General features: G+C 63.8%; 58 protein-coding genes and 1 tRNA gene (2 of these 59 only partly in view). 31 read left to right on the forward strand and 28 right to left on the reverse strand.

The window, feature by feature from the left end; genetic code table 11:
- The 4 genes from FJ988_RS24300 to FJ988_RS24315 all read right to left on the reverse strand — a co-directional run.
- A protein-coding gene (locus FJ988_RS24300; RefSeq protein ID WP_140820893.1) for an amino acid ABC transporter ATP-binding protein crosses the window boundary here: on the reverse strand, window positions 1-716 show its 5' portion. It extends 73 nt beyond the left edge of the window; 716 of the gene's 789 nt are visible here — the first part of the coding sequence; it begins with the start codon at window positions 714-716; its stop codon lies beyond the left edge, outside the window.
- Between the two features lie 4 nt (window positions 717-720).
- On the reverse strand, window positions 721-1,371 hold the full coding sequence (locus FJ988_RS24305) for an amino acid ABC transporter permease (RefSeq protein WP_140820894.1): 651 nt from the start codon (window positions 1,369-1,371) through the stop codon (window positions 721-723).
- 1 nt (window position 1,372) lies between these two features.
- Window positions 1,373-2,038 carry an amino acid ABC transporter permease gene (locus FJ988_RS24310; protein WP_140820895.1) on the reverse strand — a complete coding sequence of 222 codons (666 nt, stop codon included), beginning with the start codon at window positions 2,036-2,038 and terminating at the stop codon, window positions 1,373-1,375.
- Window positions 2,039-2,156: 118 nt separating this feature from the next.
- Window positions 2,157-3,029, reverse strand: coding sequence for a transporter substrate-binding domain-containing protein (locus FJ988_RS24315; protein WP_140820896.1), 873 nt, complete (start codon window positions 3,027-3,029; stop codon window positions 2,157-2,159).
- A 140-nt stretch (window positions 3,030-3,169) separates the two neighbouring features.
- On the opposite strand from FJ988_RS24315, the gene FJ988_RS24320 reads away from it, so the two are divergent.
- Window positions 3,170-3,970 carry an IclR family transcriptional regulator gene (locus FJ988_RS24320; protein ID WP_140820897.1) on the forward strand — a complete coding sequence of 267 codons (801 nt, stop codon included), beginning with the start codon at window positions 3,170-3,172 and terminating at the stop codon, window positions 3,968-3,970.
- A gap of 440 nt (window positions 3,971-4,410) precedes the next feature.
- Here the strand turns inward: FJ988_RS24320 and FJ988_RS24325 are convergent, their stop codons facing one another.
- The 3 genes from FJ988_RS24325 to FJ988_RS24335 form a co-directional block, all read right to left on the reverse strand.
- Complete coding sequence (locus tag FJ988_RS24325; RefSeq protein WP_140820898.1) at window positions 4,411-4,908, reverse strand: hypothetical protein; 498 nt, start codon at window positions 4,906-4,908, stop codon at window positions 4,411-4,413.
- 160 nt (window positions 4,909-5,068) lie between these two features.
- Complete coding sequence (locus FJ988_RS24330) at window positions 5,069-5,635, reverse strand: hypothetical protein (RefSeq protein ID WP_140820899.1); 567 nt, start codon at window positions 5,633-5,635, stop codon at window positions 5,069-5,071.
- A gap of 1,091 nt (window positions 5,636-6,726) precedes the next feature.
- Window positions 6,727-6,930 (reverse strand): YdcH family protein, encoded by a 204-nt coding sequence (locus tag FJ988_RS24335; RefSeq protein ID WP_040985243.1) that lies wholly within the window; start codon window positions 6,928-6,930, stop codon window positions 6,727-6,729.
- Window positions 6,931-7,161: 231 nt separating this feature from the next.
- Here FJ988_RS24335 and FJ988_RS24340 point away from each other — a divergent pair, with 231 nt between their 5' ends.
- The 3 genes from FJ988_RS24340 to FJ988_RS24350 all read left to right on the forward strand — a co-directional run bounded on the left by FJ988_RS24340 (window position 7,162) and on the right by FJ988_RS24350 (window position 9,712).
- Window positions 7,162-7,341, forward strand: coding sequence for a YdcH family protein (locus FJ988_RS24340; protein WP_140820900.1), 180 nt, complete (start codon window positions 7,162-7,164; stop codon window positions 7,339-7,341).
- A gap of 255 nt (window positions 7,342-7,596) precedes the next feature.
- Entirely contained in the window at window positions 7,597-8,847 is a 1,251-nt protein-coding gene (ispG, locus tag FJ988_RS24345) for a flavodoxin-dependent (E)-4-hydroxy-3-methylbut-2-enyl-diphosphate synthase (protein ID WP_140820901.1), read from the forward strand.
- A gap of 4 nt (window positions 8,848-8,851) precedes the next feature.
- Window positions 8,852-9,712: a lytic transglycosylase domain-containing protein gene (locus FJ988_RS24350; RefSeq protein WP_140820902.1), complete on the forward strand. Its 861-nt coding sequence runs from the start codon at window positions 8,852-8,854 to the stop codon at window positions 9,710-9,712.
- Window positions 9,713-9,781: 69 nt separating this feature from the next.
- Here FJ988_RS24350 and FJ988_RS24355 read toward each other — a convergent pair whose 3' ends face one another.
- The 3 genes from FJ988_RS24355 to FJ988_RS24365 form a co-directional block, all read right to left on the reverse strand.
- Window positions 9,782-12,106: a response regulator gene (locus FJ988_RS24355; protein WP_140820903.1), complete on the reverse strand. Its 2,325-nt coding sequence runs from the start codon at window positions 12,104-12,106 to the stop codon at window positions 9,782-9,784.
- Between the two features lie 129 nt (window positions 12,107-12,235).
- Window positions 12,236-12,454: a 4-oxalocrotonate tautomerase family protein gene (locus FJ988_RS24360; protein WP_140820904.1), complete on the reverse strand. Its 219-nt coding sequence runs from the start codon at window positions 12,452-12,454 to the stop codon at window positions 12,236-12,238.
- Between the two features lie 42 nt (window positions 12,455-12,496).
- The gene (locus FJ988_RS24365; RefSeq protein WP_181183655.1) at window positions 12,497-13,231 is read right to left on the reverse strand and encodes an SDR family oxidoreductase; all 735 of its coding nucleotides are present in this window, start codon (window positions 13,229-13,231) and stop codon (window positions 12,497-12,499) included.
- Between the two features lie 104 nt (window positions 13,232-13,335).
- Here FJ988_RS24365 and FJ988_RS24370 point away from each other — a divergent pair, with 104 nt between their 5' ends.
- From FJ988_RS24370 to FJ988_RS24405, 8 genes are all read left to right on the forward strand, one after another.
- Entirely contained in the window at window positions 13,336-14,229 is an 894-nt protein-coding gene (locus FJ988_RS24370; protein ID WP_140820906.1) for a LysR family transcriptional regulator, read from the forward strand.
- A gap of 223 nt (window positions 14,230-14,452) precedes the next feature.
- Entirely contained in the window at window positions 14,453-15,592 is a 1,140-nt protein-coding gene (locus FJ988_RS24375) for a transporter substrate-binding domain-containing protein (RefSeq protein ID WP_246688651.1), read from the forward strand.
- On the forward strand, window positions 15,589-16,173 hold the full coding sequence (locus FJ988_RS24380) for an ANTAR domain-containing response regulator (protein ID WP_140820908.1): 585 nt from the start codon (window positions 15,589-15,591) through the stop codon (window positions 16,171-16,173). The genes FJ988_RS24375 and FJ988_RS24380 overlap by 4 nt, the downstream gene beginning before the upstream one ends.
- Before the next feature lie 7 nt (window positions 16,174-16,180).
- Window positions 16,181-17,029, forward strand: a complete 849-nt coding sequence (locus tag FJ988_RS24385; protein WP_140820909.1) for an ABC transporter permease — start codon at window positions 16,181-16,183, stop codon at window positions 17,027-17,029.
- Between the two features lie 2 nt (window positions 17,030-17,031).
- The gene (locus FJ988_RS24390) at window positions 17,032-17,952 is read left to right on the forward strand and encodes an ABC transporter permease (RefSeq protein ID WP_140820910.1); all 921 of its coding nucleotides are present in this window, start codon (window positions 17,032-17,034) and stop codon (window positions 17,950-17,952) included.
- 29 nt (window positions 17,953-17,981) lie between these two features.
- A complete protein-coding gene (locus FJ988_RS24395; protein WP_140820911.1) occupies window positions 17,982-19,610 on the forward strand; it encodes an ABC transporter substrate-binding protein in 1,629 nt (542 codons plus the stop codon).
- A gap of 120 nt (window positions 19,611-19,730) precedes the next feature.
- Window positions 19,731-20,675, forward strand: coding sequence for an acetamidase/formamidase family protein (locus FJ988_RS24400; RefSeq protein ID WP_140820912.1), 945 nt, complete (start codon window positions 19,731-19,733; stop codon window positions 20,673-20,675).
- Entirely contained in the window at window positions 20,675-22,360 is a 1,686-nt protein-coding gene (locus FJ988_RS24405; RefSeq protein ID WP_140820913.1) for an ABC transporter ATP-binding protein, read from the forward strand. Before FJ988_RS24400 ends, FJ988_RS24405 begins: the two co-directional genes overlap by 1 nt.
- Before the next feature lie 28 nt (window positions 22,361-22,388).
- Here FJ988_RS24405 and FJ988_RS24410 read toward each other — a convergent pair whose 3' ends face one another.
- Window positions 22,389-23,264 carry a polyprenyl synthetase family protein gene (locus tag FJ988_RS24410; RefSeq protein ID WP_407067741.1) on the reverse strand — a complete coding sequence of 292 codons (876 nt, stop codon included), beginning with the start codon at window positions 23,262-23,264 and terminating at the stop codon, window positions 22,389-22,391.
- A 169-nt stretch (window positions 23,265-23,433) separates the two neighbouring features.
- Between FJ988_RS24410 and FJ988_RS24415 the strand changes: the two genes are divergently transcribed.
- From FJ988_RS24415 to FJ988_RS24425, 3 genes are all read left to right on the forward strand, one after another.
- Entirely contained in the window at window positions 23,434-24,141 is a 708-nt protein-coding gene (locus FJ988_RS24415; RefSeq protein ID WP_140820970.1) for a transglycosylase domain-containing protein, read from the forward strand.
- Between the two features lie 155 nt (window positions 24,142-24,296).
- Entirely contained in the window at window positions 24,297-24,479 is a 183-nt protein-coding gene (gene rpmF, locus FJ988_RS24420; RefSeq protein ID WP_006203806.1) for a 50S ribosomal protein L32, read from the forward strand.
- A gap of 192 nt (window positions 24,480-24,671) precedes the next feature.
- Entirely contained in the window at window positions 24,672-25,073 is a 402-nt protein-coding gene (locus tag FJ988_RS24425) for a hypothetical protein (RefSeq protein WP_140820915.1), read from the forward strand.
- A gap of 170 nt (window positions 25,074-25,243) precedes the next feature.
- On the opposite strand, the gene FJ988_RS24430 is transcribed toward FJ988_RS24425, so the two are convergent.
- Complete coding sequence (locus FJ988_RS24430) at window positions 25,244-25,762, reverse strand: helix-turn-helix domain-containing protein (protein ID WP_140820916.1); 519 nt, start codon at window positions 25,760-25,762, stop codon at window positions 25,244-25,246.
- 94 nt (window positions 25,763-25,856) lie between these two features.
- Between FJ988_RS24430 and FJ988_RS24435 the strand changes: the two genes are divergently transcribed.
- Both FJ988_RS24435 and FJ988_RS24440 read left to right on the forward strand, forming a co-directional pair.
- On the forward strand, window positions 25,857-26,678 hold the full coding sequence (locus FJ988_RS24435) for an alpha/beta fold hydrolase (RefSeq protein ID WP_407067740.1): 822 nt from the start codon (window positions 25,857-25,859) through the stop codon (window positions 26,676-26,678).
- A gap of 79 nt (window positions 26,679-26,757) precedes the next feature.
- Window positions 26,758-27,414 carry a glutathione S-transferase family protein gene (locus tag FJ988_RS24440; RefSeq protein WP_140820918.1) on the forward strand — a complete coding sequence of 219 codons (657 nt, stop codon included), beginning with the start codon at window positions 26,758-26,760 and terminating at the stop codon, window positions 27,412-27,414.
- 1 nt (window position 27,415) lies between these two features.
- Here FJ988_RS24440 and FJ988_RS24445 read toward each other — a convergent pair whose 3' ends face one another.
- The 3 genes from FJ988_RS24445 to FJ988_RS24455 form a co-directional block, all read right to left on the reverse strand.
- Window positions 27,416-27,691, reverse strand: a complete 276-nt coding sequence (locus FJ988_RS24445) for a helix-turn-helix transcriptional regulator (protein ID WP_140820919.1) — start codon at window positions 27,689-27,691, stop codon at window positions 27,416-27,418.
- Window positions 27,692-27,721: 30 nt separating this feature from the next.
- The gene (locus FJ988_RS24450) at window positions 27,722-28,969 is read right to left on the reverse strand and encodes an MFS transporter (RefSeq protein ID WP_140820920.1); all 1,248 of its coding nucleotides are present in this window, start codon (window positions 28,967-28,969) and stop codon (window positions 27,722-27,724) included.
- Window positions 28,970-29,049: 80 nt separating this feature from the next.
- A complete protein-coding gene (locus FJ988_RS24455; RefSeq protein WP_140820921.1) occupies window positions 29,050-29,244 on the reverse strand; it encodes a DUF1192 domain-containing protein in 195 nt (64 codons plus the stop codon).
- A 112-nt stretch (window positions 29,245-29,356) separates the two neighbouring features.
- Between FJ988_RS24455 and FJ988_RS24460 the strand changes: the two genes are divergently transcribed.
- The 3 genes from FJ988_RS24460 (at window position 29,357) to FJ988_RS24470 (ending at window position 31,807) form a co-directional block, all read left to right on the forward strand.
- Window positions 29,357-30,364, forward strand: coding sequence for an NAD(P)H-quinone oxidoreductase (locus FJ988_RS24460; protein WP_140820922.1), 1,008 nt, complete (start codon window positions 29,357-29,359; stop codon window positions 30,362-30,364).
- Window positions 30,365-30,719: 355 nt separating this feature from the next.
- Window positions 30,720-30,860 (forward strand): DUF1127 domain-containing protein, encoded by a 141-nt coding sequence (locus FJ988_RS24465; protein WP_140820971.1) that lies wholly within the window; start codon window positions 30,720-30,722, stop codon window positions 30,858-30,860.
- Window positions 30,861-31,114: 254 nt separating this feature from the next.
- A complete protein-coding gene (locus tag FJ988_RS24470; protein WP_140820923.1) occupies window positions 31,115-31,807 on the forward strand; it encodes a DUF1013 domain-containing protein in 693 nt (230 codons plus the stop codon).
- A 168-nt stretch (window positions 31,808-31,975) separates the two neighbouring features.
- On the opposite strand, the gene FJ988_RS24475 is transcribed toward FJ988_RS24470, so the two are convergent.
- The 3 genes from FJ988_RS24475 to FJ988_RS24485 all read right to left on the reverse strand — a co-directional run bounded on the left by FJ988_RS24475 (window position 31,976) and on the right by FJ988_RS24485 (window position 33,553).
- Window positions 31,976-32,695: a YafY family protein gene (locus tag FJ988_RS24475; RefSeq protein WP_140820924.1), complete on the reverse strand. Its 720-nt coding sequence runs from the start codon at window positions 32,693-32,695 to the stop codon at window positions 31,976-31,978.
- A 72-nt stretch (window positions 32,696-32,767) separates the two neighbouring features.
- Window positions 32,768-33,178, reverse strand: coding sequence for a hypothetical protein (locus tag FJ988_RS24480; protein WP_181183656.1), 411 nt, complete (start codon window positions 33,176-33,178; stop codon window positions 32,768-32,770).
- Window positions 33,179-33,388: 210 nt separating this feature from the next.
- A complete protein-coding gene (locus FJ988_RS24485) occupies window positions 33,389-33,553 on the reverse strand; it encodes a hypothetical protein (protein WP_140820925.1) in 165 nt (54 codons plus the stop codon).
- A gap of 187 nt (window positions 33,554-33,740) precedes the next feature.
- Here FJ988_RS24485 and FJ988_RS24490 point away from each other — a divergent pair, with 187 nt between their 5' ends.
- Window positions 33,741-33,920, forward strand: a complete 180-nt coding sequence (locus FJ988_RS24490; protein WP_181183660.1) for a hypothetical protein — start codon at window positions 33,741-33,743, stop codon at window positions 33,918-33,920.
- Between the two features lie 15 nt (window positions 33,921-33,935).
- On the opposite strand, the gene FJ988_RS24495 is transcribed toward FJ988_RS24490, so the two are convergent.
- The 7 genes from FJ988_RS24495 to tkt all read right to left on the reverse strand — a co-directional run bounded on the left by FJ988_RS24495 (window position 33,936) and on the right by tkt (window position 43,430).
- Window positions 33,936-34,658 (reverse strand): SGNH/GDSL hydrolase family protein, encoded by a 723-nt coding sequence (locus FJ988_RS24495; protein ID WP_140820926.1) that lies wholly within the window; start codon window positions 34,656-34,658, stop codon window positions 33,936-33,938.
- 68 nt (window positions 34,659-34,726) lie between these two features.
- Window positions 34,727-35,467, reverse strand: a complete 741-nt coding sequence (locus tag FJ988_RS24500; RefSeq protein WP_140820927.1) for a thioredoxin family protein — start codon at window positions 35,465-35,467, stop codon at window positions 34,727-34,729.
- A 153-nt stretch (window positions 35,468-35,620) separates the two neighbouring features.
- Complete coding sequence (locus FJ988_RS24505) at window positions 35,621-36,646, reverse strand: class I fructose-bisphosphate aldolase (RefSeq protein WP_140820928.1); 1,026 nt, start codon at window positions 36,644-36,646, stop codon at window positions 35,621-35,623.
- A 117-nt stretch (window positions 36,647-36,763) separates the two neighbouring features.
- Complete coding sequence (locus tag FJ988_RS24510) at window positions 36,764-37,960, reverse strand: phosphoglycerate kinase (RefSeq protein ID WP_140820929.1); 1,197 nt, start codon at window positions 37,958-37,960, stop codon at window positions 36,764-36,766.
- Between the two features lie 265 nt (window positions 37,961-38,225).
- Window positions 38,226-40,115 (reverse strand): potassium/proton antiporter, encoded by a 1,890-nt coding sequence (locus FJ988_RS24520; RefSeq protein WP_140820930.1) that lies wholly within the window; start codon window positions 40,113-40,115, stop codon window positions 38,226-38,228.
- A gap of 160 nt (window positions 40,116-40,275) precedes the next feature.
- Complete coding sequence (gene gap / locus FJ988_RS24525; RefSeq protein WP_140820931.1) at window positions 40,276-41,286, reverse strand: type I glyceraldehyde-3-phosphate dehydrogenase; 1,011 nt, start codon at window positions 41,284-41,286, stop codon at window positions 40,276-40,278.
- Between the two features lie 152 nt (window positions 41,287-41,438).
- Complete coding sequence (tkt, locus tag FJ988_RS24530; RefSeq protein WP_140820932.1) at window positions 41,439-43,430, reverse strand: transketolase; 1,992 nt, start codon at window positions 43,428-43,430, stop codon at window positions 41,439-41,441.
- Window positions 43,431-43,707: 277 nt separating this feature from the next.
- On the opposite strand from tkt, the gene FJ988_RS24535 reads away from it, so the two are divergent.
- From FJ988_RS24535 to FJ988_RS24545, 3 genes are all read left to right on the forward strand, one after another.
- On the forward strand, window positions 43,708-43,980 hold the full coding sequence (locus FJ988_RS24535; protein WP_023763725.1) for a DUF4164 domain-containing protein: 273 nt from the start codon (window positions 43,708-43,710) through the stop codon (window positions 43,978-43,980).
- Between the two features lie 19 nt (window positions 43,981-43,999).
- Window positions 44,000-44,365, forward strand: coding sequence for a cell division protein ZapA (locus FJ988_RS24540; RefSeq protein ID WP_140820933.1), 366 nt, complete (start codon window positions 44,000-44,002; stop codon window positions 44,363-44,365).
- Between the two features lie 195 nt (window positions 44,366-44,560).
- Window positions 44,561-45,220: a peroxiredoxin gene (locus FJ988_RS24545; RefSeq protein ID WP_140820934.1), complete on the forward strand. Its 660-nt coding sequence runs from the start codon at window positions 44,561-44,563 to the stop codon at window positions 45,218-45,220.
- 261 nt (window positions 45,221-45,481) lie between these two features.
- On the opposite strand, the gene rpoH is transcribed toward FJ988_RS24545, so the two are convergent.
- Together rpoH and FJ988_RS24555 are read right to left on the reverse strand one after the other, a co-directional pair.
- Complete coding sequence (rpoH, locus tag FJ988_RS24550) at window positions 45,482-46,393, reverse strand: RNA polymerase sigma factor RpoH (RefSeq protein WP_140820935.1); 912 nt, start codon at window positions 46,391-46,393, stop codon at window positions 45,482-45,484.
- Between the two features lie 217 nt (window positions 46,394-46,610).
- Window positions 46,611-47,675 carry an RluA family pseudouridine synthase gene (locus FJ988_RS24555; RefSeq protein ID WP_140820936.1) on the reverse strand — a complete coding sequence of 355 codons (1,065 nt, stop codon included), beginning with the start codon at window positions 47,673-47,675 and terminating at the stop codon, window positions 46,611-46,613.
- Between the two features lie 26 nt (window positions 47,676-47,701).
- Between FJ988_RS24555 and FJ988_RS24560 the strand changes: the two genes are divergently transcribed.
- The 6 genes from FJ988_RS24560 (at window position 47,702) to FJ988_RS24585 (ending at window position 50,883) form a co-directional block, all read left to right on the forward strand.
- Window positions 47,702-48,085, forward strand: a complete 384-nt coding sequence (locus FJ988_RS24560; RefSeq protein ID WP_140820937.1) for a fimbrial protein — start codon at window positions 47,702-47,704, stop codon at window positions 48,083-48,085.
- Window positions 48,082-48,495 carry a VOC family protein gene (locus FJ988_RS24565; RefSeq protein WP_140820938.1) on the forward strand — a complete coding sequence of 138 codons (414 nt, stop codon included), beginning with the start codon at window positions 48,082-48,084 and terminating at the stop codon, window positions 48,493-48,495. Before FJ988_RS24560 ends, FJ988_RS24565 begins: the two co-directional genes overlap by 4 nt.
- 85 nt (window positions 48,496-48,580) lie before the next feature.
- Window positions 48,581-48,655, forward strand: a tRNA-Glu gene (locus tag FJ988_RS24570).
- 137 nt (window positions 48,656-48,792) lie between these two features.
- On the forward strand, window positions 48,793-49,374 hold the full coding sequence (locus tag FJ988_RS24575) for a VOC family protein (protein ID WP_140820939.1): 582 nt from the start codon (window positions 48,793-48,795) through the stop codon (window positions 49,372-49,374).
- A gap of 23 nt (window positions 49,375-49,397) precedes the next feature.
- A complete protein-coding gene (locus tag FJ988_RS24580) occupies window positions 49,398-50,264 on the forward strand; it encodes a glutathione S-transferase family protein (RefSeq protein ID WP_140820940.1) in 867 nt (288 codons plus the stop codon).
- Window positions 50,265-50,529: 265 nt separating this feature from the next.
- Window positions 50,530-50,883: a hypothetical protein gene (locus FJ988_RS24585; protein ID WP_140820941.1), complete on the forward strand. Its 354-nt coding sequence runs from the start codon at window positions 50,530-50,532 to the stop codon at window positions 50,881-50,883.
- A gap of 5 nt (window positions 50,884-50,888) precedes the next feature.
- Here the strand turns inward: FJ988_RS24585 and FJ988_RS24590 are convergent, their stop codons facing one another.
- Window positions 50,889-51,110, reverse strand: a complete 222-nt coding sequence (locus FJ988_RS24590; RefSeq protein ID WP_140820942.1) for a hypothetical protein — start codon at window positions 51,108-51,110, stop codon at window positions 50,889-50,891.
- A gap of 1,098 nt (window positions 51,111-52,208) precedes the next feature.
- On the opposite strand from FJ988_RS24590, the gene FJ988_RS24600 reads away from it, so the two are divergent.
- A protein-coding gene (locus FJ988_RS24600) for a response regulator (RefSeq protein ID WP_407067849.1) crosses the window boundary here: on the forward strand, window positions 52,209-54,297 show its 5' portion. 1,103 nt of this gene lie beyond the right edge of the window; the window shows 2,089 of its 3,192 coding nt (coding positions 1-2,089); its start codon is at window positions 52,209-52,211; the stop codon falls past the right edge of the window.

A 54,297-nucleotide genomic window follows, 5' to 3' on the forward strand; every position in this document is an offset into this window, starting at 1 on the left:
TCCTTCGGCGGCCCGACGGCCGAGACGCCGCCATCGGCCATGAAGACGATGCGGGTCGAGGCATCGCGGGCGAAGGCCATTTCGTGCGTCACCATCACCATGGTCATGCCGTCCTCGGCGAGGCTGCGCACCACGGCCAGCACCTCGCCGACCAGCTCCGGGTCGAGCGCCGAGGTGATCTCGTCGAGCAACAGGATTTTGGGCTCCATGGCGACGGCGCGCGCAATGCCGACGCGTTGCTGCTGGCCGCCGGAGAGTTCGGCCGGCAGGCTGTCGGCCTTGTGAGCGAGGCCGACGCGGCCCAGCCAATGCTCGGCGATGGCGCGGGCCTCGGCGCTGCTCTTGCCGCGCACCTTGGTGAGGCCGAGCATGATGTTGCCGGCGGCGGTCAGATGCGGGAAGAGGTTGAAGCTCTGGAACACCATGCCGGTCTCGGCGCGCATGGCGGCAAGGTCGCGCTCGCTGCGGCGCTGGCGCGTGCCCGCATCACGGTAGCCGACCTCCTTGCCGTCGATGCGGATCGAGCCTCCGTCATAGCTTTCGAGGAAGTTGACGCAGCGCAAAAGCGTGGTCTTGCCGCTGCCCGACGGGCCGATGATGGTAACCACCTCGCCCTTGGCGACCTGCAGGCTGACCGAGCGCAGCACGGCGACCTGGCCGAAGGATTTCGAGACCTCGGCGATGTCGAGAAGCGCTGGGGTGGAGCTGGTGGCCATGGCGTTAGTCCCGGATGAAAGCGAAGCGCCGCTCCAGCCTGCGGCTGGCGTAGGAAAGCGCGTAGTTGACGGAGAAATAGATCAGGGCGCCGAGGATATAGAGCGGCATCGCCTCATAGGTGCGGCCGATGACCTGATTGATCGCCTGCATCAGGTCGGTGATGCCGAGCAGCGAGACCAGCGCACTGCCCTTGACCGCATCGGTGACGCCGTTGATCCAGGGCGGCAGGAACCGACGGAAGGCCTGCGGGAAGATCACCGAGGTGAGCCGCTGGCGAAAGGTCAGGCCGATCGCCATAGCGGCCTCGGACTGGCCCTTGGGTATCGAGGCGACGGCGCCGCGCACATATTCGACGACCTGCGCCGTCTTGAACAGAGTGAGCGCCAGCACCGCCGCCCAGAAGGACTGCAGATGCAGTCCGGCCGCCGGCAGGCCGTAATAGACGAAGAACATCAGCACCAGGATCGGGATGCCGCGGATGGTGTCGGAGAAGATGCGCACCGCCCAGCGCAGCGGCGCCGGCCCGTAGACCAGGCCGACGCCGAGCAGGACGCCGGCGATCAGCGACAGCACCACCACCAGCAGCGATACCCACAAGGTGATGGCGAAACCCTTGGCGAGGAACGGCAGGGCATAGAGGATCTGGCTCAGCATGTCAGCGCGCCGCCCTGAACCGGCGTTCGACCAGCCGCAGCGCAAACAGCAGCGCATAGCCGGTCACCAGATACATCGCCGTCGTCACCAGATAGACCTCGACGATGCGGAAGGTGTTGAAGTTGATCCACTGGGCTCCGTAGGTGAGCTCGGGCACCGAGATCACCGAGGCGATCGACGTGTCCTTGAAGAGCGAGATGAAGGTGTTGGAGAGCGCCGGCAGCGTGATGCGCATCATCGTCGGCAGGCGCACATGGATCAGCCGTTGCCATGGGGTAAGGCCGATCGCCTTGCCGGCGTCGAGCTGGCCGCGCGGCACGGCCTCGAGGCCTGAGCGGAACACTTCGACCAGATAGGCGCCGCTATAGACCGACAGCGTCACGACAAAAGAAGTGGGGGCGCTGTAGGCGAGGTCGATGACGGTCGGCACGCCGTAGAAGACGAGATAGACCAGCAGGATCAGCGGCACGTTGCGGATGAATTCGACGTAAGCCGCGATGATGGCGCGCACGACGCGGCCGGCCGAGACGTACCAGACGGCCAGCACCAGGCCGATGACGATGCCGATGGCGATCGAGATGACGGCAAGCTCGAGGCTGAGCAGCAGGCCGCCCCACAGCTTGTCGAAATGTCGCCAGATCAGGTTGAAATTGAGCGTATAGCCCATGCGTCCGTCTCAATATCCCGCGTGACGGATCAAGGATCCGCCCCACGCAGGGCTGTGTCGAGGAGAAACAGGCGGAAAGCGCTCGATGCGCTCCCCGCCGGTTCCGTCGGATGGGTGGTCAGATGACCGGGAAGCCCGGATGGCGCGGCGGCGGTTCCTGGCCGAAATATTCCTTGAAGGCGGCGTCGTAGAGCGCCGTCTCATGGCCGAACATGGCGATGGTGAAGGTCTGGTTGACGAAGGTCAGCCAGTCGAGGTCGCCCTGCCGGACGGCGGCGCCGTAAAGCATCGAGTACCAGCTCTTGCCGGCGTCGAAATATTTGTCCGGGTTGCGCGAGGCGAGCCAGCGCACGGTCGACAGATCGACCGCGGCGGCGTCGGCGCGCTTCGATTCCAGCGCCTGCAAGACGTTGGCCTGGGTGTCGATCTGCAGCACCTGCGCCTGCGGCAGGGCGTAGTGAACCGAGCTTTCGGCGTCGACATTCTGCAGGATCGAGATGCGGGTGTTGGCGCCGTTGGCGAGCAGCTTGTCGAAAGTCTTGTTCTCGGAGCCGGGCAGCGTCAGGAGTGCTACGCCCTCGACGTAATAGGGCCGCGAGAAGTGGATCAGCTGCGAGCGCTGCGCCGTCATGGTCATGAACTGGATGGTGATGTCGACCTTGTTGGTCGTCACGTTGGGGATGCGCTGCGCCGGATCCTGCATGACGAACTCGACCTTGGTCGGGTCGTCGAACAGGCCCTTGGCGAGGATGCGGCCCATGGTGATGTCCATGCCGACCAGCTCGCCGGCATCGTTCTCGAAATGCCACGGCGCATTGGTGCTGCCGGTGCCGACGATCAGCTTGCCGCGGTCGAGCGCGGTGCGCAGCACGCTGTCGGACGCGGCCTGCGCGGCCGCTTCCTCGGCGCTGATGGCGGTGAGCGCGCCGGCCGCGGCCAGGCTCGCCATTCCCAGTTTCAGAAAATCACGTCTGCCGGATGTGTCGTTCACGGCGACCTCCTTTTCGTGTTGTGTTCCCCTGCGGACGAGCGAATGCGCGCCCGCATCTCTCATTTGTCTTTTGCAAGTTTGTCCCTTACAAGAGACGTCTGTATGGTATACAAGACAGATACTAGCATTAGGAATCGACAATGCAAGATGGTGAAACGCTGACCGAATGGCCGACGGTCGATGCGGACGAGGAGCGGCCGGCGAACTCGCGCGAAAAAGGCCTGAACCGGGTTCTGCACATGCTGGAGTTCCTGCACGCCAACCAGCGCGCCATCGGCGTCGGCGAGCTGGCAAAGGGGCTCAATGCGCCGCGCTCGACCACCTACACGCTGGTGCGCGAGCTGGTCGAAGCCGGGCTGCTTGAAATGGCCGGCGACGGCAACCGCGTCTATTTCGGCAAGAAGCTCTATCTTTATGGAATGGCCTATATGCGCGGCAACGACCTGTTGCGGCGCGGCCGCCAGGAGGTGGATACGCTGTCGCGCGAGACCGGCGAGACGTCCGAACTTTGCATGCTGCAGAGCGGCCGCTACACCATCATCCATTCCAGCCCGGGCGCCAGGCCGTTCCGCATCAGCTCCGCCACCGGCCTGCAGATCCCGCTGCCCTGGACAGCGTCGGGACGATTGCTGCTGGCCGGCCTCGATCGCGACCGGATCGAAGCGATGATCACGGACGACGATCTGGTGCTGCCCGACGGGCGAAAGCTTTCGCTCGACGATTTCATCGACGACATCGCGCGGGCCCGCGCGACCGGCTATTGCGTGACGTCCGGTCTGGTCGACGCCTACACCAAATGCCTGGCAGCGCCGGTCTTTTCGGCGCCCGGCAAGGTCGAGGCGACGATGTGCCTTGTGGTGCCGATCGACACCAGCGAGGAGCGGACAGGCGAACTCATCGCGCTGCTGCGCGAACGCGCGGCGAGGTTGTCGATCTCGTGACGCGGACCCAAGGCGTGTTGAGATTCAGATTAGGCCGAGTCGAAAATGGTGGATTCCGAGCGTACTAGTGATCTTTGACATGGCGCGGCCTATCGACAGTAGGTCTAGGCACCCGGCGCATAGGGTCACACAGAGGGTCTTGACCGTGTGGAGGCGAAACGTCGTGGGAGGGCGGGTCACGATTTTGCGACTTGGGAGGCATGCTCGTTCCCATCTACCCTGCTTTTCAAATCTCACCAGATTTTTCTGACTTCCTCACAGTGGGCGATTCACAGCTGAGTGGCATTTGCGCTCTCCCTGATGCGGCAATTGCTTGTCGACCGCTATTGGCCGGCGCATTGGCCTCGGCGGCATAGCCGTTGGGCGTTCCACATCGTGATCGGGTGGCGAGCAGTCGCCCACTGCGACCAAGCACGAACGACTACATGCCAACGAAGCCGTCATTCGGCTGCGAGCAGATCCTCCCACCTTATCTTGAGAAAAGGCTTCGCCGTTTTGGGAAGCTTAGAGCGAACGACCATCCGGGATGAGACTTCAAAGTCCGCATTGATCTTCACGACGAGCAGCTTGCTGAAGTTACCTGCTAACTTCAGGAAAACCTCGTCCTTGGATTTGAACGGGGTGATGGTTTTGATCTCAACATGATCGTTGCCAAGCCTACCATCAGAGCCCTGCGCATAGTTCTTGTTCAGCTTTATTCCATAGGTGATGGCTCCGAAGAGTTCCCCGATGTCTCCGTACACATTGAGATGACGACCTGTCTCAAGGTGGTAGCTTTCCGCCAGCGACAAGAGATCCTGAAAATAAGGGATCAAAGATCTTATCGCGTTAGGATATTTTGCTCGCCACTCCTGGTATTGGAGCTGTTCTTCTATGTCGGACCAGGAAACCCACTCGCCATCGTCATAGAAGGCCCGATTCCAGATATCATAATCCATTTCACACCCCTTGGAACGTCCGAACTCTATCGAAAGCCGATCAGCAAGATGCGGTCAAGTTTGAGCAGTTCGCGCCAGAAGCAGTCTTTGCCCCATTGGATATCAGACAGCTGCGCAGAGTCGACCCAAAGCTGTAGCGCGAAGGTGACTGCACAGTTCCTTAGCCGGCCTCCCTGCTTTCTCTAGCCGCCGTCGCCCCGTATCCACGGGCAGTGGCCTTAGAGGTTTGGCGAGAAAAATGGTGATCGGCCTCAATCACTTTCGCGGTCGCCCCGAACTTACCAATAGCTTGCAATGCGGGCTTGCCATGGACCAAGATCACCTTGGGTTTGATAGCGTTCAGCAGGAACTTGAACGGCGCTATTTCACGGCTGGCAAGGTCTAGACTTTTCATGTCGTCGCTGGCTCTGGCGTAGATATTCGTCTCAAGCACCCGAACGCCTGTCGCGCCTTCTACAAAGCACTCTATGTTCCGACGGGTAGCACTGATTTTCTGCCGCCGGGTTGCTGCCCGCTCCTCAAGATACCGCTTAAACCATGTCGCCTTATCGTAACCGTATCCCGGTCGCCAGAACTCCCAGAAATCCGCAGTCATTGTTGTGGCAGGGTTGAAGCCGATAAGGAATACTTCGCAGGTCAGCGGCGAACCCTCACAAACAAATGGCCTCATCTCGGTGGGGCGGCCGATCAAAGTCACCAACTCTCTCTCGAATTCATCCAACGTCACGGGAACCCCTCGAGGCTTCTCAAATCTTAGCGTCGACAAAGCCAACCTGCTACAGCTATTCGGGTGCAGCTTAGACAGGGTAGCCCTTTTAACAAGGGAACTTGCGTGAGAGGGGTACGGATGCTTCCAATTAGTAGAAAGGCGTGGACCGATTTGGTGAGCGCAGGCAAATCAGCCGTAGAGAAGGGTTGGGCGGCAGATGGCGTGTTCTCGGGCGCTGTGGGACCGGATTTCGCCTCAGATAATGCGTCCAGCATTCTCTGCATTGGCCAAAGCCTTGGCCGTGCCGGACCGGCAGTCCGCATCAACTATGACCAAGGGATTTGCGCCGAGAATGCGCTGAGTTGGATGCTAAAGCGAGAGCGCATGCATGGTGGTTACCGAGCTTTCTGGAAGTTGGCTGACCTATTCGACCGCTCGCGACGTTCATTGGCGTGGACAAATGTCTGCAAAATTGAGCCAAGCTCGGCCCAAACCCCTACGCGCCAACAATGGCGCGATGTTGCCGACGCATGCTGTGCTGCCCTTACAGAAGAGTTAGCTTCCCTGAGGCCTGGAATTGCACTCTTCGTCACCGGCTCCGAGTTCAAGAGCGATGTCTTGGCCGTGTTGTCCGCTCTCGGCTACGATCACTGGGAGAAGCCCCGAACTCCCGAAGGGTTCGAATGCTTCCGTTGGTCGGCTCGGCGTTATGCGATCTTGACGCGGCATCCAACGCGTGCGCCGGCAGACTTCTTTGAGCAGGCCGTAGCCGTTTGTCGTCAGCTGCGGACGGGTTGATGACGGGTTTGTCTGGCTGGCTTAAGTACTATCTTAGCGAGGTGGGCCGTTCCGAGTTTGCGGCATGGGAGGGGCCCCTTTCTGGCGTGATCGTGCTTCGAAATCGCGCCAGATTTTTCCTGACTTCCTCACACCGGCTATTCGCGCGCGAAATGACCGCTGAGCGGCATACCAGCTTGTAGGCATCTCTCACGGCAAGATGGGCTCATTGGCCGTTGTCGGGCTTTCTCGGCAACGACGGGGCGGTCTAAAGTACGTGAACTCCAGAAGCCGCCATTTGCAGGCCGACCTCACCTGAACGTCAACACGTCTCAGGCTATGATATCGGGAATGATGCGGTCTTCCAGCGCCGACAGCCGGTCCTTCAGCATCAGCTTTTTCTTCTTCATGCGCTGGATCTGAAGCGGGTCGCAGCCCGTGGCGATCATCGCGTTGATCGCGGCGTCGAAATCGGCGTGTTCCTGTTTGAGCCGGGAATATTCGAGGCGTATTTCAGCCTGTTCCTGTTCGGACATTATCTACCGTCTTGGCATGCATCGCCCAATCGGGCTGTCTGGGCGGGACCGGTTGGTTGAGACCGGCGAGCAGCCCTTATCACATTTCACATTGTCGTGGAATGCTACCACGTTGCATTCGACATCGAGATCGGTTGGTGGCAAACTGTCATGGTGCCGTCACAGTCGCGAGCCTGCGGTGGACGTGCTGGACGGCTGCAATCGAGGAAACCATGAAAGGGAGAACCAATCATGTCTCTTGCATCCCATCTTGATGAGTTGCAGCGGAAACACGGTGATATCGAGCGCGAACTTACCGACGCCATGAACCATCCTTCGGTAGACGACCTCGAAATCGTGAATCTCAAGCGACGCAAGCTGGCAATCAAGGACGAGATTGAAAAGCTGAAAGGGAAACCGACCGCGCACTGAACCTTCCTTAGGCGACATCACCGCTCCCGCCGCGGTGCAGCCTTCCGGTGGCAACTACTGCCACCGGCTTGGTGTCTTTTAACCAAATCCACTGAGCAGTTGGACGCGCATCCCGCGGCGTGGCCTGGGCCTTTGAATTGCGCGGCCGCTGGCCGCACGCCGCCGATTTGCCGCTTCCAGCGGCCGCTTGCCATTGACAAGCCATCTTTGCTCCGCCACCTCATGCCCGGACCTTGCAGATAAAAGGCGGCCGGCATGACCGGATATTTTTCCTCTCCTTTCCCGCGACGGACATCGATAGGCGTCGATGTCGGCGGCGTTATCGTCGGCGGCGGCGCGCCTGTGGTCGTGCAGTCGATGACCAACACCGACACCGCCGACATCGACCAGACGGTCGCCCAGGTGGCGGCGCTGCACCGCGCCGGCTCGGAGATCGTTCGCATCACCGTCGACCGCGACGAGAGCGCCGCCGCCGTGCCGCGCATCCAGGAACGGCTGCTCAGGCTTGGCATCAACGTGCCGCTGGTCGGCGATTTCCACTATATCGGCCACAAGCTCTTGGCCGATCATCCGGCCTGCGCCGAGGCGCTGGCGAAATACCGCATCAATCCCGGCAATGTCGGCTTCAAGGACAAGAAGGACCGCCAGTTCGCGGCGATCGTCGAAATGGCGATCAAACACGACAAGCCGGTGCGCATCGGCGTCAACTGGGGTTCGCTCGACCAGGAGCTGCTGACCCGGCTGATGGACGAGAACCAGCGCCAAGGCTTTCCCTTGACTGCGCAGGAAGTGACGCGCGAGGCGATCGTACAGTCGGCGATCCTGTCGGCCGAGATGGCGGAAGAGATCGGGCTTGGCCGCGACAAGATCATCCTGTCGGCCAAGGTCAGCGGCGTGCAGGACCTGATCGCCGTCTATACCGAGCTTGCGACGCGCTCCGATCATGCGCTGCATCTCGGCCTCACCGAGGCCGGCATGGGCAGCAAGGGCATCGTCGCCTCGTCCGCCGCCATGGGCATCCTTCTGCAGCAGGGCATCGGCGACACCATCCGCATCTCGCTGACGCCGGAGCCGAATGGCGACCGCACACGCGAGGTCCAGGTGTCGCAGGAACTGCTGCAGACCATGGGCTTTCGTCAGTTCGTGCCGATCGTCGCGGCATGCCCAGGCTGCGGCCGCACGACCTCCACCGTGTTCCAGGAACTCGCCCAGAACATCCAGACCGACATCCGCAAGAACATGCCTGTCTGGCGCGAGAAATATCCGGGCGTCGAGAACCTCAAGGTCGCGGTCATGGGCTGCATCGTCAACGGCCCCGGCGAATCCAAGCATGCCGATATCGGCATCTCGCTGCCCGGCACCGGCGAGACGCCGACGGCGCCGGTGTTCATCGACGGCAAGAAGGCGGCGACGCTGCGCGGGCCGTCGATCGCCGCCGACTTCGAAAAGATGGTGGCCGATTATATCGAGCAGCGCTACGGGCACGGCAAAGCCGCGGCCGAGTAGGCCGATGCCGAACCCGCTTTGGGCCGCACTGATCCTGATCTGCGCGCTGGTTTCCGCCGGTCAGGCGCTCGCCGATCCGCCGCAGTCGCGGTCGGCGGCGAAACGGCTGATCAGTCGCGTCTGCGACCTGATCGAGACCGAGGCCGGCAAGAACGGCCTGCCCAGGGATTTCTTCGCCCGGCTGATCTGGAAGGAAAGCCGCTTCGACCCCAATGCGGTCAGTCCTGTCGGCGCCGAAGGCATCGCGCAATTCATGCCGGGCACCGCCAAGATGCGCGGCCTCGCCAATTCCTTCGACATCGAGCAGGCGCTCCCGGCCTCAGCGAAATATCTCGCCGAGATGAAGGCAAGCTACGGCAATCTCGGCCTTGCCGCCGCCGCCTACAATGCCGGCGAGAACCGGGTGTCGCGCTGGCTGAATTCCGGCGGCTTCCTGCCGATGGAGACCGAAAGCTATGTCTTCGACGTCATGGGCGAGCCGGTCGACAAGTTTTCCGACACATCCTATGCCGGGACGGTACGGCCGCTCGATCCGAAGCTGGGCTTCGCGGTCGCCTGCCGCAGGCTGCCGGTGATCATGTCGCAAACAGTCGCCATGGCTTCGATCAACGTCAAGCCGTGGGGCGTGCAGGTGGCCGGCAATTTCCGCCGCTCGGCCGCGATCGGCCAGTGGCTCAGGGTGCGCGGCCGCTTCCCGGCGCTGCTCGCCAGCCATGACCCGGTGGTGAGCCGCGTGCGCACGCCGATCGGCCGGCGCGGCATCTATGCGGTCAGGATCGGCACCGATTCGCGCGCCGAGGCCAACGGCATCTGCGACAAGCTGCAAAGCGTCGGCGGCGCCTGCGTGGTGATGCGCAACCGGTGATCGGGTGATCTGAACATCGGAGACGTCGGCGCGAAGGAACGCGGCGACCGGAAGTCGTCGCTGTTCGCCCTACGCCGTCTTCGCCGTCACCGTTTCGCTCAGCCAGGTGCCGATCTTGGCGCCGAGGCGGTCTGGCGAGACCGGCTTGGGGAGATAGTCGTCCATGCCGGCCTCGATGCATTTTTCGCGGTCGCCCTTCAGCGCATGCGCGGTGACGCCGATGATCGGCGTGTGGCCGCCGCTCTGCGCCTCGCTGGCGCGGATGGCGCGGGTCGCCTCATAGCCGTTCATCTCCGGCATCGAGACATCCATCAGCACCAGCCTGGGGCGCAGCGAGCGGTACATCTCGACCGCGGTGCGGCCATTGCCGGCGATGCGGTAGCTGAGGCCGAAACCGTTGAGGATCTGGCCGAAGACCAGCTGGTTCACCTCATTGTCCTCGGCGATCAGGATGTCGATGGGGCCGCTCGGCGGCGTGGCCGATTCCGGCGCCGCCGGCACCGGCACGGCCGGCCCGCGGATGACGGTGAAGGCGGGCGGCTGGGCGACCGGCTCGCGCACGAAATGCGCCTTGCCGACTTGCGTGCGCGCCTTCTGGATGGTGGAAATCACCGTGCCGAGCAGCACCGCCGAGCGCGCCGGCTTGGTCAGATGCGCGGCTATGCCGAAATCGATCACCATCCTGCCGAAATCGATCTGGTCGACCGAGGTGAGCAATACGACCGGGATGCCGGAGAGCCGGCTGTCGGCGGAAATGGCTTTCGCGACATCGGCGCCGTTCATGCCGGGCATCTGGTAGTCGAGGATGATGCAGTCGACCGTGGCGCCGAGCTGACTGGCGCGGTCGAGGAAGGCGAGGCCGACAGCGCCGCTCTCGGCTGCGGCGCAATCGAAGTTCCAGCTTCTCAATTGCTCCAGCAGGATCTCGCGGTTGACCGGATTGTCGTCGATGACCAGCACGCGGGCACCGGTGACGTCGACCGGCACGATCTCGTCGCGCGTCTGCTGTTCGTGCACCGGCAGCGGCACGGCGAACCAGAAGGCCGAGCCGCGGCCGATCTCGCTCTCGACGCCGATCTTGCCGCCCATCAGGTCGACGAGGCGAGCCGCAATCGCCAGGCCAAGCCCCGTGCCTTCGTGACGGCGGGTCGAGGAGCCGTCGACCTGCGCGAATTTCTCGAACACGCTCTGCAGCTTTTCGGCCGGGATGCCGATGCCGGTGTCCTCGACGCGGACCTTGAGCTGGACGGCGCCGTCGACGATTTCGCCGCCGACATCGACCAGCACGTGGCCCTTCTCGGTGAACTTGACCGCATTGCCCAGCAAATTGGTGACGATCTGGCGGAAGCGGCCGGCGTCGCCGACGACGAAGGAAGGCAGGCGCGGATCGACGCGCACGATGAGCTCGAGGTTCTTTTCGGCGACGCGCGCGGACACCAGCGTCGCCACATCCTCGACGGCTTCCGCGAGGCGGAAGGGGGCAGGGTCGAGCGTCAACTGGCCCGCATTGATCTTCGAGAAATCGAGGATGTCGTTGATGATGGTTAGCAGCGCGTTGCCGGATTTGACGATGACGTCGGTGAAGGTTTTCTGGCGCGGCGTCAGCTCGGTCTTTGCGAGCAGCTCGGCCATGCCGAGCACGCCGTTCATCGGCGTGCGGATCTCATGGCTCATATTGGCGAGGAATTCCGACTTGGCGCGGTCGGCGGCCTCGGCCTTGAACAAAGATGCGGCGGTTTCGGCGAAGGCGCGACGGATCGCCTTTTCCATCGGACGGAAGATCCAGAGCGCGGCAATCACCAGCACGGCAAACAACAGGCAGCTCGCCCACAAAAGCAGCCGGTCGCTCGACATGTCGGCGAGGCGGCGCTCTTCGTCGAGCGCAGTGCGCACCTTCAAGAGCATCGGCTGGGCGAAGAGGTCGTTCTGGTTGCGGATCTCGCGATAATTCCATTCGTCGACCTTCTGGGCCGCGGCCATCAGGCTGAAGTTGCGCACCATGTCGCGCGCCGACCAGAACAGGTCGTCATTCACCGAAGCGGTATCCAACTCATTGATGGTGTTGTGCGACAGGCGCGGCCTGATCGCGGCAAGCTGCGCGGTGATGACATCGATCTCGCCGGTCAGGCGTTCGGAGTGGCCGCGCGCAGCGGTGGTCAACGCCTCGCGGGTCTCGCTGCGCCATGCGGTGCCGGTCGTCTCGGCGAAGTTGGTGGCGTTGCGCAGGTCGCGGGCGAGGGCGACGAAATTGCCGCTCAGCTCATCGACCTCGTGGCGGAAGGAGTTCACGCGGTTCAAAGCGAACATCACCGCGGCCGAGGCCAGCGCGAAGATCAGCAATCCCGAAATGTAGCGGATCCGGATCGACCGGAGGAAAGAAGAGTATTCCGGCATGCGCAACCCCAACACATACGCACAATTTTAATGGTCGGGATTACGCTTGATTTACATTAAGATTCCGTTCGTGGGAGGGGTAGGAACGGTCAAAGACGAGCCGCCCGGCAAGCAGCTTGCCTCGGTCAATCAGGCATCGTCCTTCGCGCGGTAGGCGTCTGGAAGAATGAAGACCTCGTCAGCCCGGCCATAGCCGCCGTCGGCGACTTCCTCGATCAGCACCATGGTATGGGCACGCGCGCTCTCGCCGAAATAGTCGACGAACATCTGCGTGGTCCGGTGGACGAGGTCTTCCTTCTGCGCCCTGGTGAGGGCGGCCTCGGGCGTCTTGAAGTTGGCAAAGGGCATTTTCTTCCTTTCGGGTTGGATTGCTTCATGCACTGGATGGCTTCAGATCGCGCCGCCATTGGCGCGGATGACCTGGCCGTTGACCCACAGGCTGTCGGGACCGGCAAGGAAGGCGACGAGCCCGGCGATGTCGTCGGGTTGGCCGAGACGGCCGAGCGGGATGAGTTTTGTGATCGCCTCGATCTGCTGCGCGTTCTTGCCGTCGGTGAAGAGCTCGGTTTCGACCGGGCCTGGCGCGACGGCGTTGACCGTGATGCGGCGCGGGCCGAGCTCCTTGGCCAGGATATGCGTCATAGCTTCGACGGCGGCCTTGGTCGCGGCATAGACGCCGTAAGCCGGCTGGTAGAAGCCCACGACACTTGAAGAAAAGTTGATGATCCGGCCGCCATCCTTCAGCCGCTTTGCAGCTTCGCGCATGCCTCGGAACGGGCCGCCGAGATTGATGGCGAGTTGGCGTTCGAAGGTCGCGTCGTCGGTGTCCGCGATCGGCGACAGCTTCATCATGCCGGCGTTGTTGACGAGGACATCGACCCCGCCAAAGGCCTTTTCGGTGGCGTCGAACAAAGCGGCCATGCCGGCCGCCTCGCCGATGTCGGCCTGGACCGCAAGCGCTTTGCCGCCGGCAGCCTCGATGGCCGAGACGACTTCGTCAGCGGCGTCCTTGCCGCGCGCGTAATTGACGATGACGGCGATGCCGTCCTGGGCGAGCCTTTTCGCGATCGCCGCGCCGATACCTCTCGAGGCGCCGGTCACGATTGCCGTTCTGGTCTTTTGCATGATCGATCTCCGTCCGTTGTTGTGAAACGGATATAGATGGCTCCTCGTTCCGGATAATCACCCTGCTATTGACAGCAGTATTCGGAAAAAGCGAACAATTGGGCATGGATCGATTGGACAGGATGCGGCTGTTCGTTCGCGTGGTGGAACGGCGCAATTTCACCGCTGCGGCGGCCGATCTCGGCATGCCGCGCTCGACTGCAACCGAGGCGATCAAGCAGTTGGAAGAGCATCTGGGGACGCGGCTGCTGGAGCGGACCACGCGCCATGTCGCCACGACGCTCGACGGGCAGGCTTATTACGAGCGCTGCCTTTTCATCCTCGGCGAGGTGGAGGATGCCGAGGCTGGGTTCCGCAGCGCCGCGCCGCGCGGCCTGTTGCGCATCGACGCGCATCCGCTGCTGACGCAGCGGTTCCTGTTGCCGGGATTGCCCGCCTTCCTCGAACGCTACCCGGAGATCGATCTGCAAATCGGCCAGGGCGACCGACTGGTCGACCTGGTGCGCGAAGGCGTCGATTGCGTCATCCGCGCCGGCGAACCGCAAGACAGCGGCATGATCATGCGGCGGCTGGCGGCGATCAGCGAAATCACCTGCGCCAGCCCGGGGTACCTCGATCGCTATGGCGTGCCGGCATCGCCCGACGCGCTGGAGGGTCATCAGGCCGTCGGTTTCGTCTCCTCGCGCACCGGCGAAATCCTGCCGCTGGAATTCACGGTCGGCGCTGCGGTGCGTCAGGTCACGCTGCCCGGCCGTGTCAGGGTCAACAATTCCGACACCGCGGTTGCGCTGGCGCGGCTCGGCTTCGGATTGCTGCAGGCGCCGCGCTACCGGCTGGAAAAGGATCTGGCGGACGGCTCGCTGGTCGAAGTTCTGGGGGATTTTCCGCCGACGCCGACGCCCTTGTTTGCGCTTTATCCACAGAACCGGCAGCTCGCGCCGCGGCTGCGCGCCTTCCTGGAATGGGCGTCACGGATTTTCGCCGAGGCGAGGCTGTGAGGGTCGGTGAGGCGTAACCGTTAAGGGGCTAACCTCCAGGCCACCGCAGCCATTCGAGCGCGTGACCGTTGACAAGCATGCGCCCGCTCGTGTTCTATTTCGCAAGCGCACATTTTCCCGCGTAACACATCGCGTCCGGCAAGGCCGGGCAAGGGCAGCATGGCCCCGCCGCGTCTCATGGAGCATGAGGTGCGTGTGGGGCCTTTGTTTTTTTGAGGTCCGGGTGAAGACGTTCAAGGTCGGAATCCTCTATTCGACCACCGGCCCCTACGGGGCGATCGGCCGCGACTGCCGCGCCGGCGCCGAGTTCGCCATCGAGGAACTGTCGAAAACCGGCAGCCCTGTGCGTATCGAGCCGGTCTTCGGCGATCCCGCCGGACAGCCGGAGCGCTACCTCGACCTGATCCGAACCATGCTGCGCGACGACCAATGCCGCAATGTCATCGGCACCATCACCTCGCTGTCGCGCAAGGACGTCATCCCGCTGGTGGAAAAATATGATGGGCTGCTCTGGTACATCTGCCCCTATGAAGGGTTCGAGGCCAACGAGAACGTCATCTACACCGGCGCCTGTCCCAACCAGCATCTGATACCGCTGTTCGACTATATGCTGCCGCGCCACGGCAAGCGCGTCTATCTCGCCGGCGCCAACTATGTCTGGGGCTGGGAGATGAACCGGCTGGCGCGAGAGCTTCTCACGCGCGCCGGCGGCGAGGTGCTGGGCGAGCGCTATCTGCCGATCGAGGAGACCGATGTCGGCCTGCTGATCGCCGATCTGCAGCGCCACCGGCCCGACTTTATCTTGAACAACATGATCGGGCCGTCCAGCTATGCCTTCCTCGCCGCCGTCAAGCGCCTGGCCGAGCGCGATCCCGCCTTCGCGCCTGAGCGCTGCCCTGTGCTGAGCTGCGATCTGACCGAATGCGAGCTCGGCGAGATCGAGCCGGGCGTGGCTGTCGGCCAGCTTTCGACGGCGTCTTATTTCGAAAGCCTGGGGTCGCCCGAGAACAAGGCTTTCAAGCAACGCGTCGCCGCCCGTTTCGGCGCTGGGCTTCGCATCTCCAGCTTCTTCGCCGGCGCCTATGCCGCCGTGATGCTTTGCGCCGAGGCGGTCGCTGAGGCGAACCGCGACGACCCGGCCAGCGTGCGCGGCTTCCTGCACGCCCGGCCGCGGCAGACCGTGCTCGGATCACTGACGATCGACCCGCGCACCAATCATGCCGCTTTGCCTTTCCATCTCGGCCGCATCAATGCGCGGTCCGGCTTCGACGTCATCGCTTCGCGCGGCGCGATCGTCGCCGATCCCTATCTTGTCGGCACGCTGGCCAGCCAGCACGCGCCGCATCTGAGGGTCGTGCAATGACGCGGACGCCGAATTTCGTTTCCTGGCGCGCCGCGATCCTGCATCGCGCCGACGACAACATCGACCGCCTGAAGCGTCAGCTCGAACGTCTGGGCGTCACCGTCCTGGTGCAGTGGAAGCCGCTCGATCTCGCCGAAACGCCGGCCGACATCGTCTTGGTCGATGCCGACCAGGGTTTTGACGATCTCTTGCCGTGGCACGGCGACGAGGCGCCCATCCCGGTGGTCGCGCTGCTCGGTTCAGAAGCGCCTGGCCGCATCGCCTGGGCGCTCGAAAAGGGCGCCGGCGCGCTCATCGCAAAGCCGGTCGTCGCTTCCTCGGTCTATCCCGCGCTGGTGCTCGCCACCCACGCCCATAGCGAACGCACCGCCATAAGGGCGCGCATGGCCGGCTTGGAGGAGCGCCTGAGGCTGAGGCCGGTCGTCTATGATGCGATGCGCTCGATCATGGCCGCGCAGGGCAGCGACGAGGCCGATGCCTACCGCACGCTCTGCCGCCTCGCCATGCAGCGCCGTCTCACCGTCGAGCATGTCGCCGTAGCCATCGTCGCCGGGCACGAGCCCGTGCCGCGGGCGATGTAGGCGCCGAATGCGGGTTTTGCGCGAACTGACAAGACGGCCTTCAGCCCTGTTCGGGCTGATCGTGGTCGCGATCGTTCTGCTGGCGGCGATCTTCGCGCCGTGGATCGCGCATTTCTCGCCGGACGACCAGCTCGCCGACGGCTTGTCGCTCGAAGGCGCGCCGCTGCCGCCCGGCGGCGGCCATTTCTTCGGCACCGACACGCTTGGACGCGACCTCTTCGCTCGTGTGCTGTTCGGCGCCCGCACCTCGCTGATCATCGGCCTCGTCGCCAATGGTGTCGCCGTCGCGATCGGGCTGCTGGTCGGGCTGCTCGCCGGCTATCTGCGCGGCACCGCCGGCAATCTCTTGATGCGCTTCACCGACCTGATGATGGCCTTTCCGGCGCTGCTGCTGGCGATTGCGCTGGCGGCGCTCTTGAAGCCCAGCCTGTGGATCGTCGCCATGGTGATCGCCCTGGTCAACTGGGTGCAGGTCGCCCGCATCGTCTATACCGAGACGCGCGGCCTGGTGGAGCGCGACTTCATCGTCGCCGAGCGTTCGCTCGGCGCCGGCAACAGCCGCATCATCCTGTTCCACATCCTGCCGCATCTGATGCCGACGGCGATCGTCTGGGGCACGCTCGGCATCGCCACCACGGTGCTGCTCGAGGCGACGCTGTCCTTCCTCGGCATCGGCGTGCAGCCGCCGCAGCCCTCCTGGGGCAACATCATCTTCGAGAGCCAGAGCTATTTCCAGGACGCGCCCTGGCTGGTCTTCATCCCCGGCGCGATCATCCTGGCCACGGCCTTGTCCTTCAACCTGATCGGCGACGCGCTGCGCGATATCCTCGATCCGACCCAGCGCGGGAGGCTCTGACGATGGGGTCCTTCCTCGCCCGCCGTCTCGTCCAGGCCGTGCTGATCCTGCTCGGCGTCGCCGCCATCACCTTCCTGCTGCTCTATTGCCTGCCGGCGGATCCGGCCGTGCTGATCGCCGGGCGCTCGGCGACGCCGCAGATGGTGACCGCCATCCGGCATGAGCTCGGCCTCGACCAGCCCTTGGTCATGCAGTTCCTGCACTATGTCGGCAATTTGCTGCATGGCGACCTCGGCCGCTCCTATACGCAAAAGACCGAGGTGCTGCCGCTGATCCTGGCGCGCCTGCCGGCGACGCTTGTGCTGATGGCCGCCGGCATCGTCGTCGAGGTCGCGCTGGGCTTGACCTTCGGCATCATCGCGGCGGTCTGGCGCGGCGGCTTCGTCGACCGTTCAGTCATGATGCTGTCCTTCGTCGGCGTCTCGTCGCCGCAATTCGTCGTTGCGCTGCTGCTTCTCTATGTCTTTGCCGCCACGCTCGGCTGGTTCCCGATGTCCGGCTTCGGCACGGCGCGGCATGTCGTGCTGCCGGCGCTGACGCTCGGCGTGCTCGGCGCCGGCTGGTACGCGCGCATGGTGCGCTCCGCGATGATCGAAGTGCTGCGCCAGGATTATGTGCGCACGGCCCACGCCAAGGGCCTCAGCGGCCGCCGCGTCGTGCTTCGCCACGCGCTGCCCAACGCGCTTTTGCCTATTATCGCCATGGTCGGCATCGACATCGGCCAGTTCATGAGCGGCGTCGTCGTGGTCGAGGCCGTCTATGGCTGGCCCGGCATCGGCCAGCTTGCCTGGCAGGCCATCCAGCAGGTCGACGTTCCTATCATCATGGGCGTCACGCTGGTCTCGGCGCTGGCCATCGTGCTCGGCAACCTCTTGGCCGACTTCGTCGCGCCGTTCGTCGATCCCCGCATCCGCAGCCAATAACCAACAAAACCAACAGAGGAGTGAACTTCATGAATACATTCATCAAACAGATCGGCCTCGCGGCCCTGCTCGCCACCTCGGCCCTGGTGCCGGCCAAGCTTGCCTTCGCCGACACGCCGACCAATGGCGGCGACATCATCGTCACCTACAAGGACGACATCGCAACGCTCGACCCGGCCATCGGCTATGACTGGCAGAACTGGTCAATGATCAATTCGCTGTTCTCGCGCCTGGTCGACTATAAGCCCGGCACGACGGAACTCGGGCCGTCGCTCGCCGACAGCTACGACGTCTCCGACGACGGCAAGGTCTACACCTTCAAGCTGCATCCCGGCGTCAAGTTCAGCAACGGCCGCGCGGTGACAGCGGCTGACGTCAAATGGTCAATCGAGCGCGCCGTCAACCCGAAGACGCAAGGTCCGGGCGCCGGCTTCTTCCACTCGATCGTCGGCGCCGACAAGATGACCGCCGGCACCGCCGAGACAATGGACGGCATCACAGTGGTCGACGACCACACGGTGAAGTTCACACTGGCGCAGCCCGACGCCACCTTCCTCAACGTGCTGGCGCTGAATTTTGCCTCCGTCGTGCCGAAGGAAGCGGTGGAAGCCGCGGGCGGCGACTTTGGCAAGCATCCGGTCGGCTCCGGCGCCTTCACACTGAAGGAATGGACCATCGGCCAACGCCTCGTCTTCGTGAAGAACCCCGACTACTTCATCAAGGACCGGCCGCATGTCGATAGTTTCACGATCGAGGTCGGCCAGGAGCCGCTGGTGGCGCTTTTGCGCCTGCAGAAGGGCGAGGTTGACATCGCCGGCGACGGCATTCCGCCGGCGAAATTCCTGGAGATGAAGAAGTCGCCCGAGTTCGAGGGCATGATCGTCGACCGCCAGCAGCTGGAGACCAGCTACGTCACCTTGAACACGCAGGTAAAACCCTTCGACAACGTCAAGGTGCGGCAGGCCGTCAACATGGCCATCAACAAGGACCGCATCGTGCGCATCATCAATGGCCGCGCCACGCCGGCCAGCCAGGTGCTGCCGCCGCTGATGCCGGGCTACGACCAGAACTACAAGGGCTATGCCTACGATCCCGAAAAGGCCAAGGCGCTGCTCGCCGAAGCCGGGTTCAAGGACGGCTTCTCGACGCAGATCTATACCTCGAACACCGACCCGCAGCCGCGCATCACCCAGGCGATCCAGCAGGATCTGGCGGCGATCGGCGTCAAGGCCGAGATCAAGGCGGTGGCCAATCCCAATGTGATCGCCGCCGGCGGCACGCAGGGGCAGGCGCCGATGGTCTGGTCGGGCGGGCTCGGCTGGATCGCCGACTTCCCGGATCCGTCCGACTTCTACGGGCCGATCCTCGGCTGCGGCAGCGCTGTCGCCGGCGGCTGGAACTGGTCGTGGTACTGCAACAAGGACATCGACGCCCGCGGCGTGGCCGCCGACGCCATGCCGGTGCCGGCAAAGGCCGAGGAGCGCAACAAGGTCTGGGCACAGATATTCACCGACATCCAGACCAATGATGCGCCCTGGATCCCTGTCTTCAACGAGCGCCGCGTGGTGGCCAAGTCCAAGCGCATGGGCGGGCCGGACGAGATCTACATCGATCCCACCCGGGTCATCGATTACGAAGCGGTCTATGTGAACAAATAAGCCGCTCCTCATTTTCCGGCGGCGGGCGTTTGGCCGCCGCCGGAACCTCTCAAAGAAACGCCGCCGGTGTCCAGCGACGCCAACGGGAGGCGGCTTGCCAAAGACAAACGAGAAGCAACCATGTGCGTGAAGTGCGATTACACCATCCATCGCGCCAGCCATCATTTCGGCTGGAACCGCGATTTCGAGCCGGTGCTGACGGCCAAGCCCGGTTCGACCGTCCATTTCGAATGTCTCGATTCCTCCGGCGGCCAGTTCGACGCGAATTCCACGGTGGCGGACGTCCCGACCCTGGATTTCGGCAAGGTCAATCCGGTGACCGGACCGGTCTATGTCGAGGGCGCCGAGCCCGGCGACGCGCTGAAGATCACGCTGCGCCATTTCGAGCCCTCGGGTCTCGGCTGGACCGCCAACATTCCGGGCTTCGGCCTGCTTGCCGACCAGTTCAAGGAGCCGGCGCTGCACATCTGGAAATATGACGCCGCCTCGATGGCGCCGGCGCTTTACGGCCCGGGCGGGCGCGTGCCGCTGAAACCTTTCGCCGGCACGATCGGCGTGGCGCCGGCCGAACCAGGCCTGCATTCGGTGGTGCCGCCGCGCCGCGTCGGCGGCAATCTCGACATACGCGACCTGTCGGCCGGCACCACGCTTTACCTGCCGGTCGAGGTCGAGGGCGCGCTGTTTTCGATCGGCGACACCCATGCCGCCCAGGGCGACGGCGAGGTCTGCGGCACGGCGATCGAAAGCCGCATGGATGTCGAGGCGACGATCGAGCTGGTCAAGGACGCGCGGCTGGAAAGCCCGCGCTTCACCACGCCGGGGCCGGTGACGCGTCATCTCGACGAGGCCGGTTACGAGGTCACCACCGGCGTCGGGCCCGACCTGATGACCGCGGCGCGCGAAAGCGTGAAGCGCATGGTCGACCTGCTTGCCGCCGACCACGGCTTGAAGCCGGTCGACGCCTATATGCTGTGCTCCGTCTGCGGCGATCTGCGCATCAGCGAGATCGTCGACATGCCGAACTGGGTCGTCTCGTTCTATTTCCCAAGGATCGTCTTCAATTGATGGCGGATGGTTCCGGACGAGGAAAAGATGCTGTCCTGACCGTCGATAATCTGTCGGTGGACGCGCTGACGCCCGGGGGCGCCAGGCGCGTCATCGACGGCATCAGCTTCGCGCTGGCGCCGGGCGAGACGCTTTGCCTTGCCGGCGAGTCCGGCTCGGGCAAGTCGGTGACGGCGTTGTCGATCATGCGCTTGTTGCCGCGCGCCTCGCTACGCATCGCCGGCGGCGACATCAGGCTCGAGCGCCAGTCGCTGCCGCGCCTGTCCGAGCGCGCCATGCGCGACGTGCGCGGCGGCGAGATCGCCATGATCTTCCAGGAGCCGATGACCTCGCTCAATCCTGTACATTCGATCGGCGCGCAATTGACCGAGGCGATCCGCATCCACCAGGGCGCGGAGGGTTCAAGCGTCGAACAGCGCGCCCGCGATATGCTCGATGTCGTGCATATCAGCGACTCGGCGCGGCGCATGAAGCAGTACCCGCATGAGCTCTCCGGCGGCATGCGCCAGCGTGTCATGATCGCCATGGCGCTGTCCTGCCGGCCGAAAGTGCTCTTGGCCGACGAGCCGACGACGGCGCTCGACGTCACCGTGCAGGCGCAGATCCTGAAATTGATGCGCGAGCTGAAGCGGGAATTCGGCACCGCCATCATCCTGATCACGCACGATATGGGCGTCGTAGCCGAGATGGCCGACCGAGTGGCCGTCATGCGCGACGGACGCATCGTCGAGGCGGGCCCTGTGCTCGAAATTTTCGAGCGGCCGCAGGCCGACTACACGCGCGAACTGCTCGCCGCCGTGCCGCGCCTCGGCGCCTTCGCCGGGACCGACGCGCCGCCTCGGGTTACAGCCACCGCCAGGCCGCCGGCGCCGAACGGCGCGGCGCCCGTGCTTTCGGTCAAGAACCTTGTCGTCGACTACGGCGCTTCTTCGAACCTCTTCCGCCGCCTCGCCGCGGAGGCCCCTGCTGTGCAGGACGTATCCTTCGACATCATGCCGGGCCGCACGCTCGGTCTCGTCGGCGAAAGCGGCTCCGGCAAGTCGACCACCGGCAAGGCCGTGCTCGGCCTTGTCCCCTTCGCAGGCTCGGTGACCATCGCCGGCACGTCTATCCAGGGCCTCTCCGCCGGCGCGATGCGGCCAGTGCGCCGAGCCGCGCAGATGATCTTCCAGGACCCTTACGCCTCGCTCGACCCGCGCATGACGGTGGGCGCGGCGATCGCCGAACCGCTTGTCATTCACGGCATCGGCAGCAAGAGCGACCGGCGCGAGCGCGTGGCCTCGCTGCTGGCCCGCGTCGGGCTCGCCGCCGATCACGCCTCGCGCTATCCGCATGAGTTCTCCGGCGGCCAGCGGCAGCGCATCTGCATTGCACGGGCGCTGGCGCTCGAACCGAAGCTGATCGTCGCCGACGAGAGCGTCGCCGCGCTCGACGTGTCGGTCAGGGCGCGCGTGCTCGACCTGATGCTGGAGCTGCAGGAGACGCTGGGCTTGGCCTACCTCTTCATCTCGCACGACATGGCGGTGGTCGAGCGCATGAGCCATGACGTCGCCGTCATGCGCGGCGGCCGTATCGTCGAAGCCGGGCCGCGCCGCGCGGTGCTGTCCTCGCCGCGCGAGGACTATACGCGCGAGCTGATCGCCGCCGTGCCGATACCCGACCCACGCGTCGCCAACCCAAAGTAGCGTTACCGCGATTAGGTGATCTTATGTGTCAGCTGCTGCGCGTCGCCACGAAGGTCGCGGCTTCCTTGAGCAAGGCGGCCTCTTCGCCATAAGGCTCGAGCAAGGCGTGCGCCTGGTCGATGAGGCCGTGCAGTTGCTCGCGCGCCCAATCCGGGCCATGCAGCGATGCCAGCGTCGCCTTGCCGGCGGCTGCGTCCTTGTTCGTCGCCTTGCCCATCTGCTTGGCGTCGGCGGTGAGGTCGAGCAGGTCGTCGGCGAGCTGGAAGGCGAGGCCGATCGCCGAGCCGAATTCGGCCAGCCTCTCGCGATCAGGGTGAGGCGCGCCGGCGACGATCGCGCCGGCCTCGCAGGCGAAGCGAATCAGCGCGCCGGTCTTCATCGCCTGCAGGCGGATGATGCCGGCCTCGTCCGGGCGCTGGCGCTCCGCCTCGATGTCGAGCACCTGGCCGCCGACCATGCCGCCGGCGCCGGCGGCGCGGGCCAGCGCCAGGACGAGCGCCGCGCGGCGCTCGGCCGGCAGCGCGGTCGCCTCGTCGGCGACGATGTCGAAGGCGAGCGTCAGCAGCGCGTCGCCGGCAAGGATCGCGGTCGCCTCGTCGAAGGCCTTGTGCACCGTCGGCTGGCCGCGGCGCAGATCGTCATCGTCCATCGAAGGCAGGTCGTCATGGATCAGCGAATAGCAGTGCACGCATTCCAGCGCCGCGGCGACGCGCAGCGCCGCCTCGCCATCGGCTGAAAAAAGCGCCGCGCTTTCCATCACCAAAAAAGGCCGCAGCCGCTTGCCGCCGTTGAGCACGCCATGACGCATCGCCGCCATCAGCCGCTCGGGCCGCGCGATCTCGCCGGCGAGCGGGCGCGCGTCGAGGATTTGCCGCAGCTGCGTTTCCGCCGCGGCGGCGCGCATGAAAAGCGCGGATTCGAAGGCAATCGGCTCGTCTTTCACCATGGCCGCGAGCGGTAGCCGACACTCAGACATTGCGCAAGCAGCCTCGCGCCTTTATGCCGATGGGGCGAGGCACGGGTGGGGCGGCTTGACGGAACCGATCGTCGAATATGAAAGCGAAGGGCTGAACATGGCGCGGCCACGGCGCCTGAACCGCGCCGGTTTCAAGCGCATCGCCCGGCGCTGCCTGGTCGTGGCGCTGGTGCTGGCCGCCATACCGGTGGTGCTCACCTTCCTCTATCTGCCGTCCTTCGTGCATCCGATCTCGACCTTGATGATCAAGGACCTCGTGACCTTTTCCGGCTACGACCGGCGTTGGGTGTCGATCGACGATGTCGCGCCCGTACTGGCGCATTCTGTGATCATGTCGGAAGACGGGCAGTTCTGCTTCCATCGCGGTGTCGATCTCGGCGAGTTGCGCGGCGTGGTCGACGACGCGCTGGCCGGCGAGGCGACGCGCGGCGCCTCGACCATCACCATGCAGACGGTGAAGAACCTGTTCCTGTGGTCGCGGCCGCTGGGCAGCGTGCGCAAGGTGGTCGAGCTGCCGCTGGCCGTCTATTTCGACGCGGTGATGTCGAAGCGGCGCATTATGGAGATCTATCTCAACATCGCCGAATGGGGGCCGGGCATCTATGGCATCGAGGCCGCCGCCCAGCATCATTTCGGCGTCTCGGCCAAGCAATTGTCGCGACGGCAGGCGGCACTGCTTGCCGTCACCTTGCCCAATCCGATCGCGCGCAATCCGGCCAAGCCGGGACCGGGATTGAGGCGCCTGGCCAGCCTGATCGAGCGGCGCGCCAGTCGTTCGGGCGCCTATGTCGGCTGCCTCGATTAGGGCGGACCGGCGCCCGGCTCAAAAAAATTCGTGGGCAACGCTGGCCAAAACGGCGCAAGGCGTGTATAGGCACCCGACTTTCTCAGATTATGGCCTCGATGCGGCCCTTTCGCGAGGGTTGCCGGGGCATTTTGACCATGTAGTGGAGCATATCCATGGCCGTTCCAAAAAGAAAAACCTCTCCGTCCAAGCGCGGCATGCGCCGCTCGGCCGACGCTCTCAAGGCCCCGACCTATGTCGAGGACAAGAATTCCGGCGAAATGCGCCGTCCGCACCACATCGACCTGAAGACCGGCATGTATCGCGGCCGCCAGGTTCTGGAGCCGAAGGAAAGCTAAGCAGCTTCCACGGTTTATGACGTTTCAAAAGACCGGCCTTCTGGCCGGTCTTTTTGTTTTCGACGGCCGGCCGGCATGGCTTTGACATCGTTATTACATTAGGTCTCAGAGCGTGTTCGGCGCGGCTCCCGAAAAATCTTGACGGCGTCCCGCCGGCGGATTTTAGAAAAGGTGCCCATTGGAGTTGCCCAGATGTTCGGTGCCATCCCGCTGCTGATCGTGCCTTTCGTCCTCTACAATCTTGGACTGCTCGGCTTGTTCGGCGGCGGCGACGACCCGTGGATGATCGAGATGTTCTCGTTCCGCATGATGTCGGGCGGTGTGTTCTCGATGACGCTCGGCGACCTGATGATATTGATCGGGCTGATCTTCCTGTTCGTCGAAATCTCGAAATCGGTGCGCACGACCAATGCATCGATCCTGGACCATCTGTTGTCGACGCTGGTCTTCATCGCCTTCCTGGTCGAGTTCCTGCTGGTGAAGGGCGCGGCGCACTCCGTGTTCTTCACGCTGATGATCATCGCGCTGTTCGACGTGCTGGCCGGGTTTTCGGTATCGATGCGGTCGGCCAGCCGGGATATCAATCTAAACTGAGGGATGTGCCGATATTCAGGTGAGGCCGGCCTGCGAACGACGGCTTCCTGCGCTTCCGGTGCTCACGTACTTAAAGTACGCTCCGCTCCGGTTCTCGGAAGCCATCGTTCTCGACTCGCCCTGACCTGAATCTCGGCACATCCCCACAGCGCTACGCCTACAAGCGGTGTTCATGCCGTGGCGGACTCGGCCTTGCGCGCGACGACGGCCTGGTAGGCGGCCTGCAATTGCTGGCGCACACCCGGCGTTCCGGGCGGCGTCTTCGACGGCGCGCCGAGATGCTCGTGGCGCAGTTCGTCCATGAATTGCTCCCACAACTCAGGACCGCCTCTTTCCATGAGCTCGGCGCGGATCGACAATTCTTCCGAGACCGGCAGCCAGACGCGCCCCCAGGCGCCGAGATGCGCCATGATCGGCACCAGGGTGATTGCCATCTCGGTCAGGCTGTAGATCGCCTTCTGCTTGTGGCTGGGGTCGTCGGCCTTGGTCAGCATGCCGAGCTCCATCAGCCGCTTCAGCCGGTCGGTCAGGATGTTGGAGGCGATGCCTTCGATCGAACCGTTGAGCAATTCGCGGAAATGGCGCCGGCCGCCGAAGATCATGTCGCGCAGGAGGATCAGGCTCCAGCGGTCGCCGAACACCTCGAGCGACAGGTTGATCGGGCAGCCGGAGCGATGCTCGGTCTTCATGACAGTCTCCAGAAAAACCAGTTGCATTATGATATCAGTCTGATTATCCTGCAACTGATTGCAAAATGCAATCGGATTGGAGGAGCCGATGACGATGTCTGAAGCACGCCCAAAAATTGTTTCGCAGACATTCGGCGATCCGGCCGATTCGCCGATCCTTTTGGTCATGGGCGCCATGGCCTCGATGCTGTGGTGGCCGGAAGCGTTCTGCCGGGAGCTTGCCGGGCGCGGCCGCTTCGTCATCCGCTACGACAATCGCGATACAGGGCTCTCGACGAAATACACGCCCGGCGCGCCGCCCTACACATTCGAGGACATGGTGGATGACGCCATCCGCGTCCTCGACGACCACGGCGTCGGCAAGGCGAATGTCGTCGGCATGTCGATGGGCGGCATGATCGCGCAGAACCTGGCGCTCAAATATCCGGAGCGCGTCGGCGCGCTCAGCGTGATCTTCAGTTCGCCGCTCGGCGTCGATACCTCCGGCCTGCCCGGCATGACCGAGGCCTATGGCAAGCATGCGGCGGAAGGCGGCGACGTCGACTGGGCCGATCGGACCCAGGTGCTTGCCTATATGGCCAAGGACGCGCGCGCTTTAGCGAGCAGCTTGCATCCGTTCGACGCGGAACGGGCGCGCGACCTGATCGAGGCGGATTACGAGCGCTCCGGCGGCCTTGCCAGTGCGACCAACCATTTCGCGCTCAAGGGCGGCGGTCCGAAGCGGAGCATCAGGGATCTGGCGATACCACTGCTCGTCATCCATGGCACGTCCGACCCGATCTTTCCGGTCGAACATGGCGCGGCGCTGGCGAAGGCGGTTGCGGGCGCAAGGCTGGTCGAGATCGAAGGCGGCGGCCACGAGCTTCATCCCGACGACTGGCCGACGATCATCGACGCCATCGCGACTCACGGCTGACCCGTTCGGAGCTTGACGCGGCCGCCATGCGACAGGTGAAATCTTCAAAAGCGATTGAAAGGCGACAAAGAGGCCAAACATGTCCCTGACTTTGCATTTCCATCCGCTGGCTTCGTTCTGCTGGAAGCCGCTTATTGCGTTCTACGAGAACGACACGCCATTCAAGCCGGTCATCGTCGATCTCGGCGACGAGGCTTCGCGCGCGGCATTCCTGAAAGTGTCGCCGACGGGCAAGATGCCGGCGCTGCGCGACGATGCGCGCGGCCGCACGGTGCTGGAATCGACCATCGTCGTCGAGTATCTGGCCACGCATTATCCCGGACCGGTCGCGCTGGTGCCGGCCGATATCGATCTCGCGCTCCAGGTACGCCAGGCGGATCGCTTCTACGATTTCTATGTGCAGCATCCGATGCAGAAGATCGTCGGCGACCGGCTACGGCCACAGGACAAAGTAGACCCGTTCGGCGTCGAGGAAGCCCGCGCCCAGCTGCGCAATTCCTACGCCATCATCGAAGAGCAGATGGCGGGAAGGACTTGGGCGGTCGGCGAGACCTTCACCATGGCCGACTGCTCGGCGTCCCCCGCTCTGTTCTACGCCAACAAGGTCGAGCCGTTCGGCGACAGGTTTCCGGCAGTCAAACGCTACCACGACCGGCTGCTGGCGCGCCCCTCCTTCGCCCGCGTGATCGAAGAAGCGCAGCCCTATTTCAAGTTCTTCCCTTACAATGACGGCTAGCTCATTCCCCCGGCGACGTTTCCCAGAACTGGTCGAGCCAGATGTTGAGCCGCAGGAAGCCGGCAGTGCTGACGGTGTAGACGCGCCTGGTGCCTTCGGCCTTGGCGTTGACCAGGCCGGCGTCGAGCAGGACCTTCAGATGCTGGGAAACCGCCGGGCGTGAAACCGGCAATCCGGCCGCCAATTCGTTGACCGTTTTGGGGCCGCGCCGTAGCTCTTCGAGAAGATGACGCCGGTTTGGATCGGCGATCGCCATGAAGGCATCGGAGAAAATCATACCTTATTTGTAGGGCAACTTCTCCGAATCTCAACCGTCGGTTTCAATCTTTCTGCGCGGGTCGAGCCGCAAGGCCTCGGGGGTAAGGGTACGCTCAGCCGGTTGAGTCTTAAAGGCATCGCGGTTTTCGATCGGCACCGGGGCGCGGGCGCGGATGCGCAGCAGCGTGTAGCCGGCGAGGCTGAGATGCGCGAGCGCGGTTGCAAGGAACAGGCCTTCGGGGCGCACCCATCCCATCAGCGCGGCGGCCAGCAGCGGGCCGATCATGGTGCCGAAGCCGTAGAGCAAAAGAAGGCCGCCCGAAACCTTGACGAAATCCTCGGCGCGGGCGTGGTCGTTGGCATGCGCCACGGCGATCGAATAGAGCGTGTAGGCAAAGCCGCCATAGGCCGCGGTCATGACGATGACGAAAATGCCGGAGCGCGGCGCGATCAGGAAGAGCAGGATCGCGACAAGTGCAGCGCCGAAAGCAGCACCCGCGAGTACGTAACGGCGGTCGGTGGTGTCGGAGAGCCGCCCCGCCGGAAGCTGCATGGCGGCGCCGGCGATGACCACCAGGCTCATCATCAGCGCGATCTCGGCAGTGGAGATGCCGATGCGGGCGCCGTAGACCGCGCCCAGCGTGCCCCAGGCGCCGTTGGCGATGCCGATCAGGAGGCAAGCTACCGCCGACACCGGCGAATTGGCGTAAAGGCCTTTGACGTCGAGCTTGACGTCCTGCAGCGGCTTCGGCGTCGATTGCGTCGAAACGGCGGTCGGTATCAGCGACAGGCAGAACAGGATGCCGGTGATCATGAACAGCGAGGCCGAGCGCACGTCGCCGCCGGCAACGATCATCTGGCCGCCCATGATCGAGGCATAGGTGACCATCATATAGAGGCCGAAGACGGTGCCGCGATTCTCGTTGGTGGCCTTCTCGTTCAGCCAGCTCTCGATCACCATGAAGGCGCCGGCCATGGTGAAACCGGTGAAGGCGCGCAAAAGAATCCAGAAATACTCGTCGATGATCAGGCCGGTGAGCAGCGCGACGATGGCGCCCGATGCGGCAAAGGCGCCGAAGGCCCTGACATGGCCGGCGCGACGCACCAGGCGCGGCGCGAAGAAGCAGCCGGCGACGAATCCGCCGGCCCAGGCCGTGCCCATCAGGCCGAGCGAGGCGGTCGAAAAACCTTCGATCTGACCTCGCAACGGCAAGAGCAGGCCGTGCAGGCCGGACGCCGCCAGAAGGAACGCCGTGCCGCGCAGCAGAGAGAGGATCGGTCGGTAGGTTGCAAACATTGGCTGATCCGGTTCGAAGCGCTGGGCCTGATGACAGGCGTATTGGGGCTTTTCGGCGGCGGCCAGCGACGCCGGCGCGACTATCCGCGGCGGAACAGCGCCTCGGCTGCCGATTTGGTGGAGCCCTTGGCGGTCCGCTCCGCCTCAAGCCTGACGATCTCGTCCTGCAGCAGCGCGATGCGCTCGGACAACTCGTCGACGGACAGCAGCGCCAGGTCTTGGCCGATCTCGTGCGGGCGCGCCTTTTTCCTGGGTTCGTCGTCGAAGATCGCCATCGTCGCTCCTCCCGTTTTGGCCATTTGCCTGATTTGGCAATCAGCATACATAGGGCAAGGGCGCCGATGCAAACGGGTGGGCGACAAAGCTGGCGCAAGGAGACGGGAAGCAATGGCAAATCACAAGATTCCAGCCACGATGACGGCCATCGCGATCTCGCAGCCGGGCGGCCCCCGGGTGTTGAAGCCGGAGACGCGGGACGTGCCCGTGCCCGGTCCGGGCGAGGTGCTGATCCGCGTGCACGCGGCCGGCGTCAACCGGCCGGACGTGCAGCAGCGCAAGGGCGCCTATCCGCCGCCGCCCGGCGCCTCGGACCTGCCCGGGCTCGAGGCCGCGGGCGAAATCGCGGCACTTGGCGACGAGATCTCGCGCTGGCGCATCGGCGACCGGGTCTGCGCGCTGACGCCGGGCGGCGGCTATGCCGAGTATGTCAAGGTGCATGCCGGCAGCGTGCTGCCGATCCCGGCCGGCTTCACCTACTCCGAAGCGGCCGCCGTGCCGGAGAACTATTTCACTGTCTGGCACAATGTGTTCGAGCGCGGCGGGCTGAAGAAGGGCGAGACGCTGCTCGTGCATGGCGGCTCGTCCGGGATCGGTACGACGGCGATCCAACTGGCGTCCGCCTTCGGCGCCACTGTCATCACCACCGCCGGCAGCAAGCAGAAGTGCGAGGCCTGCCTGAAGCTCGGCGCCGACCGGGCGATCAACTACCGCGAGGAGGATTTCGTTGCCGGGGTGAGCGATGCGACCGCTGGCCGGGGCGCCGACGTCATCCTTGACATGGTCGGTGGCGACTATGTGGCGCGCAACTACGAGGCGGCGGCGGTGGAAGGGCGCATCGTCCAGATCGCGGTGCAGGGCGGCGCCGTCGCGCCCACCAATTTCGCGACGCTGATGATCAAGCGCCTGACCCATACCGGCTCGACGCTTCGCCCGCGCACCGTCGAATTCAAGGCGGCGATCGCGGCCGCGCTAGAGGCCCAGGTTTGGCCGCTGCTCGGCGCCCGCAAGGTCGCTCCGGTCATGGACATGATCTTCCCGCTCAGCGAAGCCTGGCGGGCGCATGAGCGGATGGAAGAGGGCGAGCATATTGGCAAGATCGTCCTCGACCTCGGGTAGGATGGGCCGATATTCAGGTGAGGCCGGCCTGCAAGTGCCGGGTTCCTGCGCTTCCGGTGCTCACGTAGTTTCCAGTTGCCGCATGTCCTTATCGGAAAACCGGAAGACCACTTTTCCGGGACATGCGGAAGTACGCTCCGCTCCGGTTCTCGAACGCCAACATTCTCGGCTCGGCCTGACCTGAATCTCGGCACATCTCGGACGAATGCGTCGCCAGCGACAGGCTGAACGCATCGTTAATGTTGCATTGCACAAAATGCATTGCGGCCATGCAAAAGCGTCCGTTCAAATTTTGGGCAAGCATGCCTATTTGCACGGCATCGAACGATTTCGTCAAATGACTGGAGAAAATGAAATGAACCCGATCCGTGCTTTCCGCAAGTGGCGCATGTACAACGAAACCGTGCGCGAACTGAACAAGCTCAACTCGCGCCAGCTGAACGACCTCGGCATCAGCCGCGCCGACATCGAGCGCATCGCCCGCCAGGCGGTCTGATTAAAAGAGCGGCGTGGCCGCAAGGCTCGTGCCGCCAAATCAAGCAGAGCCGTCGAGACGCTTGCTTCGTTTCCGGTTCCGAACCCGCTGGACCTCGTCCAGCGGGTTTTGTCTTTTTGGGCCCTCGACGGCTCTTTTCCAAAAACATTGCGAAATCCCGATAGAGCGTTTATACAGGCCGCGAATTTCCCATTTTGGTGGCTCTAAAACCACCGCCCGCGCGGGAACGCGGGCGAACGAGAAGGATTTTTGATATGGCCAATTCGCTGCTGATGCCCAAGGCGACCGCCGTCTGGCTGGTCGACAACACCGCTTTATCCTTCGAGCAGATCGCGCAGTTCTGCGGCTTGCATCCGCTCGAGGTCAAGGCGATCGCCGACGGCGAATCGGCGCAAGGCATCAAGGGCATGGACCCGATCATCACCGGACAGCTGACGCGCGACGAGATCGCGCGCGGCGAGAAGGACATCAACCACCGCCTCAAGCTGTCGGAACCGAAGGTCAGGGTGCCGGAATCGAAGCGCAAGGGTCCGCGCTACACGCCGCTGTCCAAGCGCCAGGACCGGCCGAACGCCATCCTGTGGCTGGTGCGCAACCATCCCGAGCTCAAGGACGCGCAGATCGCGCGCCTGGTCGGCACAACCAAGTCGACGATCGAGCAGATCCGCGAACGCAAGCACTGGAACTCGGCCAATTTGCAGCCGATGGACCCGGTGACGCTGGGTCTCACCTCGCAGATCGACCTCGACCTCGAAGTCAACCGCGCCTCGCGCGGCCGCGAGCAGGCGCAGCCTGTCGGCGATACGCTGCTTCCGGCCGCGCTGACCGAACGGCTTGTGCCGGCGCCGGAAAAGCCGAAGGACGAGGATGCCGAGCTCGACGCCAACGCTGTCTTCGCCAAGCTCTCGGCGCTGAAATCGAAGGACAAGGACGAAGACGAGGAGTAAGCGCTACCTCCCTTCTCCCCTTGTGGGAGAAGGTGTCGCCGAAGGCGGACGGATGAGGGGTGCTCCAGGGAACACCAGCGCCTCACTCCGCTGGAACACCCCTCATCCGTCTCGGCGCTGTCGCGCCGATCCACCTTCTCCCACAAGGGGAGAAGGAGAAGGCGGGAATCAGGTCCTTGCCGCGCGGTCGGGGGCCATGCCGTAATCTTCCGAGCGTTCGACGGCGCGGTAGAAATCGGCGAGTTGCTTGCCGCGTTCCGGCTTGAAGATCCGTCCGGCGATGACCACCGAGGCGATGCGGTCGATGCGGAAGGCGCGGAAATCGTCGCGCATCTCGCACCAAGCGACCAGCGTCCAGACCTTGCCCCAGAACCACAGGCCGAGCGGGCGGATATCGCGCGCGGTGCTGCGGCCGGCTTCGTCCGAATAGTCGATCGTCAGAACCTGGCGCTTTTCGACGGCGCGCTCGATCAGGTCGATGGCTTCGCGCGCGGCGTCGCTCACCACCCACATCGGCGTGTGGATCTCGGTGCGGGCGATGCGGTCCTTCTCGGTGTCGGGCAGCACCGCGCCGATCTTGACCAGCGCCTCGTCGGCGGCCCTTGCCATGGTCGCGCCGCCAAAGGCGCGCACCATGCGGGCGCCGGCAACCAGCGCCACGATCTCGTCGCGCGTAAACATCAGCGGCGGAAGGTCGAAACCCTCGCGCATCATGTAGCCGACACCGGCTTCGCCGTCGATCGGCACGCCGGTCGACTGCAGGTCGGCGATGTCGCGGTAGATGGTGCGCTCTGAAACCTCGAGCCAGGACCCGAGTTTCTGCGCGGTGACCAGCCGGCCACCCCGCAAATGCTGCACGATCTGGAAAAGCCTGTCAGCGCGGCGCATGGATCGATCCCCTGGTTCCCGTTCTATGCATGTCGTGGCCCACAACCGGTTCCCACTTTTGGGCGACATGCGTCATGGCTTCAGCCCTTCGCGCTTGCGCTGCGCGGCAACGAATTCGGCGCCGAAGGACAGCCTGCCCGTCGTCGGCGTATCGGCATCCAGCACGCGCCAGAACGGCGCCACGTCGCTCAACGCCATGCCGCGCTCGAGATCCTCATGCGCGGCTTCGGCAACGGTGCGCAGATGATAGCCGATCGTCACCGGACATGTCACTTCGGCGCCGTGCTCGATGGCCAGAGCCGTGCGCAGCGCGCGGACATCCATCTCGACGCCCTTCGGGATGGAGCGGATGAAATCGTCGACCTGGCGTGCGGTTGGCACCAGCATCGGCTGTCCCTCGACGACATCGCCCATTGTGCGCGGCGTCGGCTTGATACCGTTGATGCCTGGCGTGTTCAGCCTGTCGTTCCAGCTTTTCACCATGCGAAAACCACTCTCATGGACGGTGGAAAACCGTCGCCGTTAAGGCCGAAGCCGCTTTGATTACCGCAAGCCTCCTGACAACATACTGTCAGGAGGCTGCGGCAGGGCGGCCGGGGGAGGACGGCGGCAATTTCCCGAAGCTCGGTGTTTCCCATCGTCATTACATCTGGGCGCGACGTGGCTGTTGTCCAAGTCGGGCGCATGAAAAAATCAGTTGCCGCGCACGCGGCCATCATAATGGTCGGGCCAGCCGATGTCCTTGCGGATGTCCGCCGGCAAGTTGTTCAAGAAACGCTGGGTGCGGATCTCGTTGCGCACCGTGCGGATCTTGCCGACATAATGCTTCATGCTGCGCAAGATGGTGTAACCGTTCATGACCAGACTCCTCTCTCTTTTGATGGGAAGAGTATCTCACACCCCTCCTGACAGCAGTCTGTCAGGAGCCTGGCAGGTGGTTTCGGAAAGCGCGGGAGGGCCTGGCAAGGGTCCTGCCGACAGCCTCTATGTCAGGAGCATCCGCCTGCTACGCCGGCACGAGAAACGGCTTTGACAGCCGCCTGCGATGCTGGTCAAAAGCGGCATGACGAAACTGCTCGCCCTTGTCATCATTGGCATCATGCTGATCCAGATCATCAAGCCGTTGGGATGGCCGGGGCTGAAGCGTCGCGGCGATTTCTGGAAGCTGGCGTTGCTGGCCATGGCGGCGATTTCGCTGGCGGCCGTCCTCGGTCATTGGGCTTGAGTTTGGCGGATTAGCCTAGGCTTCGTCGCCAAGTACGAATCCGACAAGATGCGCGGCCCAGGCGCGGTAACCCGCTTCCGAGGCGTGAAACCCGTCGGAAGCAAAGCCGGCTTCGGGATTGGTGATCAGCAGGCGCGAGGCCGCGACAGCGCCGCGCTCGTCGCAGAGGCGCACGCCCATGCGGTTCATCTCGGTGGCGCGGATTTCCAGGATCTTGCCGAGCAGCGGCGGCATGGCCGGGGCGCGGGTGAACTCCAGCACTGGCGACCAGACGACTCGCGCTTCCGGCCATTTGGCGCGCAGCGCGTAGAGCAGGCCGCCGAATTCCTTCTTGAAGCGCGGCACGGAGTGAAAATTCTTGGTGTCGTTGGTGCCGATGGCCAGAACGATATGCGTCCACGCATCGGCCGACAGGTTGGGCAGGACGAAATCGCGGATCTGGCCTGAGGTCGCCGAATTGAAGCCGGCGGCGCGCCAGCGTACGGCCCGGCCGGTGCATTCGGCGATCAGCCCGGCGAGCTGCGCGGCAAGCCCATATTCGGACTGCTCGATGCCTACCGAGGCGGCGGAAGAATCGCCAAGGACCAGCAACGAGACAGCCGGCGTCTTGCCGGCGATCTCGTGCATGACCGGGCCCTGCGCCGGCAGCATGCGCGAGGTGCGGCGGCGCACGCCCAGGCCCTGCCAGACATAGACCGGGAAGCCGAGCCAGGTGAGGAGGGCAAGCAGGCGCTGCATGGATGGTCCGTGTGGATGTCGTACCAACCCATTAGCGCATGTTTGAACCAGCGTGAACGATCCGCTGGTCACTCGCAGCAGTCCGGCCGATCTTTGCTCTTGTCCTGATATTCGTCGTGCAGGCGCACCCAGTCCATCAGGCCGTGATAGGGGCCGGTCTCGTTGCGGCCCATGGGCGTCATGTCGAGATAATGATAGGCGCCGATCAGGGCATCGCCGCCGCGGGCGCGCGACAGGAAGGTGAGGAAGATGTCACCGTTCTCGTCGCGGTAGAAGACGCTGGTGCCGGGCAGGTCTTTCGACCGCAACGGGCGTTTTTCGAAATTGTAAGTGGTGTCGCCAGCCGCGATCTGCCTGTCGGTGAAGGATACCTGCAGGTCAAAGTTGAAGTCGGACGCATAGGACGACACCCAGTCGAACTTCCAGCCCATGCGCTGCTTGTAGGGCAGCACTTCGGCCAATGGCGCGCGCGAGACGACGACCAGCGCCACGTCATGGTGCTTCAGGTGCTGGTTGGCGCCGTCGATATGGTCGGCCAGGAACGAGCAGCCCTGGCAACGGTGATCGCAGCCCGGTGTCATCATGAAGTGATAGACGATGAGCTGGCTCTTTCCCGCGAACAATTCGGCGAGACGCTTCGGTCCTTGCTCTGTCTCGAAGACGTAATCCTTGCGCAGCTTGAACCAGGGCAGTTGCCGCCGCTCGGCGGCGATCAAGTCGCGCAGCCGGGTCAGTTCCTTCTCGCGCTCCAGATGTTTTCTGTGCGCCTCGAACCAGTCGTCGCGTGAAACCACGGCATTGCGATGCATGACCATCTCCTGTCCTCTCCTGCCAAGGACGTTCGACATGGGCGCGATCCGACATCGCCGCCGCGTTTTCGTTGCATCAGGTAGGAATCCCGTCGGCAAAAAACAAAACCCGGGCGCAAGGCCCGGGTTTCCAATCGTTAGAGAAGGCTAGCGTCAGGCGGCATTTTCCAGCGCCGGCTTCCATGTCCCGAGCGCCGCGAGATGGTTCATGTGGGCGCGGTGGGTGAAGGCGGCCTGGCCGGCTGCGACATTGGACGCCTTGCCGCTCCATGCCTTCTGCGGCGCCGCCTGCAAGGCGCGGCCATAGGAGAAGGTCAGCTTCCAGGGATGCGGGCCGATAGCGTTGATGGCGTTGAGGTTGGCGGTCGCTTCCTCGTCATCCTGGCCGCCGGAGAGGAAGGCGATGCCCGGCACCGCCGCCGGCACCGTCTGGCGGAAGAGCTTTATGGTCTTTTCGGCGACTTCCTCAGGCGCGTCGGTCTTGCCCGATTTCCTGCCCGAGATGACCATGTTGGGCTTCAGGATCGAGCCCTCCAGTACGACGCGCGCCGCGTAGAGCTCGTCATAGAGCTTGACCAGCGTCGCCCTGGAGACCTCATAGCAGGTGTCGATCGAATGGGCGCCGTCCATCAGCACTTCCGGCTCGACGATCGGCACGATGCCGGCTTCCTGGCAAAGTGCCGCATAGCGGGCCAGCGCATGGGCGTTGGAGGCGATCGAATTGGCTGAAGGCACGCCCTTGCCGGTGTCGATGTCGATCACCGCGCGCCATTTGGCGAAGCGCGCGCCGAGCTTGTAGTAGTCGGCCAGCCGCTCGCGCAGGCCGTCCAGGCCTTCGGTGACGGTGTCGCCGGGATAGCCGGCCAAAGGCTTCGCGCCGAGATCGACCTTGATGCCGGGAATGGCGCCGGAAGCCTTGATGATGTCGACCAGCGGCGTGCCGTCGGCGGCCTTCTGGCGGATCGTCTCGTCATAGAGGATGACGCCGGAGATATACTTGGTCATCGCGTCCTTGGCGCGGAACATCATCTCGCGATAGTCGCGCCGGCTGTCGGCGGTCGATTCGACGCCGATGACGTCGAAGCGCTTCTTGATGGTGCCTGAGCTCTCATCGGCGGCCAAAAGGCCTTTGCCGCCGCTCACCATCTGGTTGGCGATATCTTCGAGACGTTCGCTCATGGGTGCTCTCCTACGCTGCGTTTGTTCCGCGCTAGCAGAACACTACCGCCAAAGGAATGACGCCGAAAAGCACGAATCGATTGAAAGTTCCGGGCGCTTTTGCCGTTCGCGGACTGTTTACCGCTTCAGCACCTCGACGCCGGGCAGCGGCTTGCCTTCCATCCATTCGAGGAAGGCGCCGCCGGCGGTCGAGACATAGGTGAAGTCATCCGCCACGCCGGCATGGTTGAGCGCCGCCACCGTGTCGCCGCCGCCGGCAACCGAGACAAGCTTGCCCGCCTTGGTGCGCGCCGCGGCGTGCTTTGCCGCCGCGACCGTCGCAATGTCGAAGGGCTCGATCTCAAAGGCGCCGAGCGGGCCGTTCCAGACCAGCGTGGCGGCGCGGTCGATCCAGCCGTTGACGCTCTGCACGGTCTTTGCGCCGACATCGAGGATCATGCCGTCGGCCGGCACATCGGAGATGGCGACGGTCTCGCTGGCCGCACCCGCCTTGAATTCCTTGGCGACGACGCCGTCGCTGGGCAGGATGATGGCGCAGCCGGCTTCCGCCGCCTCGATCATGATCTGCTTGGCGGTGGGAGCGAGATCATGCTCGCAGAGCGACTTGCCGACATCGGTGCCGCGCGCGGCAAGGAAGGTGTTGGCCATGCCGCCGCCGATGACCAGCGCGTCGACCTTCTTCACCAGGTTCATCAACAGGTCGATCTTGCTCGAGACCTTGGCGCCGCCGACAATGGCCACCACCGGCCGCACCGGATTGCCGAGACCCTTCTCCAGCGCGTCGAGCTCGGCCTGCATGGTGCGCCCGGCATAGGCCGGCAGATGACGCGCCAGGCCCTCGGTCGAGGCGTGCGCACGATGCGCGGCGGAAAAGGCGTCGTTGACATAGATGTCGCCATTGGCGGCGAGCTTTTCGGTGAAGGCCGGCTCGTTCTTCTCCTCGGCCTTGTAGAAGCGGGTGTTTTCGAACAGCAGGACGTCGCCGTCCTTCATCGCCGCGACCGCGCTTGCCGCCTTGTCGCCGACGCAGTCGGCAGCGAAGCCGACGGGACGGCCGAGAACCTCGGCCGTGGCCTTGGCAATCGGCTCCAGCGAGAATTCGGCCGACGGGCCGTCCTTCGGGCGGCCGAAATGCGCCAGCAGGATGACCTTGGCGCCCTTCTTCGACAGCTCGGCGATCGTTGGCGCGATGCGCTCGATGCGGGTGGCGTCGGTCACCTTGCCGTCGGCGACGGGAACGTTGAGGTCGACGCGCACCAGCACGCGCTTGCCGCTGACGGCGCCGATATCGTCGAGGGTCTTGAAGCCGGCCATGCTGCGTTCCTTCCTGGTGCGTTTGACGCAATTCCGGACGGAAAACCGCCCACACTTTTCCTGGAATTGCTCTAAAGCGCGTCGCGCAGAAACGGATTCAGGCGACGCGCTTTAGGTCCTTGTTTTTATGCATGTCGTTCTCCCAAAAGCGAGGTCACTTTTGGGCGACATGCATTAGCGAAATCGCGGCGACCTTACCCGGCGCGAACGACGATGCAAGGGCCGCGTCGAGGCGCGTGCGCAAAAATGATGTCTGTGTGAGACATCAGCCCTCGCCGGCGGCTTTTTGGCCGTCCGGCGGCGGCGCCACGGGGTCGATCGGCACGTCCTCGACGGCGTGCCTTTCCGCTGGCTTGCGCCAGTTGCGGACCAAGGCGGCGATGCGGTCGCCGATCTCGCCGGCGCTGAGGAACACCGGCACGCGCGCCACCGGCGCGGTCGGCTCGAAGGAGAGGCCGAGGGCGGTGATCCTGCCCTTTTCGTCGACATCGCGCACGATCAATTCGATCGGGCCGATGTCGACACGATCGGCATATTCGGCGTGACCGCCGAGCCGCGCGGTCACCAGCGCGGCAACGGTGAGTTTTTGTTCGGCCTCGGTGAGACCAGGTCCGTACGCCGCCTCGAGCTCTGCCGCCGAGCGGGCCGGATCGACGGCGAAGGCGCCGAAGAAGTCGGCATCCTCGGGATCGACGACGGCGCGGCTGGCGAACAGCTTGTCGAGCAGGCGCGGATAGCGGTCAGGCACGAAGATATAGACCTGGTCTCCGGCGGCGAGCCGGCCCATTTCCTGGAAGCGCATGGAGCGGCCATCGCGCAATACCAGGGAAGGCCTGGCCCAGCGCGGGATGCGCTCGCCGCGCGCTACCGGGCTGCCCGGCGCGACGCGATAGGCGAGAAGCTCGTGATGCGCGGAGCCCGGCAGTTCGAGCTCGACCTTGTCGAGCGGTCCGAGCCGCGCCGGCACGATCAGGCCGAGGCGGCGCGCCAGCGGGCCGACGGTCCAGCCCTGCACCACCAGCGACACAAGCACGATGATGAACGCGGCGTTGAAGATCAGGCGGCCGTGCTCGAGGCCGCCGAGCAGCGGCGTGATGGCAAGCAGGATCGAGACCGCGCCGCGCAGGCCGACCCAGGAGATAAAGGCGATCTCCGGGCGCGGCAGGCGGAACGGGATCAGGCAGAGCCACACCGCGAGCGGCCGCGCGATGAAGATCAGGAACAGGCCAAGCAGGATCGCCGGCACGAGGATCGCTGGGAATTGCGACGGCGTGGCGAACAGGCCGAGAATCAGGAACATGATGATCTGAGCCAGCCACGACATGCCGTCCTGGAAGCGCTTCAGGATGGTGACGGCGCGGATGTCGGAATTGCCGGCGACGAGGCCGGCGAGATAGACGGCGAGGAAGCCCGAGCCGCCGACGGCGCCGGCGGCGGCGAACACCATCAGCGAGAGTGTCAGTACGAAGATCGGCAGCAGTCCGTGATCGAGGTTCAGCCGCTCGACCAGGCGCACGATGCCGAGGCCGCCAAGCACGCCGATGACGGCACCGATGCCCATATTGGCGAGGAAGCCGAGCACCAGATTAGTCGCAAGCACATTGGCTTCGGGATTGGCGTGCGCGGCGATGATCTCGACCAGAGTGATGGTGAGGAAGATGGCGATCGGGTCATTGGTGCCGGATTCGACCTCGAGCGTGGCGCGCACGCGCTCGCGCAGATTGATCTCGCCGGCGCGCAGCAGGAAGAACACGGCCGCGGCGTCCGTCGAGGCGACGGCGGCGCCGAGCAGCGAGGATTCCAGCCAGTCGAGGTCGAGCAAATAATAAGCGGCGACGCCGAACACGGCGGTGGTAAGGATGACGCCGACAGTGGCCAGCGACAGCGCCGGCCCGGCCGCTTGCCGCAGCGCGTTAAGCGGCGTGCCGAATCCGGAATCGAACAGGATGATCGCCAGAGCCAGTGAGCCGGCAAAATAAGCCAGCCGCGCATTGTCGAATTCGATGCCCAGCCCATCGGTGCCGGTGGCCAGTCCGATGCAGAGGAAGAGGAGCAGCAAGGGGGCGCCGAAGCGGAAGGCGATCAGGCTCGAAAACGCGGCGGCGACAATGAGCGCCGTGCCGACCAGCGTCACGAGATAGATCGCATGCTCCATCCGCTATTGCCCCTCCTGTATCCCCACTGTTCTCCGCTTTACCAGAGAGTGGGGCGAAGACATGACCGGTGCAAGGCGACGGCGTGTTTTTTGACGCAGCCGGCCAATAAAAAACGCCCGGCCGAAGCCGGGCGTTTCAAACGTAAGAACGAGCGTTCGATCAGGCGATGGTCTTGCCGAAGGCGACGGCGGTGTCGCCCATGCGGTTCGAGAAGCCCCATTCATTGTCGTACCAGGAGAGCACCGAGACGAAATTGCCGTCCATGACCTTGGTCTGGTCGAGCGCCACGATCGAGGAGTGCGGATCGTGGTTGAAGTCGATCGAGACGTTCGGGTGATGGGTGACCGAGAGCACGCCCTTGAGCTTGCCCTTGGAGGCGGCGATCAGCGCTTCGTTGATCTCCTGCGGGGTGGTCGAGCGCTTGGCGATGAACTTCAGGTCGACGACCGAGACGTTCGGGGTAGGCACGCGGATCGAGATGCCGTCGAGCTTCCCCTTGAGGTCGGGCAGCACGAGGCCGATCGCCTTGGCCGCACCCGTCGAGGTCGGGATCTGCGACAGCGCCGCGGCGCGGGCGCGGTAGAGGTCCTTGTGCATGGTGTCCAGCGTCGGCTGGTCGCCGGTGTAGGAGTGGATCGTCGTCATCATGCCCTTCTCGATGCCGACGGTGTCGTGCAGCACGGCCGCCAGCGGCGCCAGGCAGTTGGTGGTGCAGGACGCGTTCGAGATGACGATGTGGTCCTTGCTCAGCTTGTCGTGGTTGATGCCGTAGACGACGGTGAGGTCGGCGCCCTCGGCCGGGGCCGAGACGATGACGCGCTTGGCGCCGGCGGTGAGGTGCGCGGCGGCCTTGTCACGGGCGGTGAAGATGCCGGTGCATTCGAGCGCGATGTCGACGCCGAGCTCCTTCCACGGCAGCTGGGTCGGGTCCTTGATCGCAGTGACCTTGAATTTCTCCTTGCCGACCGAGATCTGGTCGCCGTCGACGCTCACTTCATGCGGGAAGCGGCCATGCACGCTGTCGTAGCGCAGCAGGTGCGCGTTGGTCTCGACCGGGCCGAGATCGTTGACGGCGACGACGTCGATGTCCTTGCGGCCGGATTCATGGATGGCACGCAGGATGTTGCGGCCGATGCGGCCAAATCCGTTGATGGCAACTCTGACGGTCATTGTTTCTCTCCCTGGGAGCTGGGGGCGATGGGGTCCGCAGCTTCATAGCGGCGTAAGGCGCAAGAATCCAGCCGCAGAAAGCTGAATTTAAATCGATTAGGTTGGTCCAGTTCGGCGAAGTCGGCTGTGACTTCGCCGGATGAAGGCCAGTCTCACTTGGCGTGCAGGCGGGCTTCCACCGCCTTGGCGGCGGCGTCGGCGGTGATGCCGAAATGCGGATAGAGCTGCTCGATGGTGCCGGACGCGCCGAAACCGTGCATGCCGATGAAGATGCCGTCGCTGCCGATCAGATGATCCCAGCCCTGGCGAATGCCGGCCTCGATGGCGACCTTGATCTTGGCCTTGCCGATGGTCTTGGCGCGATAATCCTCGCTCTGCTGGTCGAACAGCTCGAAGCAGGGCACCGAGACGACGCGGGTCGGATGTCCATGCTTTTCAAGCAGGTCGCGGGCGCCGAGAGCGATCTCGACCTCGGAGCCGGTGGCGAAGATCGTCACCGCCGCCTCGCCGCTGGCCGCGGCCAGCTCATAAGCGCCCAGGCTCGAGAGGTTCTTGGCCGAATGCTCGGTGCGCACGGTCGGCAGGTTCTGGCGGGTCAGCGCCAGCGTCGACGGCGTCTTTTCGGATTCGAGCGCGATCTGCCAGCATTCCGCGGTCTCCACCGCATCGGCCGGACGGAAGACGTTGTGGTTCGGGATGGCGCGCAGCGCCGCCATATGCTCGACCGGCTGGTGGGTCGGGCCGTCTTCGCCGAGGCCGATCGAGTCATGCGTCATGACGAAGATCGAGCGGATGCCCATCAGCGAGGCGAGGCGCATCGAGGGGCGGGCGTAATCCGAGAAGCACAGGAAGGTGCCGCCATAGGCGATCAGGCCGCCATGCAGCGTCAAGCCGTTGATCGCCGCCGCCATGCCGTGCTCGCGGATGCCGTAGTGGACGTAGCGCTGGCCGTAATCGTCGGGGGTGATGTTCTTGGTCTGGCTGGTCTTGGTGTTGTTGGAGCCGGTCAGGTCGGCGGAGCCGCCAATGGTTTCCGGCACCGCGCCATTGATGACTTCCAGCGCCATTTCCGACGACTTGCGGGTGGCGACCTTCGGCTTGTCGGCCGAGAGCTTCTTCTTGTAGTCGGCGATGACGGCGTCGAAGTTGGACGGCAGCTTGCCGGCGAGGCGGCGCTCGAACTCGGCCTTCAGCTTCGGCTCGGCCTTGGCCAGGCGGCCTTCCCAGTCGGTGCGGGCCTTGACGCCGCCCTTGCCGACGGCGCGCCAGGCGTCGAGGATATCAGCCGGAATCTCGAAGGGCGGCGAGTCCCAGTTGAAGAACTTTCGCGCGCCGGCGATTTCCTCGGCGCCGAGCGGCGAGCCATGCGCCTTGTTGGTGCCGGCCTTGGTCGGGGCGCCGAAGCCGATGGTGGTCTTGCAGGCGATCATGCTCGGCTTGTCGGAATGGCGCGCGGCCTCGATGGCGTAGGCGATTGCCTCCGGGTCGGTGCCGTCGATATGGGTGGCGTTCCAGCCGGAAGCCTGGAAGCGAGCGACCTGATCGGTATTGTCGGCCAGCGAAACCGGACCGTCGATCGAGATGTTGTTGTTGTCCCAGAAGACGATCAGCTTGTTGAGCTTCAGATGCCCGGCCAGCGCGATGGCTTCCTGGGAAACGCCTTCCATCAGGCAGCCGTCGCCGGCCAGCACATAGGTGTAGTGGTTGACGAGGTCGTTGCCGAAGGCGGCGTTCATGATGCGCTCGCCGAGCGCGAAGCCGACCGAGTTGGCAAGGCCCTGGCCAAGCGGGCCGGTGGTGGTCTCGATGCCGGCGGCATGGCCGTATTCGGGATGGCCGGCTGTCTTGGAACCGAGCTGGCGGAAATTCTTGATCTGGTCGATCGTCATGTCCTCATAGCCGGTCAGATAGAGGAGCGAGTAGAGCAGCATCGAGCCGTGGCCGGCCGACAGGATGAAACGGTCGCGATCGGCCCAGTGCGGCGCCTTGGCATCGAATTTCAGGAAGCGGCTGAACAGCACGGTAGCGATGTCGGCGCAGCCCATCGGCAGGCCGGGGTGGCCGGAATTCGCCTTCTCGACGGCGTCCATGGAAAGGAACCGGATCGCATTGGCCATCCGATCGTGTTGTTCGCGCGAGCTCATGCTGCCTCCGGGGAAATAAGTTGAGGGCCTTGGGGAAACCCTAGGGAAAGGGCTGGGCGACACATAGCAGGCACTGCCTTTTAGTCAACAAATCGAGGCGGTTTTTGCCTGGCTTGTGATGCGGTCTTTTTATCTGTCGGGCGCCTTACATTAGCGATAGCGGGGGACAGTCGCGAGAGCTTTGTTGACGCGCCCTTCACCCGGTGCCTAATCTTTCGCAGGTAACGCGTTCTGAACGCGAGCGATTCGGTGATGGGCAGGGCATAGGACAAAGGCCATGACCGGGGAAACGACCCTCAAGGAAGTCATCGCAAGGCTGGGCAAGGCCATGGAAGGCCTGGAGAACGCTGTGGCGGCGAAGCTCGAGCACGAGCGCGACTATTCGGAAGCCGAAGCGGAAGTGCAGCGCATGAACGCCGACCGCTCGCGGCTGGCGCAGGAGCTCGACAATTCCGAAGCGCGCGCCGAGCGGCTGGAGGACGCCAACAAGGAAGTCTCGCGCCGGCTGGTGACCGCCATGGAAACCATCCGAGCCGTGTTGGACAGGTAGGGGTTGGACAGGCAGGCCAATGGCACAGGTCACGGTTTCGATCGACGGCAAGCAGTACCGGATGGCCTGCGACGAAGGCCAGGAAGAGCATCTGATCGACCTTGCCGAGCGTTTCGACCGCTATGTCGCGCATCTGAAGGATTCCTTCGGCGAGATCGGCGACCAGCGGCTGACCGTGATGGCCGGCATCATGGTGATGGACGAGCTTTCCGAGCTCGGCAAGCGGGTCAAGGGCATGGAGAGCGAGGTACTGACCTTGCGCAAGACGCGCGACGAAGCGCTGACCAAGGCCGACAAGAGCGACAGCGTGCTCACCACCGCGCTCGACGCGCTGGCGCAGCGCATGGAAGACCTCACCGCGACGCTGGCGATCAAGAAGGCCTGACCGGCTTACGTTTCCGCCAGAAGCCGGAAAATCACGTTCCGAACTGACTTGCGATCGCGCAAAAATTTCGTCCGGCGCCCGCTATGGCCGCCATTGCGAGCGTTTTATCGATGCCGTGATGGTGCTAGGCTGCCGGGTCGGCGTCGGCCAGCCGCTTGCCGGCTACAATTTTCAAAAAGGGTAGAGGGATAGGTCATGAGTCTTCGTATCAACGACATCGCGCCGGATTTCACGGCCGAGACCACGCAAGGCACGATCAACTTCCATCAATGGATCGGCGACGGCTGGGCTGTGCTGTTCAGCCACCCGAAGAATTTCACGCCGGTCTGCACGACCGAGCTCGGCACCATGGCCGGGCTGGAGGGCGACTTCAAAAAGCGCAACGTCAAGATCATCGGTATTTCGGTCGATCCGGTGTCGAGCCACGACAAGTGGCAGGCCGACATCAAGACCGCCACCGGCCAGACGGTGAACTATCCGTTGATCGGCGACCGGGACCTTGCGGTCGCCAAGCTCTACGAGATGCTGCCGGCGGGCGCCGGCGAGAGCTCGGAAGGCCGCACGCCGGCCGACAACGCCACTGTGCGTTCGGTCTATGTCATCGGCCCGGACAAGAAGATCAAGCTCTCGCTGACCTACCCGATGACGACGGGCCGCAACTTCGACGAGATACTGCGCGTCATCGATTCCATCCAGCTGACGGCCAAGCACCAGGTGGCGACGCCGGCCAACTGGAAGCAAGGCGATGACGTCATCATCACGGCGGCCGTCTCCAACGAGGACGCGATCAAGCGTTTCGGGGCTTATGAGACGGTGCTGCCTTACCTCAGGAAGACCAAGCAGCCGACGGCATGACTTTTCCTTCTCCCCGTTCACGGGGAGAGGCGGATGAGGGGCGGCTTGGCGGTCGAAGTAGGGCGCCTCGATCCTCTCGGGTTAGGTTGTTTGCCCTGAACGATAATCTCGCAGACACGGCGCTGCCCCTCATTGCCCTGCCGGGCATTTCTCCCCGTATAGTGACGGGGAGAAAGGGCTGGTTCGCTGTTTTCGCCAAAACAAAAACGGCGGCGCCAGATGTTGGCGCCGCCGTTTTGTTGTCGCTTGATGCCCGTGGCTTTACGCCGCCGGCTGCGCCTCGATGGTGCGCAGGGCCTGCATCTGGCGCTTGGCGGCGGCCTTGACCGCATCCTGCACCTTCTCGAAGGCGCGCACCTCGATCTGGCGCACGCGCTCGCGGCTGATGTCGAACTCGGCCGACAGCTCTTCCAGCGTCAGCGGCTCTTCGGCGAGGCGACGCGCCTCGAAGATGCGCCGCTCGCGCTCGTTGAGAACCGAGAGAGCGCCCGACAGCATGGAGCGCCGGTTTTCCAGCTCGTCCTGCTCGATCAGCATCTCTTCCTGGCTCTCATGGTCGTCGACCAGCCAATCCTGCCACTCGCCCGATTCGCCCTCGCTCGCCCGGATCGGGGCGTTGAGCGAAGCGTCGCCCGACAGGCGGCGGTTCATCGACACCACTTCGGCCTCGGAAACATTGAGGCGGGTGGCAATCTCGGCGATCTGGTCGGGCTTCAAGTCGCCGTCGTCTAGCGCCTGGATCTTGCCCTTCACCTTACGCAGGTTGAAGAACAGGCGCTTCTGGTTGGCGGTGGTGCCCATCTTGACCAGGCTCCACGAGCGCAGGATGTATTCCTGGATGGAGGCCTTGATCCACCACATGGCATAGGTGGCGAGCCGGAAACCGCGCTCCGGTTCGAATTTCTTGACGGCCTGCATGAGGCCGACATTGCCTTCCGAGATCACCTCGCCGATCGGCAGGCCGTAGCCGCGATAGCCCATGGCGATCTTGGCGACGAGCCGCAAATGGCTGGTGACGAGCTTGTGCGCGGCGGTCGTGTCCTGATGCTCGGCGTAACGTTTCGCGAGCATGTACTCTTCCTGCGGCTGAAGCATCGGAAAGCGGCGGATTTCTTCCAGGTAGCGGCTGAGACCGCCTTCACCGGAAACGATACTGGGTAATGACTGGGCCATGATAGCGCCCCCTCTCTCTTTGGAGTGGATGCCCCCGAAACGCGGCGGGCATTCGTCACGGATGCCAAAGGCTCATCCGCGACAACCTGTATATATAGGAACAAAACCAGAAAAGACAGGCATTTGTTCAACGCTAAACAGTCTGTCACGCTGAAGTGAACAACGCCGGTCAGGTTTTTTGATGGCTGGTTTGCAGCTTGTCTGTGGCGGGTTGGGTTCAGAGCTTTCGGAAGCCGCCGACGAGTTCCTCCATGTCTCCAGGCATCGGCGCTTCGAACCTCATCGTTAGATGGGTGGTCGGATGCTCGAATTCAAGGAGCCAGGCGTGCAAGGCTTGTCTGGAAAAGGCGCCGACCTTGCTTTTCAAGGGTTCCGGCAGCCGGTTAGCCTTGGTGCGGAAGGCCATGCCGTAATCCGGATCGCCGACCACCGGGTGACCGATATGGGCCATGTGGACGCGGATCTGGTGGGTTCGGCCGGTCTCCAGCCGGCATTCGACCAGGCTTGCGGTGGCGAAGGTCTTCTGGTCCTCGCCAAAGCGTTCGACAACCGTGAAATGGGTGACGGCGTGGCGGGCGTCGTCGCGCCCCTCCGGCACCACGGCGCGGCGCACGCGGTCGGCGGCGCGGCCCAACGCTGCATCGATCGTACCGGTCGGCCGCTGTGGAATGCCCCAGACCAGCGCTAGATAGGCGCGCTCGAGGTTGCCGGTACGGCCGTGGTCGGCGAAGGCCTCCGACAGGGCCTTGTGGGCGCGGTCGGTCTTGGCGACGACCATGACGCCGCTGGTCTCCTTGTCGAGGCGGTGGACGATGCCCGGACGTCTGACGCCGCCGATGCCCGACAGGCTCGCGCCGCAATGATGGATCAGCGCGTTGACCAGCGTGCCGGTCCAGTTGCCGGCGCCGGGATGCACGACCAGCCCGGCCGGCTTGTTTATGACGATCAGTTCGTCGTCCTCGTAGAGGATGTCGAGCCGTATATCCTCGCCCTGCGGCGCGGCCGGCTCGGGCTCGGGCATGACGACTTCGACGCGCTCGCCGGCCGCTAGCTTGCGCTTGGCCTCGACCACAGCCTTGCCGGCGATCGAGACCGCGCCCTGTTTGATCAGCGCCTGCACGCGGCTGCGCGAGAGTTCCGGACCAAGCCTGGCGGCCAGCCACTGGTCTAGGCGCAGGCCGGCGGCGTCGGTGCCGGCTTCCAGCACGACGGCTTCGCCGGAGTCCTCGTCCGCCAATTCGTCCTCTATCAATATCGGGGTCTCTTCGTTATGAGCGCTCATCGAAACCCGTTGCGGATTGTTCAGCCATGGCCCGGCCTGTCGCCGAAGACGAAGAGGAAAAGCCGCTCGACCCGGCCGCGGAGAACGTGCGCCGCAAGCTCGTCCGCTTCATGATCGTCAATCTCAGCCTTCTGTTCCTCGCCCTTATGGTGGTGATCGGCGCGCTTGTCTACAAAGCCCGCAATGCACCAGTGGCCGGTGTGGCACCGGCTGGCGAGATCCAGGCGCCGGCCGGGGCGCTGCTCTCCGGCGACATCGTGCTGCCCGTCGGCGCCAAGGTGGTCAGCCAGTCGCTCTCGGGCAACCGCATCTCGATCGACGCCGAGCTGGCCGACGGCAGCCGCGCCATCTTCGTCTACGACATCGCCGAGCGACGGGTGGTCGGCCAGTTCGCGATCCGTACCAAATGAGCGGCTTTGCCGGGCATCGCAGCGTTGCCACCGTGGCGCTCGTCGTCAGGAACTATGACGAGGCGGTCGCCTGGTACGTGAAACGCCTCGGCTTCGCGCTGACCGACGACGTCGACCTCGGCGACGGCAAGCGCTGGGTCACCGTCACGCCGCAAAACGGAAATGGTGCGCGGCTGCTGCTGGCCGAAGCGTCGGATGCGGCGCAGGCAAGCCGCATCGGCAATCAGACCGGCGGCCGCGTCTTCTTGTTCCTCGAAACCGACGATTTTGCCAGAGACCACCGGGCGATGTTGGCCAATGGCGTCGAGTTCCGCGAGGCGCCGCGTCACGAGGCCTACGGCACGGTGGCGGTGTTTTCCGATCTCTATGGCAATCTCTGGGACCTGATCGAGCCGAAACGGCTGGGTTGACCAGGCCTTTCGGCAAAGTCCGCGGACAGTCCGAAACCCCAGTTGCTTTTTGCCGGCCGCCAGCCTATGTAGCCGGTTCTTGAGCGCGCCCATCGTCTAGCGGTCAGGACACCGCCCTCTCACGGCGGGAACAGGGGTTCGATTCCCCTTGGGCGTACCAAGCAATCCTTCTTGCACATTGATCAAAAATACTAGGGTTCGCTCCGGCGCCGCCAGCCAGGCACTTCTAGCGCGACGCATGCAGTTGGATTAGCATCCCTGCCCAAGGCTGGCCGCAAGTGCCCCGGGAGGAAGCCAATGCAGAAACTGCAGTCGCAGGGCGTCCATCACATTACGCTGGTCGGCGCCGGGCGCCAGACCTCGATCGATTTCTGGGAGGGCGTGCTCGGCATGCCTTTCATCTTCGAGCAGCCTAACCTCGACAAGGCGAGCGAGAGCCATCTCTATTTCGATCCGGGCGACGGGCGGCTGATCACCGTCTTTACCGATGAGAGCCGCGAAGCAGTCAAGCGGCGCACGCCGACCGACACTGGCTGCGTCCACCACATCGCGTTTTCTGTCTCGCGCGTGACCTTCCTGCAGGCGGTGGCGCGGCTCGACGAGCGCGGCATCAAGCATAGCGGCGTCAAGGATCGCGGCTTCATGGATTCGATCTATTTCGAGGATGCGCTCGGGTTGCTGATCGAGCTTGCCTCCTATCGTTTCGAGCCGCCGGCCGGCTTCAGCCATGCCGACGTGCTTATGGAGGCGCACAAGATACGCGTCGCGCGCAAGGACTATGCGATCGCGGAGATGCATCTGGCCGATGCGATCCAGGCGCTGGTCGAGCGCTCGCGCGCAACCTTGTCGTCGGACAGGGCGCCGAGAAATCCATACTGAGCAAGCCATAGGGAGGGATAACAATGGCAAAAGCTGCAGCAAAGAGCGCGAAGAGACCGGCGGCAAAGGCAGCCGCAAAACCGGCAGCCAAGGGCGCGAAGGCGTCGGCGGCCGCTAAGGTGACGGCAAAGGCGGCCTCTAAAGCGACGGCAAAAGCCGCGCCTAAGGCAGCAGCGAAAGCAAAGCCGGCCAAGAAGCCCGGCATCAAGCTCAGCATGCTGAAGCCCAGCGTCAACAACATGACGGTGCGCGTGTTCGCCCGCGCCGCCGGACTCGATCCCGCCGAAACCGACGCCTGGGGTTCGACGCGCTCGCCGGAATTCCTGGCGCGCAACCCGGCGCATCTGACGCCGATGATCGAGGACAAGGGACTACCCAGGGGCGTGCTCTGGGAAAGCTGCGCCATCATGCAGTATCTCGCCAACAAGCACGGGCTGGAAAAATTCTACCCCAAGGCGCCGGCCAGGCGGGCGATGATCGACAGCGCCATGTTCTATCTGGTCGGCACGCTTTATCCTTACGTCGCGCGCGCCACCTATCCGGCGCTTGGCTTCCCGCAATATGCCGGCGAGGTCGGTCACAGCGACGCCCATCCCGACAAGAAGGCGGAAGCGCAGAAGGCGGCGATGGCGGCAATCGCCGAACCGCTCGAGGTGTTTCATTCCTTCTTCCGCGACGGCAAGCCGTTCATCGGCGGCAGCAATCCGTCGATCGCCGATATCAGGCTGGCGGCGACGCTCGAATTCCTGGCGGTGATCGACTACGCGCTGCCGGGCTGGGCGAAGGACTATATGGCGGCGCTGGAGAAGAAGCTCGGCAAGGCCTATGCGGAACCGGCCGGCGACGTGCGCGGCTACATCGCCTATGTGAAGTCGCAGGCCAAGGCCTGAAGATGCCGGGTTAAGGTTTCGTTTACTAAAGCCCTGTCTACTGGTTTCAGTCCTCGCCGCGACCACGGATGTACTGGCGCCAGGGTGAGACAGGAAAAAGGTCGGCTCCGTGCCGGCCTTTTGCTTTTTTCCCTCGCGCGGCAATCACGACAGTATGATTCCGCCTGCGCCGGCGCCGGCGAATTCCTATTGTCATCCTCGAAAGCGGTCGTACCATTGCCCTTGGGGCGTGGAGCAGGCAACGAGGACCGCGATGGCAAAAGCAATGGCATTCTCGATTGTTGCAGCCTTGCTCGTGGCATCCTATCCCGCCGGGGCGGAACCGCTCAACAACATGAACGAGGTCGGCGCCGCCTTGCTGGCCTGCTGGAAGCCGCCGGCAGAGTCCGACAACTCATCGGTCACGCTAAGCTTCGGCTTCAAGCGCGACGGCACGCTGATCGGGCCGCCGAAAGCGACGGCTATCAAAGTCAAAGGCGATGACGCGGCACGCAAGGCCTATGTCGATGCGGCGACCAAGGCGTTGAACGATTGCCTGCCGGTCAGCTTCTCGCCGACGCTCGCCAAGGGCGTAGCGGGGAACGTCTTCACGCTCCAGTTCAACTCGCCGAAGAAATAGGTGCCTCAGGCCAAAGTGCGTGCACGCCTGATTTGGGCGTGCTTTTCCAGCTCCGGCATCTCGAAGACATAATCGTTCCAGGCGGATTGCGGAATCTGGCCCGCCAGATAGCATTCGAGCAACAGGTTCTGCTCGGGTGTCAAATGCCTCGGCGCCCATTCGTGATCCAGCCCAAGCGAGTGGATCAGGTTCCTGGTCAGGCCAGAGACGGTGAAGTGAATAGACATCTTCAGTCTCCCTTACACTGCGCTGATCGATAGATTGCCACGCAATCCCGGACCGTAAGCCGCTTCACACTTTTCCCGGAATTGCTCCAACGCCAACAACGCCCGATGCAGGCCAAAGGTTTCATCATCCATACGTGATCGAACCGGCTGCCCGCTCTCGGCCGGTTCAAAAAAATAGTTTTTCGGCTGCCGTCTCAACCTTGAGATGAAAGCGCAATATTCGTTTCACCTGATTGAGTGTAACAGTCAAAAGTGTACACGAAAGCTCTCGGTTAATCTTGCTATTCTTGAGAGCTAGCTCAATCAGCCGGTTTTGATTCCAAGCAGTTTAGATGGCCGGTTGTCCCGGAAACGCTGCGCACGTCCGGGCGATATGCATCAATCGCAAACGACGCGGAAACGCCGGCCGTTTTCGCTGACATTGCGGCAGGCAAGCGTCCGTTGCGGGTCGGACGGATCCTCGGACAGCTGCGGGTCCGCTGATGCCGGTTTCGGTCTTGAGTATCTGCGCGGCTCCGGTCCGGGCGGCGTGTATGGCGGTGGCGGAAACACATCGGACACGATCTGCCGCGAAGGCGCCGTTCCCGGCGGGACCCTATCCCATACGCGCCTGACGTCCATCCGGCTCGGCACGATCACCGTGCCGTCGTCGCTGCGCGTGCAGCCGCCTGCCGTAAGCAGCGCCGGACAAAGGACAAAAGCCGCGAATCGAACGAACATTAGCAACACCCCATAAGTCTTATAATGCGTCATTGCCCTTGTCGCCAACGGGCGGATTACCGCAGCCGGCGCTTAAAGCGCGTCGCGCCGAAACGGATTCAGGCGACGCGCTTCGAGTCTTTGCTTTGATGCATGTTGCCGCAGGATCGCTGCGGACTTTTGCGCGACATGCATCAGGTTCGACCTTACCCAACGGCATGCGGCACAAGCGGTTGCAAATCGTTATGGTTAGCGGTCCGTTAATGCTTGTCGGGCACATTCCGCCGACGAACCGGAGAGGGTTCGGCCTTGGGGGTAGGGATGGCGGATACGGACGGAACTTCCGAAGCGCTCGGCAAACTTCGGATGATGGTTGATTCGATGCCGATCGGCGTCATGGTGCTTGACGGCGATTTGCGGGCCGAGGTCATCAACAACGCCTTCTACGAGTTCTGGAAGATCGACCCCGGCCGTGCCCGGACGGGTTGCACGCTGCGCGATCTCATGGAGGCCAGCCGCGAGGCTGATCCTTATGGCGCCGACGATGCGACGTGGCAGCTCCACATCGCCGAGCGCGAGGCTGAAATCCGCGCCGGTGTAGCCGGCTCCAAGCAATTGCCGCGCACGGATGGCCGCACGCTGATCGCCTCGCTGTCGCCGCTGCCCAACGGCAAGCGGCTGCTCTCCTATCTCGACATCACCGACATGAAACAGCGTGAGATGGAGGCCGAGGATACGCGCCGGAATCTCGCCACCGTGCTGGAGTCGCTGCCGGCCGGAGTCATCATCTACGACCGCGACGACCGGTTCGTCTTCGCCAACCGCAAACTGCAGGACACGCTGCCGGCGCTGAAGCCGGCCTGGCAGCCAGGCCGCAGTTTTCGTGAAGCCTTGGTGCTTGGCCATTCGGCCGGCTATTTCCGCTCGAGCGGCGATCCCGCGATCGACAGTCTCTACGGCGTCGACAGAGAACGCTGGCTCGACGCCATGCTCAGGCGCTACCACTTGCCCAATTCGTCCTATGAGCGGCTCAATCCCGACGGACGCTGGTACCAGGTCTACGACATGCGCACTGAGGACGGCTTGTTCATCGGCGTGCGCGTCGACATCACCGACCTCAAGAGCCGCGAGGAAGCGCTGCGCGACTCCATGCGCCAGATCGACCTCTACCGGCAAGTCATGGACGAATTGCCGGTGGCCGCGTTCATCAAGGCCAACGACCTCAGCATCGAGTTCGTCAACAAGGCCTGGTGCGCGCTCACCGGCCTTGCCAAGGATGACGTTTTCGGCAAGAGCGATCGCGAGCTTTTCGCCGGCGGCGAGGCCAATGCCTTCGCCAATGACGACACCGAAGTCCTGGCGACCGGCGTAGAGCGCGAGGTCGAGGAGGCGGTCACCAGCCGCGACGGTAGGGTGCGGCAGTTGATGACGCGCAAGAGCCGCCTGGTGACCATGGACGGTTCGGTGCATCTGGTCGGCTCCAGCACCGATATCACCGACGTCAAGGCGCGCGAGCAGGCGCTCAGGGAAAGCATGAGCGAGAACGAGGTGTTCCGCAGCCTCATCGACAACGTGCCGGTGTCGATCTACGCCAAGCGCTCGGACCTCAGGCAGTTCTATGTCAACAGGGGCTGGTGCGATCTCACCGGCTTCAGCAGGGAAGAGGCTGTCGGCAAGACCGATATCGAGGTCTTCGGGTCGGACGGCGAGGCCTTCGTCGCCAGCGACATGGCCGTGCTGCGCACCGGCGAGACGCAGGAGATCGAGGAGACGGTGACGCTGCCCGACGGCAGCGTCAGACATCAGTTCGCCCGCAAGGGCGCGATGATAGCCTCCGACGGCTCGCTCTATCTCATCGGCTCGACCACCGACATCACCGAGCTAAAGCGGCGCGAGGCCGAGCTCAGTGAAGCCCGCCGGCGCGCCGTGCTTGCCGACCGCGCCAAGTCGGAATTCCTGGCCAATATGAGCCATGAGATCCGCACGCCGATGAACGGAGTTCTCGGCATGGCCGAACTGCTCGCCAAATCCGAACTCGATCCGAAGCAGAAGACATTCACCGACATCATCGTGAAGTCGGGCAACGCGCTGCTCACCATCATCAACGACATCCTCGACTTCTCCAAGATCGACGCCGGCCAGTTGGTGCTCGACCCGGCGCCATTCAACCTCGCCGAGGCAATCGAGGACGTAGCGACATTGGTGTCGACGCGCGCCAAGGAAAAGGACCTCGAGCTGATCGTGCGCGTCCAGCCCGGTCTCGAAGGCCTGTTCGTCGGCGATGTCGGGCGCATAAGGCAGATCGTCACCAACCTGCTCGGCAATGCGGTGAAATTCACCGACGAGGGTCACGTGCTGGTCGATGTCATCGGTGAGTGGGTTCCGGCGGGCGCCAAGCTTACCATCTCGGTCACCGACACCGGCATAGGCATCCCGGAAGACAAGCTAAAGCTGGTGTTCGAGAAGTTCAGCCAGGTCGATACGTCCT

It is taken from the genome of Mesorhizobium sp. CU3, assembly GCF_006442965.1.
Classification (GTDB): Bacteria; Pseudomonadota; Alphaproteobacteria; order Rhizobiales; family Rhizobiaceae; genus Mesorhizobium.

Bases quoted from the DNA above. Each gene is read 5' to 3' on its own strand.
- FJ988_RS24305 (WP_140820894.1), bottom strand. From the start codon at position 1,371: ATGCTGAGCCAGATCCTCTATGCCCTGCCGTTCCTCGCCAAGGGTTTC.
- FJ988_RS24310 (WP_140820895.1), bottom strand. From the start codon at position 2,038: ATGGGCTATACGCTCAATTTCAACCTGATCTGGCGACATTTCGACAAG.
- FJ988_RS24320 (WP_140820897.1), top strand. From the start codon at position 3,170: ATGCAAGATGGTGAAACGCTGACCGAATGGCCGACGGTCGATGCGGAC.
- FJ988_RS24325 (WP_140820898.1), bottom strand. From the start codon at position 4,908: ATGGATTATGATATCTGGAATCGGGCCTTCTATGACGATGGCGAGTGG.
- FJ988_RS24335 (WP_040985243.1), bottom strand. From the start codon at position 6,930: ATGTCCGAACAGGAACAGGCTGAAATACGCCTCGAATATTCCCGGCTC.
- FJ988_RS24340 (WP_140820900.1), top strand. From the start codon at position 7,162: ATGTCTCTTGCATCCCATCTTGATGAGTTGCAGCGGAAACACGGTGAT.
- ispG (WP_140820901.1), top strand. From the start codon at position 7,597: ATGACCGGATATTTTTCCTCTCCTTTCCCGCGACGGACATCGATAGGC.
- FJ988_RS24350 (WP_140820902.1), top strand. From the start codon at position 8,852: ATGCCGAACCCGCTTTGGGCCGCACTGATCCTGATCTGCGCGCTGGTT.
- FJ988_RS24355 (WP_140820903.1), bottom strand. From the start codon at position 12,106: ATGCCGGAATACTCTTCTTTCCTCCGGTCGATCCGGATCCGCTACATT.
- FJ988_RS24360 (WP_140820904.1), bottom strand. From the start codon at position 12,454: ATGCCCTTTGCCAACTTCAAGACGCCCGAGGCCGCCCTCACCAGGGCG.
- FJ988_RS24365 (WP_181183655.1), bottom strand. From the start codon at position 13,231: ATGCAAAAGACCAGAACGGCAATCGTGACCGGCGCCTCGAGAGGTATC.
- FJ988_RS24370 (WP_140820906.1), top strand. From the start codon at position 13,336: ATGGATCGATTGGACAGGATGCGGCTGTTCGTTCGCGTGGTGGAACGG.
- FJ988_RS24380 (WP_140820908.1), top strand. From the start codon at position 15,589: ATGACGCGGACGCCGAATTTCGTTTCCTGGCGCGCCGCGATCCTGCAT.
- FJ988_RS24385 (WP_140820909.1), top strand. From the start codon at position 16,181: ATGCGGGTTTTGCGCGAACTGACAAGACGGCCTTCAGCCCTGTTCGGG.
- FJ988_RS24390 (WP_140820910.1), top strand. From the start codon at position 17,032: ATGGGGTCCTTCCTCGCCCGCCGTCTCGTCCAGGCCGTGCTGATCCTG.
- FJ988_RS24395 (WP_140820911.1), top strand. From the start codon at position 17,982: ATGAATACATTCATCAAACAGATCGGCCTCGCGGCCCTGCTCGCCACC.
- FJ988_RS24400 (WP_140820912.1), top strand. From the start codon at position 19,731: ATGTGCGTGAAGTGCGATTACACCATCCATCGCGCCAGCCATCATTTC.
- FJ988_RS24405 (WP_140820913.1), top strand. From the start codon at position 20,675: ATGGCGGATGGTTCCGGACGAGGAAAAGATGCTGTCCTGACCGTCGAT.
- FJ988_RS24410 (WP_407067741.1), bottom strand. From the start codon at position 23,264: ATGCGCGCCGCCGCGGCGGAAACGCAGCTGCGGCAAATCCTCGACGCG.
- FJ988_RS24415 (WP_140820970.1), top strand. From the start codon at position 23,434: ATGGCGCGGCCACGGCGCCTGAACCGCGCCGGTTTCAAGCGCATCGCC.
- rpmF (WP_006203806.1), top strand. From the start codon at position 24,297: ATGGCCGTTCCAAAAAGAAAAACCTCTCCGTCCAAGCGCGGCATGCGC.
- FJ988_RS24425 (WP_140820915.1), top strand. From the start codon at position 24,672: ATGTTCGGTGCCATCCCGCTGCTGATCGTGCCTTTCGTCCTCTACAAT.
- FJ988_RS24430 (WP_140820916.1), bottom strand. From the start codon at position 25,762: ATGAAGACCGAGCATCGCTCCGGCTGCCCGATCAACCTGTCGCTCGAG.
- FJ988_RS24435 (WP_407067740.1), top strand. From the start codon at position 25,857: ATGTCTGAAGCACGCCCAAAAATTGTTTCGCAGACATTCGGCGATCCG.
- FJ988_RS24440 (WP_140820918.1), top strand. From the start codon at position 26,758: ATGTCCCTGACTTTGCATTTCCATCCGCTGGCTTCGTTCTGCTGGAAG.
- FJ988_RS24445 (WP_140820919.1), bottom strand. From the start codon at position 27,691: ATGATTTTCTCCGATGCCTTCATGGCGATCGCCGATCCAAACCGGCGT.
- FJ988_RS24450 (WP_140820920.1), bottom strand. From the start codon at position 28,969: ATGTTTGCAACCTACCGACCGATCCTCTCTCTGCTGCGCGGCACGGCG.
- FJ988_RS24455 (WP_140820921.1), bottom strand. From the start codon at position 29,244: ATGGCGATCTTCGACGACGAACCCAGGAAAAAGGCGCGCCCGCACGAG.
- FJ988_RS24460 (WP_140820922.1), top strand. From the start codon at position 29,357: ATGGCAAATCACAAGATTCCAGCCACGATGACGGCCATCGCGATCTCG.
- FJ988_RS24465 (WP_140820971.1), top strand. From the start codon at position 30,720: ATGAACCCGATCCGTGCTTTCCGCAAGTGGCGCATGTACAACGAAACC.
- FJ988_RS24470 (WP_140820923.1), top strand. From the start codon at position 31,115: ATGGCCAATTCGCTGCTGATGCCCAAGGCGACCGCCGTCTGGCTGGTC.
- FJ988_RS24475 (WP_140820924.1), bottom strand. From the start codon at position 32,695: ATGCGCCGCGCTGACAGGCTTTTCCAGATCGTGCAGCATTTGCGGGGT.
- FJ988_RS24480 (WP_181183656.1), bottom strand. From the start codon at position 33,178: ATGGTGAAAAGCTGGAACGACAGGCTGAACACGCCAGGCATCAACGGT.
- FJ988_RS24485 (WP_140820925.1), bottom strand. From the start codon at position 33,553: ATGAACGGTTACACCATCTTGCGCAGCATGAAGCATTATGTCGGCAAG.
- FJ988_RS24490 (WP_181183660.1), top strand. From the start codon at position 33,741: ATGCTGGTCAAAAGCGGCATGACGAAACTGCTCGCCCTTGTCATCATT.
- FJ988_RS24495 (WP_140820926.1), bottom strand. From the start codon at position 34,658: ATGCAGCGCCTGCTTGCCCTCCTCACCTGGCTCGGCTTCCCGGTCTAT.
- FJ988_RS24500 (WP_140820927.1), bottom strand. From the start codon at position 35,467: ATGCATCGCAATGCCGTGGTTTCACGCGACGACTGGTTCGAGGCGCAC.
- FJ988_RS24505 (WP_140820928.1), bottom strand. From the start codon at position 36,646: ATGAGCGAACGTCTCGAAGATATCGCCAACCAGATGGTGAGCGGCGGC.
- FJ988_RS24510 (WP_140820929.1), bottom strand. From the start codon at position 37,960: ATGGCCGGCTTCAAGACCCTCGACGATATCGGCGCCGTCAGCGGCAAG.
- FJ988_RS24520 (WP_140820930.1), bottom strand. From the start codon at position 40,115: ATGGAGCATGCGATCTATCTCGTGACGCTGGTCGGCACGGCGCTCATT.
- gap (WP_140820931.1), bottom strand. From the start codon at position 41,286: ATGACCGTCAGAGTTGCCATCAACGGATTTGGCCGCATCGGCCGCAAC.
- tkt (WP_140820932.1), bottom strand. From the start codon at position 43,430: ATGAGCTCGCGCGAACAACACGATCGGATGGCCAATGCGATCCGGTTC.
- FJ988_RS24535 (WP_023763725.1), top strand. From the start codon at position 43,708: ATGACCGGGGAAACGACCCTCAAGGAAGTCATCGCAAGGCTGGGCAAG.
- FJ988_RS24540 (WP_140820933.1), top strand. From the start codon at position 44,000: ATGGCACAGGTCACGGTTTCGATCGACGGCAAGCAGTACCGGATGGCC.
- FJ988_RS24545 (WP_140820934.1), top strand. From the start codon at position 44,561: ATGAGTCTTCGTATCAACGACATCGCGCCGGATTTCACGGCCGAGACC.
- rpoH (WP_140820935.1), bottom strand. From the start codon at position 46,393: ATGGCCCAGTCATTACCCAGTATCGTTTCCGGTGAAGGCGGTCTCAGC.
- FJ988_RS24555 (WP_140820936.1), bottom strand. From the start codon at position 47,675: ATGAGCGCTCATAACGAAGAGACCCCGATATTGATAGAGGACGAATTG.
- FJ988_RS24560 (WP_140820937.1), top strand. From the start codon at position 47,702: ATGGCCCGGCCTGTCGCCGAAGACGAAGAGGAAAAGCCGCTCGACCCG.
- FJ988_RS24565 (WP_140820938.1), top strand. From the start codon at position 48,082: ATGAGCGGCTTTGCCGGGCATCGCAGCGTTGCCACCGTGGCGCTCGTC.
- FJ988_RS24575 (WP_140820939.1), top strand. From the start codon at position 48,793: ATGCAGAAACTGCAGTCGCAGGGCGTCCATCACATTACGCTGGTCGGC.
- FJ988_RS24580 (WP_140820940.1), top strand. From the start codon at position 49,398: ATGGCAAAAGCTGCAGCAAAGAGCGCGAAGAGACCGGCGGCAAAGGCA.
- FJ988_RS24585 (WP_140820941.1), top strand. From the start codon at position 50,530: ATGGCATTCTCGATTGTTGCAGCCTTGCTCGTGGCATCCTATCCCGCC.
- FJ988_RS24590 (WP_140820942.1), bottom strand. From the start codon at position 51,110: ATGTCTATTCACTTCACCGTCTCTGGCCTGACCAGGAACCTGATCCAC.